This is a genomic window from Stenotrophomonas sp. 278, from assembly GCF_003935715.1.
Lineage (GTDB): Bacteria > Pseudomonadota > Gammaproteobacteria > Xanthomonadales > Xanthomonadaceae > Stenotrophomonas > Stenotrophomonas maltophilia_AH.
The window spans coordinates 1-44,743 of the sequence record NZ_RHPP01000019.1 but is presented as its reverse complement, the minus strand read 5'-3'; the positions used below and the strand labels follow the sequence as shown (position 1 = coordinate 44,743).

Sequence of the window (44,743 nt, the reverse complement as noted above, 5' to 3'; positions counted from 1 at the left end):
AAACGACTACGCAAAGCAATTGAAAGCCGCTTCCTGACCCCGTACTTCTTGGCGTCCGATTTCAGGGGACAGGTTCAATCTGATCCATTTTTATCAGATTGATAAAATATTCTTATGCTGAATGAGCATTGGCTCCGATCCTTTCGGGCTATCGCAGAGGTCGGGAGCTTTACCAGGGCCGCAGGCCAGCTGCAGCTCACCCAGGCTGCGGTCAGTCAGCATGTACGTCATCTTGAGCAACAGCTGGGTGCCCTGTTTCTGCGCAGACCACGATTTATTGAGCTGACGCCGGCGGGAATGGCTCTATTGCAGTACTGCCAAGAGATGGATTCGGCCGATCGCCGGCTTCAAGCCAAGCTCGCGAGCGCGGACAGCGATCAGGGGGAGTTTGCGCTGATAACCCCCGGGAGTGTTGGCCTTGCTCTTTACCCGGTGTTGCTGGACTTCCAGCGCACCCATCCCGGCTTGATCATTCGTCATCGCTTCTCGCCGGACCCAGAAATCCTATCGGCGGTACTGGAGAAGAAGTACGAGGTGGGTCTACTTGCACTTCGGCCGGATGACCCTCGGCTGCGGGCTGAGCCCTTCACCGAGGAGGCGCTTGAGCTGGTAGTTCCGAGAGGTGCCTGCGCGGACAGCTGGGCGGATCTTCAAAAGTTGGGTTTCGTTGATCATCCAGATGGCCAGGCTATGGCCACCCGCCTTCTCGCCCGCAAGTTCCCAGGAAATCCAGGCGTACGCGCGCTTCCTATACACGGCTTCACCAATCAGGTTGCGCTCATCCTTGAGCCGGTATCGCTCGGGCTGGGATTCACTGTCATTCCGCGACACGCCCGTGAATCCTTCGCTCGGCAAGACGCAATTGAGGTGGTTGACTGTGGATCTCCGGTGGTTGACACCCTCTGGATGATCCATCGATCCGAATGGCCACTGTCTGGGCCAGCTAAATGGTTGACCCAACAGCTTCGAGGCCTGCCTCGATTCAGCGGGAGGAGGGCTCCACCTCTCGCTGGAGCGGACTGAGGCCCCTTCTATACTGGTCTGGGGTCCGGCCAGAGTGTCGCTTGAACATCTCACTGAAAGACGTTGAGTTTGCATAGCCCAGATCGTCTGCAATCTGCGTAATTGATCGGTCTGAACCCAAGGCATCAATTGCCCTCAGAAAACGAAGCCGACTGCGCCACTCTCCGAACCCCATCCCTAGCTCGCGCTTTGCCAAGCGCTCAAGTGATCGAACACTAATGTGGTGGCGCTCTGCGACCTCAAGTGCCGACGGAGAGTCCTGAAGGGAGGTCTCGGCATAGCTCAGAATCCGCTTTAGCACGTCACCGCTGGCCAGCGGCAGGAAGCTCGACATCACCGGCGCGGCCAGAATCAGGTCAAGGGCGACCGCGGAGAGTCGCCGGTCTTCTGGCTTAACGGCCTCGCCGATGTCACGACGGGCCAGTTCGTCCAAGATCTCCCTAAGCAACGAGCTAACCGCTAACGCAGTCGGAATGCTGGGCATCTGCGCCGACGCGCCGACCGAAAGGTATGCGGATCGATAAGCAACCGCACCACGGTTTCGGGATGAGTGGTGAACACCAGGCGGAATCCATATCGCATAGTGGGTAGGGGACACCATCCAGTCCTCGCCTACCTGTAACTCCATGACACCCTGCGCAACATAGTTGAACTGCCCCCACGGATGCACACGAGCATCCCAGTCGGAGGGAGGCAAAGTCCCTTGCCGAACGTAGATGTCTCCAGGGATGGAGCTGAACGAGGGGACGGGGTCCATTGCCATGTCGCATTCAAGATGAAGATTGGCGCAAATTATGGATGTAACGAAATTCCGCCAAGTCTACGCTACTGGCTGTTGATATCCAGTATCTGAGGATGCCATGTACTACCTGCTCCCCCTCCTGGCCTGCCTTCTCTGGGGCGCCAACACCATCGTTACAAAGCTCGCTGCAGGGACCGTCGGCCCGGTCGATATTAGCTTCTGGCGATGGCTTGCTGCGGCCATCATCTTGCTCCCATTCGCCCTGCCGCGCCTGAAGTCGAACCTAGCGGTCCTGAAAGCCAATTGGGCACGCTTCCTCGTGCTCGGTGCTTTGGGCGGTGTCATGTTCCAATGCCTGGCGTACTACGCCGCACATTTCACTTCTGCGACCAACATGGGCGTTATCCAGGCACTCATCCCGTTGATCGCTCTTGCCTTGTCGCGCATCTTCATGGGTCACGCAGTCCGCGGTGGCGCAGTGATTGGTTCGATCATCTCCTTGGTTGGGGTGATAGCGGTAGTGTCCCATGGTGACTTTGAAGCCTTGGTTTCCCATGGAATCAACAAAGGTGACGCCCTGATGCTGCTGGGCGCTTTGGCTTTTGCCACCTACAATTTGCTGATGCACAAGTGGCGCATTCCCGTAACGCTGATCGAATCCCTGTTTCTTCAAGCCATGTCTGCAACGATCCTGCTGCTACCTCTTTTCCTTGTCGCAGGCACTGGCGTCCAGGGTGGCGCAGCCATCGGCTGCATTGCATTCGCAGCAATCGGCGCTTCGATCATGGCACCGTTGGCATGGATGACCGGCCTGCATCGGCTGGGCTCTGCTCGCGTGGCCGGGTTCTTCAATCTCGTCCCGATCGTCACTGCATTGCTTGCGGTGGTGGTCCTCAAAGAGTCTCTGAGCACCTGGGTCGTGGGTGGCGGTTTGATGGCAGTATTTGGTGTGGTACTGGCGGAGTACGCAGCTCGCAAGAAGCCTGACGAGGTCATGGTCGTGGATGACACCTCGACCAAGCGCTGAAAGACAATTGCATAGCTGCAGTTCAAATGAAAACGGGCCGCTTGAGGCCCGTTCTCCTTGTTCGGGGAACGCTTCTTCGGCTAGCCAGGTTCAAAGGGCCCTCTCCTCAAGGTGAAGTTGCATCTAGACAGCGCTCTTCAGCTGAGTTGGGCACATGCCGGTTAGTCGGCGAAACATTGCAATAAAAGGGGAGGGGCCGCTATAGCCCAGCCGCTTGGCAACATCACCAACTTTGCAGTCGCTCTGGAGGAGAGGGAGGGACGCAGCAAGCTTCAGCCTCTGGCGCCACTCACAACATCCCAGGCCAGTAGCGGCAACCCAGCGTCTTGCAGGAGTCCGAGAGGATACGCCAGCAACTTCTGCCCATTGAACTAGTGACTGGCCACTTCCTGGATCGGCTTGTAGCGCATCGATGATGGGGGCTAACAAGCGCGAAAACGCCAAGAATGCGCGGCCAAAGCTTCTGTTCCGGTAACTCAGCGAATGACCGGGGATCACCCCAAAGCGGAAAGGCTAACAGTAGGAACCGGGGATGCTTCGCGGCCCAGCTGCGCATCTTGCGCTGCCGCCGCCAAGCGATAGCCTTTGCGTCTCGAAGCTTGTGTAGGGCGCAATCCTCCACGTCAGACAGTCGCGCCGAAAGGGTATAGGCCCCGCGACAAGCCCATCGGAGGCATTTAGGGGTTCGCTTTAGCGACCTGTGGAGCTGCTGTGGAGTGGGCCGGAGAAATGTCTTCACATCAACAACTGTAAAGACGTCGCTTCACCCGGATCTACACGAGGGTTCAGACCCCACGGTTCCACAAAACAGCCTAAAGTTTCGACCCGGCACGCCGAGGCCGATCTACGTCACGGATTTCCGGCAGGGCGTGCCCCTTCCATCCGGTTGGCCGTCTGTCACTGGCGTGTGCGCCTGGTCCCGACCGGCCGGCAAGAAGCGCGAACCTACCGCTACACCCTAAGGGGCTTTAGTCTTTGATTCGCTTCTCAAAGTTTGTGATCAACTTGCCCAGCGAAAGGCCTGTCAGGCGGGCGATATCTCTCAGCTCCACCACATCAACCCTTCTCTTGCCTGTTTCGACGTCGCTGATGAATGACTGGCTGCGGCCCAGCATGCTGGACACCTGGGCCTGGGTCAGACCGGCAGCTAGCCGCGCCTCGCGAACAGCCTCAATGAGGGCAGCGTACTCTTTTCGATGGATGGACTTCGACACGACCGCGCCTTGGCTGAGCGGCCTAGAAAGCTATATCCAGTTCTCCGATATCTAAAAACCAGATATTCTGTCTTCTTCATTGACAGGGGGACGCATGAGCGAACAGCCATACCGCTTCATCACCGCGGCCAGAAGCAGAGCAACACTGATCCTGGCAGCATCAGCACTGCTAGCTGCCTGCAGCGGTCCGACAGACAAGAAGATGGTTACGAATGGAACCCAGCAGCAATACCGGCAGTCAATTGACGCTATCGACGCGGAACTCAATGCCCACGAAAGAGCGGCCTTCAACTGGGCAGTCGCTGGGATGAACCTTGAAGAGGGTCGGCAGGGAATCATTACGTACAGGGCCAAAAGCTGCCTAAGCGACTGAATTTCAAAGTTGATTGCTCGTCTCTCGATCAGGTTCTCCCCATCTATGGGGTCTGTTCAAGCACCTTGGCTGTGTAGCTCAGCGGCGCCACTTCCCTTTCAAGATCCAGGTGGTAGTCGCCGAAGCGATTGATGTGGCTGGTCCGATAAGGCGACAGGCCGGCCAGGATCTCGGGCGTCAGTTCAATCCCCTCCTTCCTCATCTCGGCCAAGGTCCGGCTCATGCCTTCCACGTTGTGGAGGATGATCATGTTGGCCACCAGCTGGCTGTACTTGATGATCTTGCGCTGCTCGTGTTGGACGTTCTCAGCAATGATCCCCTGGCTGCCAAAGAACACCCATTTCACGAAGCCGTTGTATTCCTCGCTCTTGTTGGTGGCAGCATGGATCGTTTTGCGGATCTCATTGTCATCAATGTAGCGCAGCAAGAACAGCGTTCGAACGGCCTTGCCAAGTTCCCGGAAGGCGAAGTACAGCTTGTTCTTCCGGCTGTAGGTGCCCAGCCGGCGCAGGATCGAGGACGCGGTGATCTTGCCCAATCGGATTGAGATCACCACCCGCAGCATGTCGTGGAGATGGGTGGCGATCAGTTGCCAGTCGATGCTGTCCCCGAACAGTGCCTGGATGTTCTTATAAGCCCTACCCGGTTCGGGCCGAAAGAATGTCAGGTCCTTGATGTTCCGGATCCGGGGCATCAGCTGGATGCCCAGCATGTGGGCCAGGCCGAAGACCGGATAGCTTTGGGCCTGCGTGTCGCCATGGACGATCTCAGGCTGGATGTCGGAAGTGTTGGCCAACAGACCGTCGAGGATGTAGATGCCCTCGTGCACGCCACAGGGAATGAAGTGGCTGAACGGCGCTACGTATTTGTCGGACACGTGGCAGTAGCCGATGCCACCGTAGCCGCCGTAGCGGATGTGATACTCCGACAGCAGGTTGTCCTCGTAGACGCTCCACTTCGTGCCATCAGCTGATGCGCTCTTGCCGCTGCCCCAATAGCCAGGCAGGTCGAATCTGTTGTAGGTATTGATGACCTCCACGATGGCCTTCTCAAGCACATCCTCGGTCACGTATTTCAGGTTGAGCCAAGCGACTTGGCGCCGGCTGAAGCCCTTGATCGACCGCGCCGTCTGCGTCGGCCCCAGGTTGCAGCCATAGCAGAATAGCGTGGTGATCACACGTCGGGGCAGATCTTCGACCTGGCTCTCGGTGCCGGCGATCGGGCGGAAGAAACGGTGCAGATCCAGCCATTGGCTGGCATCGATCAGGACATCGACGATGCTGGATTCTGGAAGCCGTTCGGCGATGAGGCGATCCACCGTGGTAATCGCGCTGGAGACTTCGGCGCGTTGCCCCTTCCGCAGCACCAGGCGCCCATCCAGGATGTCCGCATGTACGTTCTCCGGGAAACGCGCGTCGACCTCATCGGCCAGGGAGGTCAGTTGTGCACGTAATCCCGCCACGAAAGACTCGGCGTCGGTGGGCAGGCCTGACACCTGGCCGTAGGCTTCCAGTTCCTGGGCCAAGGTGGCTTCATCGACCAGCTGCTCACGGTAGTCATCAAACCGTTCGCTGCTGGGAATGAAGAGATCTCCGGACTTCAGTTCGTCCTTGACCTGCACCAGCACGGCCAGCTCGAAGTACTTACGGTGCATCCAGCCGGCGCCGGCTGCACTGGCCCGCTTGCCGAACACGTGCTGACACCAGAGCTTGGACATCCAGTCAAAGTCCTTTTCCGGGTCCAAACCGAGGGAGGCGACCTCGATCAGCTCACGGCGCTGGTTGCGCAGCGAGAGCACCGCTGCGATCAGCGGCTCCATGCCGGCGTCGTGGCTGGTCGCCCGAAGTTTCATCAGCTCCAGCCCATTGAACAGCAGCGGCCTGACCGCGCCATAGGGCTGCAGCATGAAAGGCAGGTAGTTCTTCCCGGCGTAGGCCATATGTTCTTCGCATTCGGCCAGCAAGGTCGACACTTCCGCTTCCAGGCTGTTGTCGATGGCATCCACGCGCTGACTATCGCTGCCGTCTAGCTGATAGGCCTGCAGGATTTCCTTGAGCTGGCCGATGAGGAAGTCGGCCCGTTTGGCATGTTCGAGCTGGTAGGCCAGCAATTTCTGCTGGGCCGTGTTCTCCAGCCCGCGCACCTGCTTGATGAACAACTCGGCTGCATCATCCAGTGTCTTGGCATGCTGGGCGCGAATGAAGATGGTGGCCAGCGCATAGCGCTTGTCCGGAGCCAGTTCGGCCAGCTCGCTGGCGTCATAGGCCCGAGCCATTGCACGGAACTGCTTGAGCTTGGGCACCGGCACATCGATGGGAGGCAGCTGGTCGGCCAACTGCTGCAGCATGCGGATGTGCTGCAGGTAGAACCGAACTTCCTTGTTGGTGGGCCGGCCGGGCTCGCGCTTGAGTGATTGCCAGCCGGTGAACCTGGACCCTTCCGGTGCGCGCAGCAGTTCGTCGATGAGCGTGCGCGTGGCAGGCGTCAGCGCGTGGCTGATGCTGCGGTAGTAGCCCAGATTGACCCGCTCACGGGCGCCGATGGCGGCCAGCTCCAGAGTGCGGAAACCGGGCAGTTCGTAGCGATGGTGCACCAGCTCTTCGAGCAGGACGTTCACGATGTCCGGGATGGTGTGCTTGGTCTGGGCTGCTCCGGTGGCCACTGTGTCCAGCCAAGCCAAGCCCGATTTATCCAGGGGACGTACCCCGATGAATTGCCGAAGCTGCGGCATATGCCGGCGCTGGCTGCCGGAAGCGTCGTAGCGTTCGAGCTGGTCGGTGTCCAATACGCGCCCGAGTCGGGCGGCCTTGGCGATGTGCTTCCGGATCCGCTCGGGTACGTCGGCCAACAGCGTGAAGTAGCCCAAGCGTTGGAAGAGCTTGAGATGAATCAGTACCGCCAGCTGCGGACCCGGCTGGGTGGTCAGCTGCTTGGCGAATGCAATCTCAGCGGCGGTCGGGGTATAGATCTCCTCCAGTTCCTTGGCGGTGGGATCAGGCTTCAGTCGCGGGTAGGCGGTCTCGTGAAGGGTAGCCATTGGATCCGGAGGGTGTGAGGGGGATCAGTCCCAGTGCCGGCCGTCGTCTGTACTGAGCGACGCTTCCAGGAAGCACTGGTGCGTATCGGCCATGCGGTGCATGTCATCGAGCAACGTGGCCAGGATTTCATCCAGATCCCTTTCGGGATCGGTGGGAGCAGTCAACTGGTACTCGCTGCTGGCGGTGTTCAGGCGCACAGCCTGGAACGGGGCCAAGCAGATCTCTTCAATTCGGCCTCGGGCCTTGGCCGCGCCGCGGCCCGTGCGGGCAAACGGGGTCAGCACCATGCGCAGGCGCAGCTGCAGGGCCGATTTGCCCTCCGGCGCCGGCAGTGCCATCGCCGGTACCGGCACGGTTGGACTGGGCAGGCTTGCTTCAATGCGGTCCCGGGCAAACGGGTCACGCCCGTCCAGGTAACGCATGGCCGACTGCACATCGCGCCAGCCCACGTACTCCATCAAGGCCTTCATGTCCCAGCCTTGGTCGTTGGCCCAGCTGGCAAAGCCGCGGCGCAACGAATGGCTGCTGTGGAGCCCCGCATCGGCAAAGCCTGCACTGGTCAGCAACTCGCGCAGCAGGCGCACCAAGCTGTTGGGATGCAGGCCTTCGGCGCTCACCTGGCCCCATTGGTTGACTGCCCGAAACACCGGCCCTTCTTGCAGGTCGGCCGCCTGCAGCCACGCCTGGGTCGCCTCCACCGGACATAACCGCGACAGCGCCGGCACCTTGTAGGTGACGCCGGCTGCTTGGCGATCACCCTTGCTGCGTGGCAAGAAGCAGGTCATCCCCTGTCCCGGCACCAGCGTGAGATGGGCCACGTCCAGACGCAGCAGTTCATCGCCACGGAATCCCCGCCAGAACCCGAGCAGCACCAGCGCTCGGTCTCGTTGATGGCGCAGCGCCGCCGGCCCATCGCCCCGGGCATGTGCCGCAGCGATCGCCGCGGCCAGCCAGTCATCGAGCTCGACCAGCCGCCGAATCTGGAGCGGCGCGGCTTGCTTGACCTGGCCCGGGTGCAGGGTCTGGATGCCTTTGAGCACCTTGCGCACCAGCGGCGATCGGGTCGGGTCGACAAAGCCGTGGTCGCGGTGCCAAGAGGCGATGGCCGCCAGACGTTGGCGGAGGGTGCTGGTCGCCAAGGTCTGCGCATAAGCGGCCAGGTACCGGGCCACGCTGTCAGGTGTCGCTGGGAGGTGGCCTTGCCATTCAACCTCGAAGTGCCGCAGCGCCGACGCATAGCTGCGCACCGTGTTCTGGCGCGTGGCCGCATCGAGGTAGCGGTCCAGTTCGGTCACTGGCGCGTGGCCTCCACCGAGGTCGTCTGGCGCAGCGTCGACAGGATGGTGCATTCCGCCCGCTGCCCGCCATGGCAACTGGCAATCACCCGTTCCAGCTCGCTGGCCATGCGCTGCAGGTCGGCCATGCGGGCGCGCACGTCGGCCAGATGGCTGCGGGCCAACCGGTCCACGTCCCCGCACGAAAGCTCCTCATCGCCGGCCAGCTGCAGCAGGCTGCGGACCTCCTCCAGGCTGAAGCCCAGGTCCCGGCCACGCGCAATGAAGCGCAGCCGCTCGATGTCGGCCGGGCCATAGACCCGGTAGCCGTTGCCCGTGCGCCCCGGGCGCGGCAGCAACCCGATCCGCTCGTAATAGCGAATCGTCTCCAAGTGGCATCCGCTGGCGTCGGCAGCCTCACTGATTTTCATTCGTAGTACGCTTGACTCCGTAGTAGCTACGGACTTTACGCTGAACCCGTATCCGCCGCCACTCCGGCCGCGGCGCTGCATGTGACGACCATGCCACTGCCCATCGCCTTGATTCGCTACTGCCTGATTGCCTTGCTGATCGGCTGGGTTCTGCCCGCTTCTGCTCAGGCGGAGCCTGCCGCAGCAGACCTGCGCCAAACCTGGCAGATGCTCGATTACATCGCGGTCGACTACCCCGGCGCGGTCCAGGCCGGTCGCGTAATTGCCCCCAACGAATACGCCGAAATGAGCGAGTTTGCCGGCGCCGTGCGCAGTCAGCTGGCAGCATTGCCCAGTGGCCAGAACCAGCAGGAGCTGACGGCCCAGGCCGACCGCCTGGTCCAGGCGGTGGCAGAGAAGGCCGACCCGGCGCAAGTGGCAACGTTGGCGCGCGGGCTCGGCACGACGCTGTTGGCCCGCTACCCGATCGGCGCTGTTCCGGCGAGCGCGCCGAAGACCTCCCAGGCCGCGTCCATCTACAGCCAGCAGTGCGCGGCCTGTCACGGCCCCACAGGTCACGGTGATGGCCCCGCCGCGCAAGCGTTAAGTCCGCCGCCGATCGCGTTCACCGATGCCACTCGCGCCGCGCAGCGAACGCCGCTGTCGTTGTACGAGGTCATTTCCCAGGGTGTGCCGGGTACCGGCATGGTCAGCTTCTCTGGGCTGTCAGAAAGTGATCGCTGGGCGTTGGCATTCTATGTGGGCAGCTTGGGGTACTCCTCGCAAGCCAAGGCTCAAGGTGAGGCGTTATGGCGCACCAGTGCCGAGGCCCATACGCACATTCCCTCGCTCGAAGCGCTGACACGCACGCGAGAGGCCGATCTTGCCACCACGATGCCCGCCGATCAGGCAAACGCGATCATCGCCTACCTGCGTTCGCAGCCACAGGTAGTAAACGAAGCGGTACCAGGAGCCGATCGCTTTGCGGTGGCGCGGCAGCGACTGGCCGCCAGCCAGCGCGCTTACGCTGATGAGGACCTGGCTCAAGCCAAAAAGCTTGCGCTCTCGTCCTATCTGGATGGTGTAGAGCCGCTTGAACCCACGCTGGCCACGCGCAATCCGTCATTGCTGCGAGAGATCGAGACGGCCATGGCAGGCTACCGCGCGCAGCTGGATCAGCATGCGCCCGCGGCTGACGTTGCCGGGCAGGCAGCGCAAATTGCCCAGCTGTTTGATCGCGCGGACGTGGCGCTGCAGGACACCCGAATAGGCGCCAGCACCGCGTTTCTAGGCAGCTTTACCATCTTGGTACGCGAAGGACTGGAAGCGCTGCTGATCGTGATTGGTATCGTGGCGTTCTTGCGTAAAGCCGAGCGGTCTGATGTGTTGCCGTATGTGCATGCGGGTTGGATCTGCGCGTTGTTGGCAGGCGCAGCTACCTGGGCGGTGGCCACTTACTTTGTTGATATCAGCGGTGCGAACCGGGAAGTCACTGAGGGCGTCTCGGCCTTGTTCGCTGCCGCTGTCCTGCTCAGCGTAGGCATCTGGATGCACCAAAAGAGCCTTGCAGGGCGGTGGCAGGAGTACCTGCACGCCAAGCTGACGACTGCGCTGACACGGCGCTCGGCTGTTTTCCTGTTCATGCTGGCCTTTGTCGCGGTGTACCGCGAGGTGTTTGAGACGATCTTGTTCTACATCGCGATGTGGAGCGATCAGGCGTCCACCGCCATCCTCGCAGGCCTGGCGGCGGGAATCGCGGTGTTGGCTGCGGTGGCGTACTGGATGCTGCGCATGAGCAGGCGGCTGCCGATTGGCCGGTTCTTTTCGATCAGCTCGATTCTCATCGCGGTGATGGCGGTCATCCTGATCGGTAAAGGCGTGGCCGCGTTGCAGGAAGCGGGCTGGATCTCTCAAACACCGCTCGCGTTGCCGCGCATCGAGTGGATCGGCCTGTATCCCACCTGGCAGTCGCTGCTGGCGCAGGTATTGGTAGGCACCGCCGCCATCGTGGGGTTCCTCGCCAATGCCCGTTCCGGTGTGCGTAGACAGCCAGGCGCAAACAAGCAATGAAACAACACAGCAGAGGACCAAGACATGAGTGATTGCGGGTGCCACCACGAAGCCAAGAACAAGGAGGAGCGACGCATCCTCTGGATCGCCTTGGTCCTGAATGCAGCGATGGCCGTGATCGGCGGCATTGCCGGCTGGATTGCCCATTCCACCGGGCTGCTGGCTGACGCGCTGGACATGCTGTCTGACGCCACCGCCTATGCCATTGGCCTGGTCGCTATCGGGCGCACGGCGCGCTTCAAGGCCAACGCCGCGTGGGTCAGTGGCAGCGTGCTGCTGGTGCTGGGCGTAGGCGTGCTGGTCGAAGTCGGCCGCCGGGTGATGTACGGCGCCGAGCCGGTCAGCGGTTGGATGATCGGTACCGCTCTGGTCTCGCTGGCCGTGAACCTGAAGGTGCTCCGTATGCTCGCCCCCTTGAAGTCTGGCGAAGTGCATCTGCGAGCGACCTGGCTGTTTACCCGCGCCGATGTGGTGGCCAACGTTGGGGTGATTCTGGCCGGCCTGTTGGTGTGGTGGCTGGCCAGCCCCTACCCGGATTTCGTGATCGGCACCCTGATCGGCCTGTATGTGATCAAGGAGGCTTTCGAGATCTTGGGTGATGCTCGCCGGGCGCGTGCCGACGCGCGCAAAACGCCTGCATGACAGCGCTTGGCCGGCTGAGCTGTGGCCTGCGCTGGCTGCTGCTGGCGCACTTGGCCGTGGGCCTTGTGACGCAGCCGGTGCTGGCAGTGGTTGGCGAGCTCCATGCTCAAACCCATCTGGCCGCGGCCGACCATGACCCGGCAGTGGCATCACCAGCTTCCGAGCGTGGCGTAGACGCCGCGCTGCACCGGCTACAGCAGCTGGTGCTGTGCTGTAGCCAGGCCGCGCCGGCTCCAGAAATAGTGTTGGCCATTGCTCATATCGGCCGGCATTGGCCGTCGGCGACAGCCCATGCGGACAGATATCGGCATGAGCACCTGCTCGCGCCGTTCCGGCCGCCGATCGCAGGGTGATGCGCGCCGGCGTGCGCCGGATCCCTGTTGGCTATCGAAAATTCTGGAGTACTTCATGCATGTGCGATTGGCGGCCCTGGCCGCGTGGCTACTGTTGAGCGCGGCGGCAACGCCGGCGACAGCAGAAGAGCTGATGACCTTGGACGACGCGTTTGCACGCGTGGCCCAAACCCACCCCGAGCTGCGCCTGGTCGATGCGCGAGCCACGGTGCTCGCTGCCGAGCGCGACCAGGCCGTGCAGCGGCCACCGTGGACGTTGGGGGCGGAGGTTGAAAATGCGCTGGGCACGGGCGCGGCCCGTGGCCTGGACAGCGCGGAGTTGACCTTGAGCCTGAGCTCGGTCCTGGAGCGCGGCGGCAAGCTCGACGCCCGCCGCACCTTGGCCCAAAGCCGGATTGATGCACTGGCCGTGCAGCGCGAGACCAGGCGGCTGGACCTGCTCGCCGAGACGGCGCAGCGCTATTTGGCCGTTGTCGGTGCCGACCGGCAACGCAGCCTGACGAACATGGATGTCGGCCAGCGCCAGCGGACCGTCGCCGCTGCCCGGCAGCGCCTGCAGGCTGGCGCGTCTCCCGAATCGGTGATGCTCACCGCACAAGCAGCACTGGCGAGAGCAGAGTTGACCCGTGATCGGGCCGAGCAGCAGCGCATTGCCGCCCGGCAGCACCTTGCTGCCCTCTGGGGCGAACGTGCTCCGAGCTTCGAGGTGGCCGCGGCGGATCCCATGACCCTGCCGGCGATCGCGTCCATGCAGTCGCTGGCCGAGGAATTGGAGCGCACTCCCGAGTTGGCGCAGTTTGCCGATGCCCGCCGGATCGCGCAGGCACGACTGCAGCTGGCGCGTTCGGCGGCCTCGCCGGACTTGTCGTGGCAGCTGGGCGTGCGCCGCCTGCAGGAGACTGACGACACCGCGCTGGTGGCCAGCCTGTCCATGCCACTGGGCAGCCGCAGCCGCGCGCAGCCGGAGATCCGCGCCGGCGAAGCCGAGCTGGAGGTTCTGACGATCGAGCGCGAGGCCAAGGGCCTGTCGCTGTATTCCACGCTGGTCGAAGCCCATGGTCGCTACACCGTGGCGCAGGCCGAGGTGGCACGGCTGCAAGGCGAGGTGCTGCCGAAGTTGGCCCGGGCTGAGAAGGCCGCCGAGCGCGCCTATCGCGCCGGCGCGATCAGCTACCTGGAATGGGCACAGCTGCAGTCCGAACGCACGGCCATGGCCCAGCAGCAGCTGGACGTGGCGCTCGATGCGCAGCGCGCCCTGATCGAAATTCAACGCCTGACCGGCCAAGCGCTTGTCGCGCCGCCGGCGGCTGCTTCCACCGGAGAGACCCCATGAATCGCTTTTCTTGGACCGCACTGGGCATGGCCCTGATGATGCTGGCCGCCTGCAACGCGTCGGCCCCCAACGAAGCGTCCGAAGGCGGCGCCGCCGCTGAGGGCGAAGAGCACGGCGAGCACGAGGAAGCGCCGCTGGAAACCAAGATTGCCGCCAAAGCTGCGCAGGCAGCGGGTATCCAGGTCGCACCGGCAGGCCCCGGTGAGATTGCTGACGAGCATGAGGTGCAAGGGCTGTTGACCCCGATTGACGGTCGCATCGCGCAGGTCACGGCACGCTTCCCCGGACCGGTCCGCTCCGTGCGTGCGGGCGTGGGTGATCAGGTACGGGCCGGCCAGGCACTGGCCACGGTAGAGAGCAACCTGAGCCTGACCACCTATACCGTCACCGCGCCGATCAGTGGCGTGGTCATGGCGCGCACGGCCGCCGTAGGCATGGCCGCCGCTGAGGGCGCGCCGCTGTTTGAGGTCGCCGACCTGTCCACGCTGTGGGTGGACCTGCACATCTTCGGCGCCGACGCCCAGCACATCGGTGCTGGCGTGCCGGTGACGGTTACCCGCTTGAGCGATGGCGTCACCGCACAGACCACCTTGGAGCGCGTCCTGCCCGGCACCGCCACCGCCAGCCAAAGCACCATTGCGCGCGGCACGGTGGCCAACACCGATGGCCTGTGGCGGCCGGGGTCGGCGGTCAAGGCGCGGGTCACCGTGGATCGCCAATCGGCAGCGTTGGTGGTGCCGATCACGGCGCTGCAGACCGCAGAAGACCAGGACGTGGTCTACGTGCAGCAGGGCGAAACCTACCACACCCGGCCGGTGAAGCTGGGGCGCCGCGACGCCGAACGCGCCGAAGTGCTGGAAGGCCTCAAGGCCGGTGAACAGGTGGTGGTGGCCCAAAGCTTCCTGATCAAGGCCGACATCGAAAAGTCCACCGTGGAAGAAGAATGAGGCCCGCCATGCTCGAACGCCTCATTGGGCTGTCCATCCGCCATCGCTGGCTGACGCTAGTGCTCACCGCTGCGCTGGTTGCGCTGGGCGTGTGGAGCTACCGTCACCTTTCCATTGACGCCACACCCGACATCACCAACGTCCAGGTCCAGATCAACACCCAGGCCCCGGGTTACTCGCCGCTGGAGGCCGAACAACGGGTCACCTTTGCCATCGAAACGGCCATGGCCGGTCTGCCCAAGCTGGACTACAGCCGCTCGCTGTCGCGCTACGGGCTTTCGCAGGTCACCGTCGTCTTCAAGGACGGCACCGACCTGTACTTTGCCCGCCAGCAGGTCGCCGAGCGCCTGCAGCAGATCGCCTCCCAGCTTCCCGAAGGGTTGGACCCGGAAATGGGGCCGATCTCCACCGGGTTGGGCGAGATCTTCATGTACACCGTGGAGGCCGAGCCCAACGCTCGCAAGCCCGACGGCACCCCGTACACGGCCACGGACCTGCGCACCCTGCAGGACTGGGTGATCCGGCCGCAGCTGCGCACCACGCCCGGCGTCACCGAGGTCAACACCATCGGCGGCTTCGAGCGGCAGATCCACATCACTCCCGATCCAGCTCAGTTGGTGGCGCTGGGCTTCACGTTGAACGACGTGGTCGCCGCGGTCATGCGCAACAACCAGAACATCGGCGCCGGCTACATCGAGCGCAACGGACAGCAGTTCCTGGTGCGCGTGCCGGGCCAGCTAGCCAATCTGGAGGCAATCGGCAACATCGTGCTGGACCGGCGCGATGGCGTGCCCATTCGGGTGCGCGACGTCGCTAGCGTGGGCGAAGGCAAGGAGCTGCGCACGGGCGCGGCCACCCAGAATGGCCACGAGGTCGTGGTCGGTACCGCCTTCATGTTGTTCGGCGCCAACAGCCGGGAAGTCTCCCAGGCGGCCGCGGCCAAGCTGGATGCCGCCAACGCCAGCCTGCCTGCCGGCGTCCATGCCAAGGCCGTCTATGACCGCACCGCGCTGGTGGATCGCACCATCGGCACGGTGTCCAAGAACCTGATCGAGGGCGCGCTGCTGGTGGTGGTGGTGCTGTTCCTGCTGCTGGGCAATGTGCGCGCCTCGTTGATCACCGCGGCGGTGATCCCGTTGGCGATGCTGTTCACCATCATCGGCATGGTGCGTGGCGGCGTGTCGGGCAACCTGATGAGCCTGGGCGCGCTGGACTTCGGCCTGATCGTGGACGGGGCGGTGATCATCATCGAGAACTGTCTGCGCCGGTTCGGCGAGGCGCAGCACGCGCTAGGCCGCCAGCTCAACGATGAAGAGCGCTATGACCTGACCGCCTCGGCCACCGCCGAGGTGATCCGTCCCAGCCTGTTTGGCCTGGGCATCATCGCCGCGGTCTACCTGCCGATCTTCTCGCTGTCCGGGGTAGAAGGAAAAATGTTCCACCCGATGGCGATCACGGTGGTGCTGGCCCTGACCGGCGCCATGGTGTTGTCGCTGACCTTCGTGCCGGCGGCGATCGCCAGCTTCCTGCGCGGCCGTGTGGCTGAGCACGACAACCGCCTGATGCGCTGGTCGCGTGCCCGTTATACGCCGCTGCTGGATTGGGCCCTGCGTCGGCGCGTGGTGGTGCTGGCCGGCGCGGCCGTGCTGGTGGTGGGCTGTGGCGTGCTGGCCACCCGCTTGGGTTCGGAGTTCGTGCCGAGCCTGGATGAGGGCGACATCACCTTGCAGCCCATGCGTATTCCCGGCACCAGCTTGGAGCAGTCGGTGGCCATGCAGGAAACGCTGGAGAAGCGCCTGGCCCAGTTCCCGGAGGTGGCCAACATCTTCTCAAAGATCGGCACCGCCGAGGTGGCCACCGATCCTATGCCGCCGTCGATGGCCGACACCTTCCTGATGCTCAAGCCCCGCGACCAGTGGCCCGACCCGCGCAAGCCCAAGGCCGAGCTGGTGGAAGAGCTGGAGGCGGCGGCCAAGGAAATCCCGGGCAGCAACTACGAGTTCACCCAGCCCATCCAGATGCGCACCAACGAGTTGATCTCCGGCGTCCGTTCGGACGTGGCGGTCAAGGTCTACGGCGACAACCTTGACCAGTTGACGCGCCTGGCCAGCCGGGTCGAGCGGGTCATGCGTAGCGTCCCCGGCGCCGAAGACGTCAAGGCCGAGCAGGTCTCCGGCCTGCCGCTGCTGACCATCACGCCAGATCCGGCGGCATTGGCACGGTATGGCCTGAACCCGGGCGATGTGCAGGAAACGGTGGCCACCGCCATTGGGGGCAGTGTTGCCGGCCAGTTGATCGAGGGCGACCGCCGCTTCGACCTGGTCGTGCGCCTGCCCGAAGCGCAGCGCCAAGACCCCGCTGTGCTGGCAGATCTGCCCATTCCGCTGCCGGCAAGCACCAGTGTCGATGAGTCCAGCCGTCTGGCCGCCGGCGCCAATGGGGGGCCTCGCACGGTGCCGCTGCGGGAAGTGGCGAAGATCCAGGTAGAGCGCGGGCCCAATCAGATCAACCGCGAGAACGGCAAGCGCCGCGTGGTGATCACCGCCAACGTGCGCGAGCGCGATCTGGGCGGGTTCGTCGGCGAGTTGCGCACACGCATCGGCCAGGATGTCGCGCTTCCAGAGGGCTACTGGATCGATTACGGCGGCACCTTCGAGCAGCTGATCTCGGCCACCCAACGCCTGGGCGTGGTCGTTCCGGTGACACTGGCGTTGATCTTCGCTCTGCTATTCATGGCCTTCGGCTCGGCCAAGGATGCGGCCATTGTGTTCAGTGGCGTGCCGCTGGCGCTGACCGGCGGTGTGCTGGCACTGGCTCTGCGCGGGATTCCGTTGTCGATCTCTGCCGGCGTGGGCTTCATCGCGCTGTCGGGCGTGGCCGTACTCAACGGGCTGGTCATGATCGCCTTCATCCGCCGTCTGCGCGAACAGGGCGATCCGCTAGACGACGCTGTGCGCGACGGCGCCCTTGGACGCCTGCGACCGGTGTTGATGACCGCCCTGGTAGCCTCGCTGGGCTTCCTACCCATGGCCTTGAATGTCGGTGCTGGCTCGGAAGTGCAGCGGCCGCTGGCCACTGTCGTCATCGGCGGCATCGTCTCATCCACCGCATTGACCTTGTTGGTGCTGCCGGTGCTCTATCGTTGGCTGCATCGCGACCGAGCTCCCCGCGCCGGTAGCACTGCTTTGGAGTCCCCATGAACGAGCTCAACCTGGAACAGGTCCGTGCGGCGATGTTTACCGACCCGGGCGTGAAAGCGGTGGACGACCTGCGCCTGGTCGCCGGTGAGCATGGCCGTGCGATCGCGGCCACCATCACGGTCGCGGCGCCCTCGGTCGACCTGGACCTGGTGCATGCTGTGATTGCCCAGGTCCTGGCCGATCAATTCGGCATCGATCAGATCATGCTGTGTTTCAACGACCCGGGCCCGGTACCGCCGCCGCCCACCGCGGCGCCGTTAAAGAAGATGTGATCGCAGCCCCTGGCTCTATGCGTCTGCGCTGGCAGGCGCATAGAGCTGATGACCCGGCAACGCGCACGCGCCGGCATACACAAAGGCCACGCTTTGCCGCGCCCGGGTGAAGGCCACGTAGTATTTCGGCGGCGCGGTGATACGCGCTGCATCGGCCGTGCGCAGGTACTGCGTCAACGGCCCGTTCGGAAAGATGAGGACCCGACTGTAGGTGCGGCCCTTGCACTGCCCAAAGTTCACCGCCGGCAGTCCGTCGCACGCCTGCCGCCGGTCATGCCGGAGCACGGTGGGGGCGAACTCCTGCATGTACGCGGCCACATCCCCTGGAGCGACGAGGTAGATGCCATCGTGTCCGGTGACCTCGCCATTGCCTGATTGGGTCCGCGGCATCTGCGGATAGAGCGTGTCAGCCATATCGCACAGGGCCTGGACGCAGCGCAGACTGGTGAGGCGGTGATCCAGCCGGCATAAGCCGTCGGCCTCCCAAATCTGAAACAGCGCTGCCAGATTCGGACCACGGTATTGGCTGTACCTTTGCGCATAGTTGGTCGCATACGTGGCTTGGCGCGTATCGCCTACCAACGTGATGGCAATCTCGCTCTTCAACAGCCGTTCGACCAGATCCAGATCAAAGCCGGCCAGATCCTGGACTTCGTCGATGTAGAGCTCGTCGTACATCGCCGCCAATCGCGCCACGACCTGGCCTTGGGTCAGCTCATCGCAGCGCACAGCGAAATCGGCCGCTCGGTCCGAATACATCCGGTTGCCCGCCAGGTAGTGGCGCGCCACCTGGGTGCGTGGGGCGCGGTTGTTGGTGACACCTTCTACGAACAGGATGGTCTCGATGCGAGGCTCAGGGCAAAGCGCAGCCTGGTACGGGCGAATGCACTGGCGCAGCAGAAAGCCATACCAGCTGTGCAAGGTGACATGCGCGGGGACCGCGCCTGCGTGGGCCTCAAACGAGCGCCGGATCTCTTCCAGGTTTTCCAGCGTGTAGGTGACAATCGCGATGCGGCGCTCAGGTCGCTCCAAGGCCTGCCGGACCAGCAACGTGGTCTTGCCCGAGCCGGCTGCCGAGAGCAGGACCCGGTTAGGTGATGGCACGCTGGACATAGTCCGGGAACCTGATCGAGTGCGGGCTATTGAAAATCGCCAAGGCCGTATCGGTCTTATGGCCCTTCATGTACTTGAGCAGCGCCACCTCATCGGCAAAGGCCTTGCCCAGCACGGTATTGAGTTCGGCCAGCGAGTTGGCTTTGATCAGCTGCTCTTCCAGCGAAGGGGCGCTCTCGTCGGAATCGTAATAGATCGCGTTGATGTGCTCGGCATAGCGCTCTTGCACAACTGCGATATCACCGTCGTTGTCGGTGATCACCTTGGCCTGAATCCTCAGTCGATCGGCAATCTGCAAGAAGCGTTTGAATGCCAACGACTTGACCGAAATGATGTCTACGCCGTGAGCCATCGGCGCCACGCCGTGATGGTCACTGTAGGCACGCTGCACGATCAGTTCGTCGGAAGGGCCTTCCACCAGGATCGCCTGCTTGGCCAGGATCAACCGCAGCGTGTCGTGGCCCGGCAGCTTCATGAAATAGTCGTGGGTATCGCTGGGCAGCTGGTCCAGCTTCATCTGGCCTTGCGCGCTGAACAGGATCACGTTGTCCACGCCCAGCTTGTTCAACACGAAGCTGCTGTGGGTGGCGATGATCACCTGCTGGGCGGTGGAGAGGGCCGCAATCTTGTCGATCAGCTGGGTCATGCTGGAATAGGACAGATGGTTCTCCGGCTCCTCGATCAGCAGCACGTGAGCCGCGCCGGCCGCGTGCATCGCCAGCTTCATCTTCACCGCGCTTTGCTCGCCCTTGCCGGCCTGGGTGAACGGGAGCTCATCCAGGTAGGGTGACAGGCTGGTTTCCCACGTTGAGCGCGACGATGTGTCCACGCCTACCGTCAATGCCCTGTGGCTGATGTCCCCGGTGTGCTCGGTCAAGTAGGCATTGATCGCTGCCACATCCGCTTCTTCGGAAAAGCTCTGCCGCATGCGGCGGAAGCTCAGCGACAGCGAGACGCGCTGCGCAGGCGTCAGTGCCTGCTCGATGATGCCGGCGATATAGCGATCGGCACCGGACAAGGTCTTGATGCCGTGCGTGTCGATGATGGTCGAGTCGAACGGAATACTACGGGCGGTGACGCCATTGTTGGCGAAGGAGTACCAGCGCACCGTGTAGTACTCCACCGGCAGGCTGACCGCGCCCTGGTGCTGCTGCAGGTAGGCGTTGAACTCCTCGCGGTAGTCGTCGTTGAGCTCGACCAGCAGCCGGATGCCGGCGGTATCCAGACGCAGGGAGTTGTTGGTGCCGCGTAACGACGCCAGCGCGGCGTCGGCGCCCAGATAGGCTTCGATGGAGATCCGTGGCGGCGAGGCCGGCGTGCCCGTGGCAAGCGCTCCCAAGTACTCCTGCACCGTGGGCTGGTGGAACAGGTAGGGCGTGAGCTCGTAGGCAAGATTGCGCCCATGCAGCTGGCCGGTGACCACCGCGTGGATGGCCTCCAGCAGGGTGGATTTACCGACCTCGTTGTCGCCCACCACCAGGTTCATGTGGGCATTGAGGGGCAGGTCCAGATGGCGAAACGACTTGAAGTTGTCGATGACGATACGTTCGATCGGCATGCACAGTCCTATGATGGCCAACGGGCTCGGTGGCGGAGCCTGCCTGCACCCTGGCTGGCCTCCTTTCCGCTCTGGGCCATACTACCCAGCGATCGCCGGCCCTGGGCGGTTTCGTACTGCTTGGGACGCCGGGAAGGGTCAGAATCCGCCTTACGCGGGATAATTCAATATTATCCCGTATAACTATTTTCGCCGACGAGCGGTCGTCTACCTGCTTTAATAGTATGTAATTACATGGTATGTAATACATTACGAAATAAAGTGAGGTGGCACGATGGCGCGCGCAGGACTCTATAAGAGTGACGTCCAGAAGGCGCGCGACGCGCTGCTGGCCCAACGCAAGAAGCCGTCAGTCGACGCGGTGCGAGTGGCCTTGGGCAACACGGGCTCCAAGACCACGATCCACCGCTACTTGCGTGAACTGGAAGGAGAGGAAGGCGGCGGTCCGGCGAGGACGGTAGCCGTTAGTGATGCTTTGCAGGACTTGGTTGCGCGCTTGGCCTCGCGGCTCCAGGAGGAAGCAGAGGCCATCCTCACCCAGGAGCGTGAGCGCCATCAGGCTGAGCTCCACAGTCGGCAACAGGCGCTTTCCGGTGCCCAAGAGGAGGCTGCCGCCTTGAGCAGTCGGCTGCAGCGCACCGAAGCAAGCCTGCACCAAGAGCAAGCTGCTCACGCCCTCCTTCAACAGAATCTAGGTGACAGGATCGCGGAAATCGCCCAGTTGAACGAGCGCATCGCTGGCATGACGGTGCGGCTGGCTGATCATGAGGCGCATACGCGTTCTCTGGAGGACAAGCATGCCCATGCCCGGGAAGCGCTTGAGCACTACCGCACTTCAACCAAAGAGCAGCGTGAGCAAGAGCTTCGCCGTCACGAGCATCAGGTCCAAGAGCTGCAAGTAGCCTTACGTCAGGCCAATGAAGCCTTGGGCGCGAAGAATCAGGAGCTGTTGGTGCTGAACCGCGACAATGGTCAATGGCTGGAGCGCCACGGGCGGATTGAGCGTGAGCTTGCCCAGCTACGACAGGCCCACGAAGGCCAACACAGCGAGGTCGTGGCGTTGCGCCAGACCGCGACGGACTATTTGGCACTGCAGGAGCGCTGGAAGACTGACGCCAAGACCTTGGATACCATGCGCAACGAGCTAGCTCAAGTTCAAGACACCCTTGCGCGGGAGCGTGAGCGCCGCGAGAGCGCTGAAGCCGATGCGTTGCGTGCCAATGCACGTCTTGAAGCGCTAGAGCCTCTACTGAATCAACTGACGCCAGCACAAAATGCGGTGAAGAAAACTCGGCGCGGCCATGCGCAAGATGGGGGAGCCGACTGACGAGGCTGCTCGTTTGTCTGCTAGCGGCTGGGGTGGCGCTCACCTGTCCAGTACGCCCATTCCATAGGGACGACCCAATCTACAAACAGTTTGGCTACTGAGGACTCCGGTGCCAAATGATAGGGCTTGAACATGCCTTGCTCGGGCGAACTGGTCATCAGGTAGCGCAGGCGCTTCTGGACCTCCTGAAAGATGGCTTCCCGCACATGGGCGCTGTCGTGCACGCCAAGACGCATCGCCACCGAGGCACCTTGGCGTACCGCCGCCCAGCAGCAGTAACGCCACCGCGCGATCGGCAAGCCCCGCGGTCCGGATTGAAAGACGAACCCCACATCACGTGCCCAGCCTGGGTCGAAGTGATGTTTGAGCAATTGCTGCTCCAGAAACTGCTCGGTCTCCCAGAGTGCAAGTTCATCCCACAGCTCCAGTTTCGCGTCCGCCAAGTCTACATCGTGTGCCATATCGCCGAGTTGGTCTTCCAGCACCGGGAGCAGGTGCCTGCGCTCGTGGGTAGACCAGGCGAAAGCCCATTGCAGATCTTCGATGGGCGTGACCTCGGCATCGGGGCGGATCTGCCATCGATCCGCTGGCCAGGGAACTTGGATCAAGGCCAAGTCTCGCAGCGTGTCCAGCACCAGCAAGGTGGAGCGGCGTGTGGGCGCCACCGGTAGGCGTCGTAGCTGCGCGGCTAACAGTGCGGCTAGGAAAAGGGTGCCACGAAGGCCCAACTCCTCGATGCTGGCGACCCCAGATGGCGTCATTGACGAGGTTCCGGGCATGCGGTTTCCGGGGATGAGGGAGCGGCGTGGCTCCTGGGGGGGGGGCGGCGCTACCGGTGTCGCCGGTTGCCTCAAAGCTAAGAATATCTTAGTATGCAAGGCTGGGTACATCCGCCATCCTTATGGGGTCTCCATGGGGTGCGCGCGTGACTTTGTCCGTCGACTCAACACCGACCTTCGCTCGACGCCTCAAACAAGCCCGCCTGCACACGGGTTTGTCGCAGAAGGAGTTGGGCATCCGGGCCGGTCTGGATCCTCACGTGGCCAGCCCCCGAATCAACCAGTACGAGCGTGGCAAGCACGAGCCCATGCTGGAGATTGCTGAGCGGTTGGCCCAAGCGTTGGGGATCCCCGCCGCCTTCCTTTACACCGACGATGATCTGCTGGCCAAGTTGCTCCTGCGCTGGGGCTCGCTAAGCAAGCAGCAGAAGCGCGAGTTGGTGAAGCTGATCGAGGCCACGCCCGAGAAGTAAACCGAACAAGCGCTCGCCCTATGGGCAACTCTTCGCCTCAACCCGCCCTTTGGGCGCTTCTGGAGGGAGCTGCAGTGTCCGCGGCTAGTGCGACTGACAAGTCGCGACATCTCAGGCTTACTTGAGATTTTGTTCACGACCGATACACACGCGCCTTGTCTAAAGTGATATACCATGTCGCCCGTGTCAGCCTCCTCACTTCTACTGCGACTGTTCCTGATCGCCATGCTCGTGCTTAACGGCGCGTGGTCGGCGTTTGCGTCCGTCAGTATGAACCCGGTCATGGAAGAGCAGGCCAGCGAAGTGGCTGCCGCGGTGCAAGTCGACGAAGACTGCTTCGCCCATCACAGTGCTGAGCATCATCCCGATGCCACATCGATTGAAAAGGCTGGCACTGGGCATGGCGACCATGCCGGTCCCGACTGTTGCAAGTCTTCTGCGTGCCGGTGCGCCTGCGTACACGCTTGCGCGAGCGCACTTCCTGCGCGCCTGCATGTTTCGGTGCAACTGGCCTTGGGCCTGGATGTCATGCCGCTGCCCCTAGGGCATGCGGCACCTGCCTTGCCTCATCTGATCCGACCACCGATCGGCTAAGCGTCCCTAGGCGCCGCAATGGCGCCGTTGGTGTGGCTTGCATGCCTGTTTAGGCCAGCCGCCCGCTCTGTACCACCGCCCGCCGGTGGCAACACGACGCTTGGAGCATTTTCATGTCGCATGATGATTTTCGTGGTCCACGCGGTGGACCGCTGCTGCCTTCGCGGCGGCGATTTGTCCAAGGCTTGGCCTTGGGAGGCGCAGTCGCAGGATTAGGTTTCTGGCCCAAAGCCAGTTGGGCGCTCAAGGGGCCGGGACAACCCAACGTACTATCGGGCACTGAGTTTGACCTGACCATTGGCGAGACGCCGATGAACTTCACCGGCAAGACCCGCACCGCGATCACGGTCAACGGGTCCGTTCCGGCGCCGTTGCTGCGGTGGCGGGAAGGCACCACGGTCAACTTGCGCGTCTCTAATGCATTGCCCGCTAACTCCATCCATGGCGCGGACACCTCCATCCATTGGCACGGCATCATTTTGCCGGCCAACATGGACGGCGTGCCGGGTCTGAGCTTTGACGGTATCGGACGTGGTGAGACCTACCACTACCGGTTCACCCTGCATCAGGGCGGAACCTACTGGTACCACAGCCACTCAGGGTTCCAGGAACAAGCAGGGCTCTATGGCCCGATCGTCATAGACCCATTGGAGCCGGAGCCCTTCAGTTTCGATCGCGACTACGTCGTGATGCTGAGCGATTGGACAGACCTGGACCCGACGGCCCTGTTCGATCGTTTGAAGAAGATGCCGGGCCATGACAATTACTACAAGCGCACGGTCGGCGATTTTGCGCGCGATGTGAAGCGCAACGGCCTGTCGGCCACGTTGGAAGATCGCAAGATGTGGGGCGTGATGCGGATGACGCCCACGGACCTGTCCGACGTCAACGCCAACACCTACACCTACCTGATGAACGGCACGACCTCACTGGGCAACTGGACCGGTTTGTTCCGCAGTGGCGAGAAGGTGCGCCTGCGTTTCATCAATGGCTCTGCCATGACGTACTTCGATGTGCGTATTCCGGGGCTGAAGATGACCGTGGTGGCGGCAGATGGCTTGTATGTCCATCCGGTTTCCGTCGACGAGTTCCGCATCGCGGTAGCAGAAACCTTCGATGTGATCGTGGAGCCCTCCGGGCAGGACGCATTCACCATCTTTGCCCAAGACTCCGGTCGCACCGGCTACATCAGCGGCACGCTCGCTGTGCGCGAAGGATTACGCGCGCCCGTTCCGTCTGTGGATCCCCGGCCGCTGCTGACGATGGCAGACATGGGCATGGATCATGGGTCGATGGATATGTCTGGCGGCAGCAAGGGCATGGAAGGCGGCTGTGGTGCGGCCATGGGCATGCCTGGCATGACCCCACCTGTCAGCGGTAACGCGACCTCGGCCCATGCAGGCCATGCGATGCCCGCCGCCGGCGATGGTGCCATGGCAGGCATGCAGCACGGGGGCATGCAATCACACCCTGCTAGCGAGACCAACAATCCCCTGTTGGACAACCAAGCCATGAGCGTGAGTTCGCGCTTGGATGATCCGGGCAATGGCCTGCGCGATAACGGCCGTCATGTGCTGACGTATTCCATGCTCAAGAGCACCTTTGAAGACCCTGACGGACGCGACCCCGGTCGCGAGATCGAGCTGCATCTGACCGGACACATGGAGAAATTCTCCTGGGGCTTCAACGGTCAGAAGTTTTCCGATGTCGAGCCGCTGCGGCTGAACTACGGCGAGCGTATGCGCATCGTATTGGTTAACGACACGATGATGACCCATCCCATCCATTTGCACGGCATGTGGAGTGACGTGGAGGACGACAACGGCAACTTCATGGTGCGCAAGCACACGGTGGATATGCCGCCAGGTAGCCGACGCACGTATCGCGTGCGTGCCGATGCGTTGGGCAGCTGGGCGTTCCATTGCCACCTGCTTTATCACATGGAAGCCGGAATGATGCGCACGGTGAGGGTCGACGAATGAACATCAATAGACGCGATACCACCCTGACTGCGCTGACGGCTATCTCGCTGGCCCTGGCCAATGCGGCCAGCGCCCAATCTATGCAGCACGGCTCCATGCAGATGGAGCAGGGCGCGCAGACCCAGACTCAGGATCACTCTGCACATCAGGCACCGACATCAAAACCTGCGCCAGCCCAAAAGCCTGCAACACCGGCCAAGACGAGCGAAGCGACGATCGATCATGCGGCGATGGGCCACGCCGAGCCGCAGGCTAACGCAGCCGAGCCTGCCATGCAGGGCATGGACCATTCGCAGATGGGGCACGGCTCGCCCGCGAGCACACCTGCGGCGCCCACAGCGCAGGCGCAGTCGATGCAGGGCATGGATCACAGTCAGATGGCACAGCCCGCTGCAGCCGACACCTCCGGCACGGCCACGCCTGCGATGCAGGGGATGGACCATTCGCAGATGGGCCATGATTCGCCCGCGCCCGCTACACCAGAAGCGGGAATGCAATCGATGGAGGGCATGGACCACAGTCAGATGGGACACGGGCCTGCAGCGCCAACGCAGCCGCGCACCCCGATTCCCGCGGTGACGGACGCGGATCGCAAGGCGGCCATCGCGCCGGAACACGCGCATCCGGTGCATGACAACTCGATCAAGAGCTACGTGCTGCTCAATCGCCTGGAAACCTGGGATGCCGATCCGGGCACCGGGCTGGGCTGGGAGGGCCAGGGCTGGATCGGTACGGACCTCAATCGCGTCTGGCTCCGCAGTGAAGGCGAACGCACGGATGGTCAGACCGAGTCGGCTGATCTGGAAGTGCTTTACGGCCGCAGTATCTCCACGTGGTGGGATGTGGTGGCCGGTGTGCGTCATGACTTCAAGCCTGGGGCATCGCAGAACTTCGCCGCTATCGGTGTACAGGGCTTGGCGCCGATGAAGTTCGAAGTGTCCGCCACAGCCTATCTCGGCGAAGGGGGCCAGACTGCCGCCAATGTCGAGGCCGAGTACGAATTGCTGCTAACCAACCGGCTGATCTTGCAGCCGCTGGTGGAAGTCACCGCCTATGGCAAGAACGATCCATTGCGCGGGATAGGTTCGGGTCTGAGTGCCGCTGAGGCGGGGCTACGACTTCGCTATGAGTTCACCCGAAAGTTCGCTCCCTACATCGGCGTGGTGTACGAGCGCGCGTTTGGCAATACCGCAGACATGCGACGCGAGCATGGCGAGTCCTTTGAAGACACGCGCTTGGTCATCGGCCTTCGTACCTGGTTCTAAGGGGAACTGACAATGAAATCCAACAAAAAGATGTGGGTATGGCTCGGTGCCGGCGTGGCATTGGTTGCGGTGGTCGCAACCGCCACGCTCTCTCTGGGCGTGTACAACGTGGCCGCCGACGATCCGCATAGTCGCCCGGTGTATGCGCTACTTGAAACGGCGCGCGAGCGTTCCATTGAGGTGCGCGCCGCCAAGCTTCAGCTACCCACGAACCTTGATGATCCTGAGCGTATCCGCCAGGGTGCGGGCAACTACAACGCCATGTGCGTGACCTGCCATCTTTCACCAGACGCGGCGGCCACCGAGATGAGCAAGGGCCTGTACCCCGCGCCACCGAACCTAAGCAAACAGCCGGTCGCTCCAGCTGAGGCGTTCTGGGTGATCAAGCACGGCATCAAGGCCAGCGGCATGCCCGCTTGGGGCGGCAGCATGGACGATGAGTTCATATGGAACATGTCGGCCTTCCTGCAGAAGTTGCCCACGCTGGACGCGACTGCGTACAAGGAACTTGTCGACAGCAGCGAGGGCCATTCGCATGGCGGCGGCGAGACGCAAGGCCACCATGACGACGAAAAGGCCGAGGATCACCCTGCCTTATTCGAGCCGGGCAACAACTCCATGCCGCATGCGCACCCGCCGGGCGTGGACGACGATCACCACGGCCCGACACCCAGCGACACGGAAGTCGGGTTGGTGAGCCACGGCCATCCCGACGGCAAGGTGGAGTCGCACCCTGCACCACACACGCCCGTGGCCGATGACGGCCATGCGCACCCCCATTGATCTTCTTGGAGCCCACGCAATGAACGCAACAGCAATCTCGTTCACCCTCGCACTGGCACTGGCCGTCGTGTCCCCCGCAATGGCGCAGGCGACACAGCCGCACGCACATCACCCCGCTGCCGCGGCATCTGCGGACGTCGACGTCCCAGTCACTGCAGAGGCCGCGGTCGCCGTAGCGGAGCGTTTCAACAGGGCCCTGTCTAGCGGCGATCTGGCCACGGTCGAAGCCCTGCTCGCTGCCGACGTTCTCATCCTCGAGTCCGGGGGCGCCGAACGCAGCCGCGAGGAATACATGGGCCATCACGCAGTCAGCGATGCGGCGTTCCTCAAGGGCGCCCATCGCCAGCTGCTCCGTCAGCGCGCACGAGCCGCTGGCGAGTTCGCGTGGGTCGGAACCGAAAGCGAGTTGCATGCCCAGAAGGACGGCCAGCCACTGACCGTCCAGAGCGACGAGACGATGGTGCTGAAGGAGACCGCGGACGGCTGGCGGATCGTCCACATCCACTGGTCCTCGCGGACCAAGCGCTGAGTCGAGAGATTGAAATGACTACGCTCACATTGCACCGTCTGACTTTTGTGGTCCTTGCCGTGGCTGGTCTGGGTGCTTGCACCCAGGATGCTTCATCCGCGCAACCCACAACCTCGCCCTCCGCACAGGTTGTCGTCCAATCAGCCGACGCGACTCCAGCAGCCCTGCCACGCATGACCGTCCACAAGACCCCGACCTGCGGGTGCTGCGGTGTCTGGATCGACCACGTGCAGAAGGCGGGATTCACCGTGGATGTGCACGACATGGATGACCTGGGTCTGGTCAAGGAGCGGTTGGGTGTCCCCTATGCAAAGGGCTCCTGCCACACGGCCGAGATCGGCGGATACGTCATCGAAGGCCACGTTCCGGCCGCGGACATCAAGCGTCTCCTCGAAGAAAAGCCGAACGCACGCGGCCTGGTCCTCCCAGGGATGCCGCTTGGTTCTCCGGGCATGGAGGTCCCGGAGGGACGCCAGCAGCCGTTCACGGTCGAGCTGATACATCGCGACGGAACCACTGAACCGTTCGCACAGCACTGATCCGTCGCAGCAACAGGGGACGGTGTTGCGGGCGCGCCGATTCTCGCCCGCGAGGAAGAAGGAGAACTACATGACTCACCATTCCGCAGCACACCGGCCCCAGGCCATGAACGAGTGCATCGACAACTGCACGCAATGCCATGCGATCTGCCTGGAGACCATCAACTACTGCCTGACCAAAGGAGGTGTTCACGCGGCCCCGGAGCACATCGCCCTGTTGGCGACGTGTGCCGATACCTGCGCAACCAGTGCCGACGCGATGCTGCGCGGTGCCAGCGTTCACGACGTGGTTTGCGGTGCCTGCGCGGAGATCTGCCGCCAGTGCGCCGATGCATGCGACGCCATGAACGACCCTGAGATGACGCGCTGCGCCGAAGTTTGTCGCCGCTGCGCGGAAAGCTGCAGCGCCATGGCAGCGTAATGCGTCGAGGATCCCGCCTGAGCCGGTGGGATCCTCGTCTCGCGAAAGCGGAAGTATCAAGAAAATCCGACAAATCGTGGTTTCAGTGACAGTCCGACATCTAACGCTTGTCGCATCGAACACAGCGCGGCCCCTCCCGAACGGGCTTTGCATCACATTCCAATGAGGATTTATCCATATGAAGTCGTCCAACGTCATTCGCTCCTTCGCGCTCGTCCTCGCAATCGCGGCCGGGCAGTTTTCGCTGCAGGTCGCGCACGCCCACGCCGCGCTGCAGCAGTCCACACCGGCGGCAAATGCGGTGGTGGCCTCGCCAGGCCAGATCGATCTCGTGTTCAACGAGACATTGATTCCGCGGGCGTCGCGTCTCAAGTTGCTCATGAAGCACGGCAGTTCCACCATGCCGATCGAGAATTTCACGACCGAGATCGTCAACAACGGCAAGACCCTGCGTGCCAAGTTGCCTGGACCGCTGGCTCCGGGCGTCTATACCGTGGAATACCGCGCCGTCGGTGGTGACAACCACCCCATGCCGGGCAGCTTCAGCTTCACGGTGCGCTGAGGAGTCGCGAATGTTCGACCTGTCGGCTTATGCACTGAGATTCTTGGAATACCTTGTCATCATGGTTCTTTTCGGGGTTCCACTCTTCGGTTGGTACGGGTCGCGTCGATCGGCACTCGCCGACGCCTTGGCCGGGTGGTCACTCATGGGCGTTCTATTGGCGGGTGCCGTAGCCGGTCTCGTGCTCACCGGGCTCGATGTCGTCTTCAAGACCGCGGGCATCATGGGAATGCCGCTTGCCGAGGTTGATCGCGCATCGCTTGGCTGGTATCTGCTCGAGACGTCCGCGGGCCGGGCAGCCATGGCGAGAGGCGCGCTGCTGGTCGCCCTGATGTTCGTGCTCGGATGGCATCGTCGCCGCGGGAAGGTGGAGACCGCCTTCCCGCTGGGGGCGATGCTGGCGGGCGGCGCACTCGCTTCGCTGGCATGGAACGGCCACGCCGCCGCTGGCGAGGGCTTGGCAGGCGCGGTCCGGCTTGCTGCAGGCATCGTCCATCTTCTCGCGGCAGGCGGCTGGATCGCAGCGGTCCTGATGTTCCTTGCCATGCTGCTGCGCGGCAAAGAGACGAACGGCAGCGGGCGTCTGCGATCAACGCATGACTTTCTGCATGGTTTTTCGACGCTGGGAACGATCTTCGTTGGTGCGCTCATCGTGTCCGGCATCGCGCACTACGGGGATCTCACCGCGTGGTCGTTTTCGGCCCTGTTCCAGAGCACCTACGGGAAGTTGCTGCTTTTCAAACTGGCCCTGTTCGCTGGAATGCTGGGTTTGGGAGCGCTGCACCGATGGACGCTGGTGCCGCGCTTGGAACGAGCGCTGACCAGCGGAGATCCCGCGCAGGAGGTGCGGGCTTTGCGGCAGAGTGTTACGGCTGAGGCCGCGCTGGCCATCTTGATCCTGATTGTTGTTTCAGTGCTCGGGACGCTCAGCCCCGAATAGCTGTGTAACCCGCAATGGCACACTGCCTTGGCAGTCCATCCCCACTAAAGCGAGCATCGGCATGAACTCACCGTCGTCCCATGACCATCACCATTCTGCAGGCGCAGCCCCTGTCGAGGCTGCGGATGGACGGGTCATCACCAATCCCGTCCGCTATACGGACGATGCTCCCCAGCAAGTTGAAGTGACCGCCCCAGCAGCGGTGGCCCAACCCAGCGGTACCCACGCCACGGTCTACACCTGCCCGATGCATCCGCAGATTCGTCAGCCAGGTCCCGGCACCTGTCCGATCTGCGGCATGGCGCTGGAGCCGGAGATGCCCTCGCTGGAGGAGGACGACAATCCAGAGTTACGCGATTTCACCCGAAGGTTCTGGTGGACGTTGCCTTTGACGTTGATCGTCCTGGTCTTGGCCATGCTGGGACACCGTCTGCCCGGCTTGTCCACGCAGGCGCGCACCTGGATTGAGCTCGTGCTGAGCGCCCCGGTGGTGCTCTGGGCGGGGTGGCCTTTCTTTGAGCGCTGCCTACAGTCCATCGGCAATCGCAGCCCCAACATGTGGACGCTGATCGGCATCGGCGTGGCCGCCGCGTTTGGCTACAGCGTGGTGGCCACCGTGGCACCGGACCTGTTTCCGGACTCTTTCCGCGAGCATGGACGGGTAGGGGTCTACTTCGAGGCGGCAGCGGTCATCGTCTCGCTCACCCTGCTCGGACAGCTGCTGGAACTGCGGGCGCGTTCCAAAACCTCGGCGGCCATCAAGTCCCTGCTGGGATTGGCGCCCAAGACGGCTCGCCGCGTCAAACCCGATGGGGGCGAAGAGGACGTTGCGCTGGATCACGTGCACGTGGGTGATCTGCTTCGCGTACGACCGGGCGAGAAGGTGCCGGTCGATGGGGAAGTCATCGAAGGCCGCGCCAGTGTCGATGAGTCGATGCTGACCGGTGAACCCATTCCGGTCGAGAAGGCTGTCGGTGATCACGTTATAGGCGCCACGCTCAACGGGACGGGCGCCTTAGTCATCCGGGCGGACAAAGTCGGATCCGGGACGGTACTGGCGCAGATTGTGCAGTTGGTAGCCCAAGCCCAGCGCTCCCGCGCGCCGATGCAGCGTATGGCGGACAAGGTGGCGTACTGGTTTGTCCTGGCCGTGCTGGCCACGGCGGTGCTCACGTTCTTCGGATGGGGTCTGTTTGGACCCGAACCGTCCTGGACCTTTGCCGTCCTCAATGCCGTATCGGTTCTGATCATTGCTTGCCCGTGTGCCTTGGGTTTGGCTACCCCCATGTCGATCATGGTCGCCACTGGCCGCGCTGCGCAGGTCGGGGTCCTGTTCCGCGATGCTCAGGCGATCGAGCAGCTACGTCTGATCGACACGTTGATCGTGGACAAGACCGGTACGTTGACCGAGGGGCGTCCAGCCTTTCGCGACACGCTCTCCAACGCCGGCTTCGACGCCGATCAGATCCTTTGTTTGGCCGGCAGCTTGGAGCAGGGCAGTGAGCACCCCTTGGCCGAGGCCATCGTGGCTGAAGCCCAGCGACGTGGCTTGAACCTGGTGGCCGCCCAAGATTTTGATTCGCTCACCGGCCAAGGCGTCCGCGGGCGCGTGTCCGATCAGGATGTCGTGCTCGGCAACCAAAGCCTGATGGCGTCGGTTGGCGCCGATGTAGCACCTTTGCAAAGCAGCGCCGAGCGTCTTCGGAAAGAAGGCGCTAGCGTGATGTTCCTGGCGGTCAATGGTCGGTTGGCCGGCGCCATTGCGGTGGCTGATCCCATCAAAGCCACGACCTTGCCTGCCTTGAACCTGCTACGTGCCGATGGCCTGCACGTGGTGATGGCCTCCGGTGACGCACAGGCGACGGCCGAGGCCGTGGGGCGCACGCTGGGCATCGAGGATGTGCGTGGTGGCGTCAAGCCGCAGGACAAGGCCGACCTGGTCCAGCAACTCAAAGCCCAGGGTCGTCGCGTGGCCATGGCTGGCGATGGCATCAACGATGCGCCGGCCCTGGCGGCAGCCGATGTGGGCATCGCGATGGGGACGGGCACGGATGTGGCCATGTCCAGCGCCCAGCTCACCCTGGTCAAGGGTGATTTGAGGCGCATCGTGCAAGCCCGTGCCATCTCGTCTTTGACGGTGGCCAATATGAAGCAGAACCTGGGCTTCGCCTTCGTCTACAACGCCATCGGCGTGCCTATCGCCGCCGGCTTGCTGTATCCCAGCTTCGGCCTTTTGCTCAGTCCGATGATGGCGGCCCTGGCCATGAGCCTGAGCTCGGTTTCGGTGGTCACCAATGCCCTGCGTTTGTCCGGCTCCACCGTTGTTGCCACCCCCCACCCTGACCGCGCCGATGAGCCTGCGCGCGGCCATTCCTGTCACTGATGGCTCATATCCCACAAGGAGTACTGCAATGAAGCGTTATGCCTCCCTCTCGATGATGGCCTTGTTCCTGATGGCGGGCGCGGCCTTCGCCGGCGGCCAGACCACCACGCCCACCACCGACCACGGTCAGCACAAGCCGGCGGCGGCCGATGCCGATTTCACCAAGCTCGATGCCAACAAGGACGGCTCGCTGTCCAAGGAAGAACTGGCCAAGCACAAGCTGGCGCCGCACTTTGGCATGCTCGATAGCAACAAAGATGGCAAGCTGAGCCCGCAGGAATTCGCTGCCGGCAAGGGTATGTAAGTGTTCTCAGCCCGGGAGCTGTTCCAACAGTTCGCGGGTTCTTCCGCCGTTCTGCCATTCCCACGGAGATTGTTATGTCCTCTTCGCACGGTACGCACGAAAACGCGCAAGACCCGCAGTCCCAGCACGCAAAACCGCACGCCTCACACCAACCTGCCCACCAGGCACAACAAGGGCATCAAGGCCATTACGGCCGCCTGTTGTTGATGATGGGCCTGTCTTTCGTGGCCATGTACGCATTGATGTACGCAATGGTCGATCAGTGGGCTAACGTCTATAACAACGTGAACCAGTTCTACATGGCGGGCCTGATGGCCGCTCCCATGCTGCTGATCGAGCTGTGGCTAATGTCCAGCATGTACCCCGATCGCCGACGCAATCTGATTCTGGCTGGTCTGACGGTGGCGTTCATGCTGTTCTGCTGGTGGGGCATTCGCACTCAAGCAGCGGTCACTGACAAACAGTTCATCCGTTCGATGATTCCCCACCACGCTGGCGCCATCCTGATGTGTGAGGAGAATCGTCTGAAGGATCCTGAGTTGGTGAAGCTCTGCCAGGACATTATTACCTCGCAGACACAGGAGATCGCGCAAATGAAGCAGTTGCTGGCTGAGCGTTCCCATTAGCTCACTGCCTTTTGCCAGCCGATATCACTTCACTGAGCCTGCGCACTGACCATTCGGTGGATCAAACGCGCGGCCACACGTGCGGTGGCTTGATCCGGATCCAGGGGCGGACACAGTTCCGCCACGTCGACCACACGTACCTTGCCCGAGGCCATGACCAGATCCAGCAGGGCTTCCAGGACCTCCAGACTCACCCCGCGTGGGTTGGGGGCGCTCACGCCCGGGGCCACCACCATTGAGTACGCCGGCAAGATCACCAGCGGCTTGGGTAGCTACACCCAGTGGCGTGGCTTGGGCTCACTGCGTATGGGCAAGAACCGTTGGACCGGCGTCTATTCGGCGCAGTACATCGGCAGCGCGGACGACATCATCGCCGTGCCCGACACGATCGGCTCGCATGTGTCCAGCGTGGTGTACCACAGCCTGCAACTGAGCTACGGCATCAAGAAGAAGTGGGATATCTCCGCCGGCGTTGAAAAAGTGCTCGATAAGAAGGCGCCGTTCGTGAAGAACAACCCCAACACCGACACCGACACCATGACGTACGACTTGCTGGGTCGTCGCTGGAATGTCCGCTTTGGTTACCACTGGTAAGCCACGATCACGAGGAGCTACACATCATGAGAAACACGCAACTATCCGCCACACTACTGCTGTTCGCTGTGGCCGGCAGTGCCGGTGCGCACGACCTGTTTGTCGCTTTCTCCAAGCCTGGCACCGCAGCGGGCGAGGCGAACACAGCGTTGGTGAACAATGGCACCTTCGATGAAAGTGCAGGTGCAGTCACCCGAGCGCGTCTACAGGACGTTTCGCTGAGTCAGGGCGGCGCTAAGGCTGCACCGGACTTGGCCAGTTGGAAAGAGGTCGGCAAGCAGAGCCAGCTCACCGTGCATCCGGCGGGCGAGGGCACCTATCTGCTGGGGGTCTCGACGATGGCCTCCACCAGCACGCGTACGGCCAGCGAGTTCGGCAAGTACCTGGAGTTGGAAGACTTGCCCGATACCCTGGCCAACTATGATGCGAGCAAGTTTCCCAAAGGGGTCACCTATAGCTATACCAAGCATGCTCGTACCATTGGACAGGTGGGCACAAAACTGACCGACGATTTCGCTGCCTCGCTGGGCTATCCGCTGGAGATCCGCTTGGCCCGCAATCCTGGAAGCGTGAAGGTCGGCGAACAGCTGTCGTTCCAGGTGCTGCAGCAGGGCACGCCAGTGCCCAACCTACGCGTGTACGTCGGTCATCGTGCTGACGCACCGGTCAAGGGTGGGCACGGTAGCGCTACGCTCCTGCGCACCGATGCCCAAGGCCAAGCCAGTTTCCAGGTGACCACCGCCAAGACCTGGTACATCCACACCAATCACATTGTGCCCTCTACACAAAAGGGTTTGGATTTTGTGTCGGATCGGGCGTCGCTGAGCTTTGAGATTTCCCCGCACGCCGGGCACTGATAAGTAAGCATGTAGGCGGTACTCTCCCCTTTGACGCCAGTCATGACTTCTTCCATGACTGGCGTCTTTTTGTGGGGACTTACCTCAAGTGCTCAGTCTGTCTCTCATTGGTCGCCCCGCGCCGCGCGCAATCCACGTCGCCGCACTAGATAGAACGCTGCGGGAATCACCACCATAGAGAGCACCGGTGCGGTGAGCATGCCACCCAGCATCGGCGCGGCGATACGTTGCATGACCTCCGAGCCGGCACCGGTACCGACGAAAAGCGGAAACAACCCGGCCAGGATGACGGCTACCGTCATCGCCTTCGGGCGCACCCGTTGCACGGCGCCTTCGTAGATAGCCTCTTGCAGGGTAGACACATCTTCCGGCGCACCGCTGGCCAAGCGCTGCTCCCAGGCATGACGCAGGTACAGCAGCATGATGACGCCGAACTCAGCCGCAACGCCGCCCAGGGCGATGAATCCGATCATGCTGGCCACCGAAATCGCATGGCCCAGCCCCCAGATCAACCAGAAACCGCCCACCAACGCCAAGGGCAAGCTGAGCAGGATGATGGATACATCGCTAAGCCGGCGAAACACCATCCAGATGACCAGGAAGATGATCGCCAACGCCGCGGGCACCACCCATTGCAGGCGTGCCAAAGCCCGTTGCAGATACTCGTACTGCCCCGACCACGCCAGACCATAGCCGGCAGGCAAACTCACCTGGGTCTGCACCGCGGCTTGCAGGTCCTGGACCACCGATCCCAAGTCGCGATCGGCCACATCCACGTAGATGTAGCCCACCAACCGGCCGTTATCGCTCTTGAGCATCGGCGGGCCTGGGCTGATTGACAGCTCCGCCACCTGGCTCAAGGTCAGTTGCACACCGCCTGGCGCGATCAGCGGCAGATCCTGCAAGGCCTGCAACGAGTCACGCTGGCCACGGGGGTAGCGCAAGACGATGGGATAGCGTTCGCGCCCCTCGATCGTTTCCCCGATTGGATCACCGCCAACGACCGTGGCAATCAGTTGCTGGAGTTGGCCTTGAGTGAATCCGTAACGTGCAGCGATTTCCGGGCGCACCTGTACATCGACATAGCGCCCACCCGTGACGCGTTCGGCCAGTGCCGAACTCACGCCGGGCACAGTCTTGGCCACCTGCTCGATCTGCTGGCTCAGGCGCTCGATCTGCTCCACATCGGGTCCGGAGACCTTGATCCCAATCGGGCTCTTGATGCCGGTGGCCAACATATCGATGCGATTGCGAATGGGCGGGACCCATAGGTTGGTCAGACCGGGAATCTTGACCGCTGCGTCCAACTCCTGGCGTAGCTTCTGGGGGGTCATGCCCGGGCGCCATTGATCCCGCGGCTTGAAGGTCACGGTGGTCTCAAACATTTCGATCGGTGCCGGATCGGTCGCACTTTCGGCACGGCCCGCCTTGCCGAACACGTGCTCAACCTCCGGTACGGTCTTGATCATCCGGCCCGAGAGCTGGAGCAACTGACGGGCCTTGTCGGCGGACAGGCCGGGCAGGGCCGTGGGCATGTACAACAGGCTGCCTTCTTCCAAGGGCGGCATGAACTCACTGCCCAACCGGCTAAAGGGGATCAAGGTGAGCACTAGCAGCAGGCCGCTGAGCAGCAAGGTGACACCGGGATGTTTGAGGACCCACAGCAGGATGGGCCGATAGCCAGCGATCAGGATGCGATTGATGGGGTTCTGCTGTTCCGGGCGGATGCGGCCGCGGATCAGGTAGCCCATCAAGACGGGGATCAAGGTCACCGACAACCCTGCTGCGGCGGCCATCGCGTAGGTCTTGGTGTAGGCCAGAGGCGAGAACAATCGCCCTTCCTGCGCCTGCAGGGCAAAAACCGGCACGAAAGACAGGGTGATGACCAGCAAGCTGGCGAACAGGGCCGGTCCGACCTCGGCCGCCGAGCGGGCCATCAGCTGCCAGCGCTCCTCACCCTGAGGTTCCCGGCCGTGCGCCTCCCGCCAGTGCTCCAGATGCTTGTGTGCATTTTCGATCATCACCACCGCTGCATCGACCATCGCACCAATGGCGATGGCGATGCCGCCTAATGACAGCAAGTTGGCGGAGATCCCCTGGGCGTGCATCACGATGAAGGCCGCCAGGATACCCAAAGGCAGGGTGATGACGGCCACCAACGCCGAGCGTAGGTGCCACAGGAACAGCAGGCATACCAGCGCTACGACCAGAAACTCTTCGCCAAGCTTGTGGGTGAGGTTGCGTACCGCATCCTGGATCAGCTCGGAGCGGTCGTACACCGGCACCACTTCCACGCCCTCGGGCAAGCTGGATTGCAACGCCTGCAGTCGCGCTTTGACGTTCCGAATGGCCCCCAAGGCATCCTTGCCGGTCCGCAGGACGATCACGCCGCCGGCCACCTCACCTTGACCATCCAACTCTGCGATACCACGACGGAAGACCGGCCCGCGACTGATCGTGGCCACCTCGCCGAGCAGGACGGGGATGCCGTCGTTGCCGGTTACCGGCACCTGTTCGAACGCCTCCTGTGTGCGCAGGTAGCCTTCGCTGCGCACCATCAGTTCGGCTTCGCCTTGTTCGATCACCGAGCCCCCGGTAGCGCCGTTGGCCGCATCCACCGCCTCGATGAGCTCGGCCACCGTCAGTCCACGGGCCGCCAACGCCTGCGGATCGGGCTGGATCTGCCAGGCGCGCACCGCACCGCCCACACTGGCTACTTCAGCCACGTCCGGCACGGTTTTTAGCTCATAACGAAGAAACCAGTCCTGCAACGCACGCAGCTGCCCCACATCACGTTGACCTGTCCGATCCACCAAGGCGTACTGGTAGATCCAGCCCAGTCCTGTCGCATCAGGACCCAGCGCCGGATTCACATTCGGCGGAAGTCGATCGCGTACCTGGCTCAAGTACTCGAGCACTCGAGAGCGCGCCCAGTAAAGATCAGTGGCATCGTCAAACAGGATGTAGACGAATGAATCACCGAAGAAGGAGAAGCCGCGTACCGCCTTCACGCCCGGCACGGACAACATCGTGGTGGCCAACGGGTAGGTGACCTGGTCTTCGATGATGCGCGGGGTTTGCCCCGCCCATTGCGTGCGGATGATGACCTGGGTATCGGACAGGTCCGGCAGCGCATCCAGCGGCGTGTTCTTTACCGACCAGATACCGACCACCGCCAGCAGCGCGGCGGCAACCAGCACCAGCACGCGATTGGCGATGCAAGCATGGATCAGGCGCGCGATCATGGTGTGCCCTCCATCGCTTCGGACATGACCTCGCTTGCCTGGCAATCAGCGGCTGCGGCGGGGCCGAACTTGGGTACCAACTGCATATCCATGAACGGTGACTTGCCCGGCTTGTCGAAATGCTTCTCCGGCACCATCGGGTCATACCAGTACTGCACCGGGCAGCGCGGCGGCGTAGAGGTGGAGGTGTCTGGCGCGACAGGCGCCGGCTGTCTGGACGGTGACGGCACGACAGTGCGTGGTTCGTGCCCGGCGTCATGGCGCTCGTGCACACCTGATGCGCTGGCAGGGCGTGTCGGTTGTGCAGCACCCAGGCGCTCCAACGCACCGGAGAGACTGGCTTCGGAGTCGAGCAAGAACTGACCCGAGACGACCACGCGTTCACCACCGGCCAAGCCTGCCACGATCTGCGTGCGCCCTTGCACGCTACGTCCCACACTCACCCGCACTGGCCGGAAGCTCCCGTCCGGATCCTGCACGATGACCCGGCTGTCCCGCCCGGTGGCGATCAGCGCCTCCGTGGGAACGACTGGCAGGGCCTGCTCGGCGTCGGGCTGCACCAGAACCTCGGCGAACATGCCCGGCACCAGCCGACGCTGCGGGTTGCGCAGCACAATTCGCGCCCGCTGCGTGCGACTAGCCATGTCGACCTGGGGAAGCAACGCCTGGATCTGTCCGGCAAAGCGCTCTGCCGGCCAGGCACTGACCGTGGCCTGCACTGAGGTCCCCGGCCGCAAGGTGCCCAGCGCTGCCTGGGGTACCGAGGCCTCCAGCCACAACGTGTCCAGCCCATTGATCTTGAACAGTGGCGTACCGGGCATCACCGTCTGTCCCTCGCGTGCCAGGATCTCGGTCACGACACCACTGTGGTCTGCGCTAAGCACGACGCCACTTCTGGCCGAGGCGCCAGAAGGAACACCCAACGAACGCAACCGTTGTTGCGCCGCACCCTGCAGCTCACGCGCGCCCGCGGACTGAGCTTGGCTCAGGGCATGTGCTTCGGCGATGGCCGCGTTCCATGCCGGGGCCTGCACGGTGGCCAGCGTTTGACCACGACGAACCTCGGTAAACGGCGCCTTTACCTGCACGTGGGTGATCAAGCCTTCCATGCGCGCACTGATCACGCTTTCCTGGGTCAGATCCCACGTCAGTGTGCCCGGCACGCGTACGGCAGTCCCTAGTAACTCTACCGTCACTTCCTGAGTGCGTATGCCCACGTTCTGCTGCAGGCGCGGATCGATCTGCGTTCCGCCCCCTATGGCCTCATCTGCGTATTTGGGCAGCAACTCCATATCCATGAACGGAGATTTGCCCGGCTTGTCGAATCGCTGCTCAGGCGCCATGGGGTCGTACCAGTACAGCACCTTGCGTGCTTGATCTGCGACGCTCGTGCCGGGGGGCGGGGTGGTATCAGAGGTTCGAGTCATCCAGGCGTAGCCGCCGGCAAAGCCGAGCGCCAGCAACCCGAGGGCCACGGCGAGCTGTGTGAGACGCGTCTTGGTCGGGCTCATGGCGTGTTCTCCTCATGGGGTAGCAGATAGGCCAGTGCCGCCCAGGCACGGCCCTGTTCGCCCAGCAGACGGGCGTTCTCCAGGTGCAATTCGATCTCATCGCGCCGCGCTTCCAGCCACGGCTGCAGGTCGGCACCGGCGCCGTAGGCGGCCAACGCCGTGCGTGCACGATCGCGCGCCAAAGGCAGGCTCTGCGTGTTCTGGCGCTCCAACTGGCCGGTTAACCCGCGCCATCGCGCTATCGCGCGTTGCACCGACTCGGCTTGGATGCGCCGGGCCTCATCGCGCTCTGCGGACACCGCCTCCAGCTCGGCCCGCCGTGCCGCGATGCCTCGTGCTTGGCGGTTCTTCTGGAACAGCGGCAGGCCCACACCCACTTCCACCATGAGCATGTCGCTGCGCGCCATGCCGTCGGGCGCGCGCTCGCGACGTCCGTAGGTGAGCTCCACACTCCAATCCGGGCGGGTTTCGGCCACGGCCGCATCCACCTGGGCCTGGGCTAAGCTCTCGCGTGCCTCCCAGCCCAGTAGTGGCGTGTGTTGGTCCAGTTTGGCCAGCAGTTGGGTGGGCTCCAATGGCAACTGCGAAAAATCCGGTGCCGCACCACTGGCCAAGATCGCCTCTGGTGCAATACCCAACCACCGCGCCAGGCCGGCCTGCGCGGCGGCGTGCTCCGCATGTACCTGCTCCAGGCGATTGTCCAACTGCAGTAGGGCGGCCTGGGCGGCAAGCACATCACTGGCCCCGGCCGTGCCGCCTGCCAAGCGAGCACGCGCCGCACGCTCGGCTATACGGGCCGGCTCGCGCAGACCTTCCAACGCATCTACGGCTTGCTGCGTACTCCACAGCTCGATCCAGGCCAGCGCGGCCGCTTGGGCCACCATCTGCTGTTCGGCCATCGACAGTGAGCGCGCTTGCGCCAGCGTCGCTTGCGCCAACGCGTGCTCGGCACGTCGTTTCGCACGCGCAGGAAACTCCTGCATCAGACCGATTTGCTGGGTGGTCATCTCATCGGCCCGCAAGCTGAAGGCATCGGGTCCGCTGACGGGCCAGTTCGCCAGCCCCACGATCAAACGTGGGTCGGGAAGCGCGCCAGCACGCGCGGCTTCTTCGGTACTGGCATCGATCTGCGATCGGCGCACCTGCAGGGTTGGGGCGTTAGCAAGCGCCCGTTGTAGGGCTTCTGTGTAGCTGATCGGGATAGCGGGCGATGCCGCCAGCACAGGACCACTGAGCGCCAGGGCAAACACGAACCCACACGCCATCTTGCGCCTTGCACGCAAGAAGAAAGACATCTCCATAAGACCTCCGGGAAACGACAACGAGCGCGCTGCAACGCATGCAGCACGAGCACGGGTCAATCCAGGAGGGGGCTTAAATCAGCAGGCTACAGAAGCGCTGCAGGGGAGGCGGATCGGACACGCACACCGGAACATCCCGATACAACTGCGCGTGTACCGGTGGCAACAGAGCCTGCACCAGCGCGAAGGCGGCCAGCGCGGGCTGGTAAGGCACTTGAGGGGCCTTCGCATCGGCCGTGGCGATGTGATCGCGCTGGCAATGCTGGTCGCACAACGCCGGAGCATCGGGATCCGGCGTGGACATCTCTTCGCAACCGACCATCAGGGTCGCTTGTCCAGCTTCCACCGATTCCAGCGGACAGGCGTAAGCCACCAGCGCGAGTTGCTGCAGCAGCAGCGCCCACAGTCCCAGCCATGCCAGTCGGGCACGAGAACGGGGTCGCCGCCATCGCCTCAGCAGCCTCACCATGACAGCTCCCGCACGCCCGAAGCAGCGCCTGCGGACGCTGGGCAGATCAGGGCAGGGGACGTGCGAGCTCTCATGATGGCCAGTCTAGCCCTCTTGGGGCCGACTGTCATTGATCAGGATCAAGCCCTCGCGCGGACTCAGCGGTGGCATCCGCCGCAGCAGGAGGATGCGACGGCCGGGGCGGCCGGCGTACCAGCCTCAGAAGGGAGCACCGCAGCGATCACATAGCCTTGCCGCTGGATAGCCTCAACCGCCTGTTCTACGGCAAGCAGGCCCTCGATCTTGACCACGCCACTGCCCAGATCGACGTCCACCTGGGCGTGGGGGTCAAGGGCCTGAATGGCTTGGGTGACCGTTCGGACACAGTGACCACAGGTCATACCTTCAACAACGAGATTCATGGACAACCCTCCAAAAGCATCGGCGGTTTGCCGACGGCGTGACGATGAGCCTTCCCACGGTGGGAAGGTCAAACGACAGGCAAGTTGAGTGGTAATCCGTCCCGCGTTGTTGACCTTCCCATCATGGGAAGGCTCAGGCTACCTGCTCGTTCCTATTGGCCCTCACTCCATGGACATAACGCTCACTTATGCGAATTAAGTTATTGATTATATTACATTAATACAGGAATCGCAAGGTCTGTAGTTGCACCGTGCCCTGGCCGGCCACAAACGCGATAAGCTAAGCATTCCTTAGTGCTAGTCATTCTTGATGTCATGACGATGCCATCTGAGCGCACCCGCAATGTGCTGCAGGCGGGCGCGTTCCTCAGGCAGCTAGCGGCCAGCCAAGCCGTGCCTAAAGAGGTGCGGCAAGAGGCATATCGACTGCTGCGGCACTATCCAACCGTCAGCGACATCGAGGCGATTGCTGAGCACGAAGAGCGGCTGCGAGCGCTGACCCAGTCGGCCTTCGTACGACCCTACCTGAGCAGCGAGATCGAGGCGGATTGGTTCTCCGGGTACCCGCTCGGCCCTCATCGCATCTGACCATGAAGCAACCGAGCAGGCCGCGTGGAAGAGGGACTACGTCTGCGGAGACAGCGCTGGAGGCTTCCTTTGAACGGGCCCGCGACAGTGCGGCCGAGGAACGCGCATTCTTCAAGCGACTGATGGATGCGATCGTGTACGTGCATGCGCCCATCTCGGACGACGCGCAGACACTGCGGCTGGTCCAGTTCCGCCATCCTGACGGTTTCGATGCGATCCCTTTCTTTACCTCGCTCGACAAGGCGCAGGCGGCCAGCTCGTCTGCTGTCAGAATTCTGGGAGTTTCAGGCCGTGAGCTGCTAACCGGTACTCGCGGCGCGACGTTGATGCTCAATCCCAACTACGGCGGCGTTGTCCTGTACCCGGAAGAGGTTGCGACATTGTTGGATACGGGCTTTCTGGCCAGGGTGGAACGTCTGGCGCCGGCGGAGTTCGCGGTGAGACCTGCCCAGGCCGCGCCGGCTTGGCTCGCTCCGGCCATCAGCGGCAGCCTTGAGCACGCCGACTTCGTCTCGTCGGCCTATCTCCTGGAAACTCACTCGTCAGGGGGCGTCGAACAGCCTCCCGGTCTGTTGATCTGGCTGGTGGTGGACCTGGCTTTCGCCGAGCGGGCGGCTCGTCTGGTGACCACCGCCATACAGCCCTTATGCTCAGATTTGGACGTCATCATCGACTTGGCGGTCCACGACGTATCGCTGCCTTTGCCGGCGGGCTTGGATGATCCCCAGATCCTGCCCATATTTTTTCACGAGAATCAAGCCAACTTGAGCACAGCTCATCGGCCTATGAGCCCTGAAGATAAGCTACTAGCACTCCTTCCGGGATTGACCGAGGAAGAGAAGGAACGGCGGACCCGCGAGGGTATGGCCGACGTCGACGCTGGACGTACGATCCCGCACGAGGAACTACTGCAATGGATCAGGCGACGGTCAGAGCCTTCTTGAAGGTTTCCGTTGGGTCAGGAGCGTGGAAACTCTTGAATCCAATATTCAAGAAGGGCACGCGTGCCTGAGCAGTACTCCAGGAATGCCTGTGTCACGCGGCTTCTGGTTCAATCAAGCCTAGGTCTGTAATCCACGAACTGCCTGACGTCGAGGGGTGTTTCCTCGTTGAATCATGGTGTTAGAGACGATTCGGCTGTTTTTCTCACGAATCCCTGCCGACCTTCTTGAAAAACTGAACCAGACCTACCCAAACGCTTCCGTAAGGCAGGTGGTGAGAGGGCAGGTTAAGCACATCAGGGATAGCAATCCCAAGGAGATAGAAGCGCTACGACAGGAGGCCAACGATCAACTTCCTACTATCGCCGAGCTAAAGAGGGTCAGTGCGGTTGATCCAGAGTTCCGGATGGAAAACAGCTTCTTTGGGCCCAAGCCAGTCATCACCGCCCGCATCATCAACCGCTCAACACTGCCATTGAGCGAAGCGAGCTGGAATGCGGCGCTGTACATCAATGGCGATGTACAGCCTGTAGCCACGTCGAAGGTGCGCAGCGATTTCCGTTCCATCGAAGGCCTCAAGCCCGAACACCATGTTACGGCTCGATTCACTGTCGGATTCGTCAAGGGCGATAAGGCCTGGACCACCTTGGCAATTCGTCAAGCGGGTTCACCCCCGTTTTCACGGACACTTACAAGAAGGCCGATCCAGGCCATGAGGAGTGTTCATGTCAAAGCGTAGA

43 protein-coding genes are annotated in these 44,743 nt (G+C 62.7%); 28 read left to right on the top strand and 15 right to left on the bottom strand.

Annotation, left to right across the window (positions count from 1 at the left end):
* Positions 1–540 precede the first annotated feature (540 nt).
* Positions 541–831 (bottom strand): hypothetical protein, encoded by a 291-nt coding sequence (locus EGJ34_RS22670; protein ID WP_049402761.1) that lies wholly within the window; start codon positions 829–831, stop codon positions 541–543.
* 151 nt (positions 832–982) lie between these two features.
* Positions 983–1,786 carry a helix-turn-helix transcriptional regulator gene (locus tag EGJ34_RS05325; RefSeq protein WP_043033503.1) on the bottom strand — a complete coding sequence of 268 codons (804 nt, stop codon included), beginning with the start codon at positions 1,784–1,786 and terminating at the stop codon, positions 983–985.
* A gap of 97 nt (positions 1,787–1,883) precedes the next feature.
* Between EGJ34_RS05325 and EGJ34_RS05320 the strand changes: the two genes are divergently transcribed.
* Positions 1,884–2,792 (top strand): DMT family transporter, encoded by a 909-nt coding sequence (locus tag EGJ34_RS05320; RefSeq protein ID WP_043033504.1) that lies wholly within the window; start codon positions 1,884–1,886, stop codon positions 2,790–2,792.
* A 968-nt stretch (positions 2,793–3,760) separates the two neighbouring features.
* Here EGJ34_RS05320 and EGJ34_RS05310 read toward each other — a convergent pair.
* A complete protein-coding gene (locus EGJ34_RS05310; RefSeq protein WP_043033505.1) occupies positions 3,761–4,006 on the bottom strand; it encodes a helix-turn-helix transcriptional regulator in 246 nt (81 codons plus the stop codon).
* A gap of 94 nt (positions 4,007–4,100) precedes the next feature.
* On the opposite strand from EGJ34_RS05310, the gene EGJ34_RS05305 reads away from it, so the two are divergent.
* Positions 4,101–4,379, top strand: a complete 279-nt coding sequence (locus EGJ34_RS05305; RefSeq protein ID WP_033835997.1) for a hypothetical protein — start codon at positions 4,101–4,103, stop codon at positions 4,377–4,379.
* 43 nt (positions 4,380–4,422) lie between these two features.
* On the opposite strand, the gene EGJ34_RS05300 is transcribed toward EGJ34_RS05305, so the two are convergent.
* From EGJ34_RS05300 to EGJ34_RS05290, 3 genes are read right to left on the bottom strand one after another with little or no spacing between them, the layout of a single operon-like run.
* The gene (locus tag EGJ34_RS05300) at positions 4,423–7,416 is read right to left on the bottom strand and encodes a Tn3 family transposase (protein WP_043033507.1); all 2,994 of its coding nucleotides are present in this window, start codon (positions 7,414–7,416) and stop codon (positions 4,423–4,425) included.
* Positions 7,417–7,440: 24 nt separating this feature from the next.
* A complete protein-coding gene (locus EGJ34_RS05295) occupies positions 7,441–8,712 on the bottom strand; it encodes a site-specific integrase (protein ID WP_005413373.1) in 1,272 nt (423 codons plus the stop codon).
* Positions 8,709–9,122: a helix-turn-helix domain-containing protein gene (locus EGJ34_RS05290; protein WP_012480230.1), complete on the bottom strand. Its 414-nt coding sequence runs from the start codon at positions 9,120–9,122 to the stop codon at positions 8,709–8,711. Before EGJ34_RS05290 ends, EGJ34_RS05295 begins: the two co-directional genes overlap by 4 nt.
* 90 nt (positions 9,123–9,212) lie before the next feature.
* Here EGJ34_RS05290 and EGJ34_RS05285 point away from each other — a divergent pair, with 90 nt between their 5' ends.
* From EGJ34_RS05285 to EGJ34_RS05255, 7 genes are read left to right on the top strand one after another with little or no spacing between them, the layout of a single operon-like run.
* Positions 9,213–11,171 carry a cytochrome c/FTR1 family iron permease gene (locus EGJ34_RS05285; RefSeq protein ID WP_043033508.1) on the top strand — a complete coding sequence of 653 codons (1,959 nt, stop codon included), beginning with the start codon at positions 9,213–9,215 and terminating at the stop codon, positions 11,169–11,171.
* A gap of 24 nt (positions 11,172–11,195) precedes the next feature.
* Entirely contained in the window at positions 11,196–11,813 is a 618-nt protein-coding gene (locus tag EGJ34_RS05280) for a cation transporter (RefSeq protein ID WP_125359467.1), read from the top strand.
* Entirely contained in the window at positions 11,810–12,166 is a 357-nt protein-coding gene (locus EGJ34_RS05275) for a hypothetical protein (protein WP_012480228.1), read from the top strand. The genes EGJ34_RS05280 and EGJ34_RS05275 overlap by 4 nt, the downstream gene beginning before the upstream one ends.
* Before the next feature lie 55 nt (positions 12,167–12,221).
* Positions 12,222–13,499, top strand: coding sequence for a TolC family protein (locus EGJ34_RS05270; RefSeq protein ID WP_043033510.1), 1,278 nt, complete (start codon positions 12,222–12,224; stop codon positions 13,497–13,499).
* Positions 13,496–14,446, top strand: a complete 951-nt coding sequence (locus tag EGJ34_RS05265) for an efflux RND transporter periplasmic adaptor subunit (RefSeq protein WP_021201906.1) — start codon at positions 13,496–13,498, stop codon at positions 14,444–14,446. The genes EGJ34_RS05270 and EGJ34_RS05265 overlap by 4 nt, the downstream gene beginning before the upstream one ends.
* An 8-nt stretch (positions 14,447–14,454) precedes the next feature.
* Positions 14,455–17,646 carry a CusA/CzcA family heavy metal efflux RND transporter gene (locus tag EGJ34_RS05260; protein WP_049402758.1) on the top strand — a complete coding sequence of 1,064 codons (3,192 nt, stop codon included), beginning with the start codon at positions 14,455–14,457 and terminating at the stop codon, positions 17,644–17,646.
* Positions 17,643–17,918, top strand: coding sequence for a hypothetical protein (locus EGJ34_RS05255; RefSeq protein WP_019184735.1), 276 nt, complete (start codon positions 17,643–17,645; stop codon positions 17,916–17,918). The genes EGJ34_RS05260 and EGJ34_RS05255 overlap by 4 nt, the downstream gene beginning before the upstream one ends.
* Positions 17,919–17,933: 15 nt before the next feature.
* Here the strand turns inward: EGJ34_RS05255 and EGJ34_RS05250 are convergent, their stop codons facing one another.
* Together EGJ34_RS05250 and EGJ34_RS05245 are read right to left on the bottom strand one after the other, a co-directional pair.
* On the bottom strand, positions 17,934–19,031 hold the full coding sequence (locus tag EGJ34_RS05250) for a UvrD-helicase domain-containing protein (RefSeq protein WP_043033512.1): 1,098 nt from the start codon (positions 19,029–19,031) through the stop codon (positions 17,934–17,936).
* Positions 19,009–20,589 carry an AAA family ATPase gene (locus EGJ34_RS05245; protein ID WP_125359466.1) on the bottom strand — a complete coding sequence of 527 codons (1,581 nt, stop codon included), beginning with the start codon at positions 20,587–20,589 and terminating at the stop codon, positions 19,009–19,011. The genes EGJ34_RS05250 and EGJ34_RS05245 overlap by 23 nt, the downstream gene beginning before the upstream one ends.
* 274 nt (positions 20,590–20,863) lie before the next feature.
* Between EGJ34_RS05245 and EGJ34_RS05240 the strand changes: the two genes are divergently transcribed.
* The gene (locus EGJ34_RS05240; RefSeq protein ID WP_021201903.1) at positions 20,864–21,916 is read left to right on the top strand and encodes a DNA-binding protein; all 1,053 of its coding nucleotides are present in this window, start codon (positions 20,864–20,866) and stop codon (positions 21,914–21,916) included.
* A 20-nt stretch (positions 21,917–21,936) separates the two neighbouring features.
* Here EGJ34_RS05240 and EGJ34_RS05235 read toward each other — a convergent pair whose 3' ends face one another.
* A complete protein-coding gene (locus tag EGJ34_RS05235) occupies positions 21,937–22,695 on the bottom strand; it encodes a hypothetical protein (RefSeq protein ID WP_223224790.1) in 759 nt (252 codons plus the stop codon).
* A 122-nt stretch (positions 22,696–22,817) separates the two neighbouring features.
* Here EGJ34_RS05235 and EGJ34_RS05230 point away from each other — a divergent pair, with 122 nt between their 5' ends.
* The 13 genes from EGJ34_RS05230 to EGJ34_RS05170 all read left to right on the top strand — a co-directional run bounded on the left by EGJ34_RS05230 (position 22,818) and on the right by EGJ34_RS05170 (position 34,096).
* The gene (locus tag EGJ34_RS05230; RefSeq protein ID WP_043033515.1) at positions 22,818–23,168 is read left to right on the top strand and encodes a helix-turn-helix transcriptional regulator; all 351 of its coding nucleotides are present in this window, start codon (positions 22,818–22,820) and stop codon (positions 23,166–23,168) included.
* Positions 23,169–23,342: 174 nt separating this feature from the next.
* A complete protein-coding gene (gene copL, locus EGJ34_RS05225) occupies positions 23,343–23,762 on the top strand; it encodes a transcriptional regulator CopL (RefSeq protein WP_012480218.1) in 420 nt (139 codons plus the stop codon).
* 113 nt (positions 23,763–23,875) lie between these two features.
* Complete coding sequence (locus tag EGJ34_RS05220) at positions 23,876–25,744, top strand: copper resistance system multicopper oxidase (protein WP_012480217.1); 1,869 nt, start codon at positions 23,876–23,878, stop codon at positions 25,742–25,744.
* A complete protein-coding gene (locus EGJ34_RS05215) occupies positions 25,741–27,009 on the top strand; it encodes a copper-binding protein CopB (protein ID WP_005413421.1) in 1,269 nt (422 codons plus the stop codon). The genes EGJ34_RS05220 and EGJ34_RS05215 overlap by 4 nt, the downstream gene beginning before the upstream one ends.
* Before the next feature lie 12 nt (positions 27,010–27,021).
* Positions 27,022–27,792: a cytochrome c gene (locus tag EGJ34_RS05210; protein WP_005413420.1), complete on the top strand. Its 771-nt coding sequence runs from the start codon at positions 27,022–27,024 to the stop codon at positions 27,790–27,792.
* Positions 27,776–28,321, top strand: a complete 546-nt coding sequence (locus tag EGJ34_RS05205; protein ID WP_223224792.1) for a nuclear transport factor 2 family protein — start codon at positions 27,776–27,778, stop codon at positions 28,319–28,321. Before EGJ34_RS05210 ends, EGJ34_RS05205 begins: the two co-directional genes overlap by 17 nt.
* 173 nt (positions 28,322–28,494) lie before the next feature.
* Complete coding sequence (locus EGJ34_RS05200) at positions 28,495–28,860, top strand: DUF411 domain-containing protein (protein WP_019184727.1); 366 nt, start codon at positions 28,495–28,497, stop codon at positions 28,858–28,860.
* Positions 28,861–28,930: 70 nt separating this feature from the next.
* The gene (locus tag EGJ34_RS05195; RefSeq protein ID WP_012480213.1) at positions 28,931–29,281 is read left to right on the top strand and encodes a four-helix bundle copper-binding protein; all 351 of its coding nucleotides are present in this window, start codon (positions 28,931–28,933) and stop codon (positions 29,279–29,281) included.
* 178 nt (positions 29,282–29,459) lie between these two features.
* Complete coding sequence (copC, locus tag EGJ34_RS05190; protein ID WP_005413416.1) at positions 29,460–29,843, top strand: copper homeostasis periplasmic binding protein CopC; 384 nt, start codon at positions 29,460–29,462, stop codon at positions 29,841–29,843.
* 10 nt (positions 29,844–29,853) lie between these two features.
* Positions 29,854–30,783, top strand: coding sequence for a copper homeostasis membrane protein CopD (gene copD, locus EGJ34_RS05185; protein WP_017354978.1), 930 nt, complete (start codon positions 29,854–29,856; stop codon positions 30,781–30,783).
* Positions 30,784–30,844: 61 nt separating this feature from the next.
* A complete protein-coding gene (locus EGJ34_RS05180) occupies positions 30,845–33,166 on the top strand; it encodes a copper-translocating P-type ATPase (RefSeq protein WP_219625521.1) in 2,322 nt (773 codons plus the stop codon).
* 28 nt (positions 33,167–33,194) lie between these two features.
* Entirely contained in the window at positions 33,195–33,470 is a 276-nt protein-coding gene (locus EGJ34_RS05175; protein ID WP_005413412.1) for a hypothetical protein, read from the top strand.
* 74 nt (positions 33,471–33,544) lie between these two features.
* Entirely contained in the window at positions 33,545–34,096 is a 552-nt protein-coding gene (locus tag EGJ34_RS05170) for a DUF305 domain-containing protein (RefSeq protein ID WP_031269107.1), read from the top strand.
* Between the two features lie 29 nt (positions 34,097–34,125).
* Here the strand turns inward: EGJ34_RS05170 and EGJ34_RS05165 are convergent, their stop codons facing one another.
* A complete protein-coding gene (locus tag EGJ34_RS05165) occupies positions 34,126–34,314 on the bottom strand; it encodes an arginase family protein (protein ID WP_187756563.1) in 189 nt (62 codons plus the stop codon).
* Between the two features lie 88 nt (positions 34,315–34,402).
* On the opposite strand from EGJ34_RS05165, the gene EGJ34_RS05160 reads away from it, so the two are divergent.
* Both EGJ34_RS05160 and EGJ34_RS05155 read left to right on the top strand, forming a co-directional pair.
* Positions 34,403–34,690: a TonB-dependent receptor gene (locus EGJ34_RS05160; protein ID WP_005413409.1), complete on the top strand. Its 288-nt coding sequence runs from the start codon at positions 34,403–34,405 to the stop codon at positions 34,688–34,690.
* 26 nt (positions 34,691–34,716) lie between these two features.
* Positions 34,717–35,547, top strand: coding sequence for a DUF4198 domain-containing protein (locus EGJ34_RS05155; protein WP_125359465.1), 831 nt, complete (start codon positions 34,717–34,719; stop codon positions 35,545–35,547).
* A gap of 104 nt (positions 35,548–35,651) precedes the next feature.
* Here the strand turns inward: EGJ34_RS05155 and EGJ34_RS05150 are convergent, their stop codons facing one another.
* The 5 genes from EGJ34_RS05150 to EGJ34_RS05130 form a co-directional block, all read right to left on the bottom strand.
* On the bottom strand, positions 35,652–38,792 hold the full coding sequence (locus EGJ34_RS05150) for a CusA/CzcA family heavy metal efflux RND transporter (protein ID WP_125359464.1): 3,141 nt from the start codon (positions 38,790–38,792) through the stop codon (positions 35,652–35,654).
* A complete protein-coding gene (locus EGJ34_RS05145) occupies positions 38,789–40,303 on the bottom strand; it encodes an efflux RND transporter periplasmic adaptor subunit (protein WP_005413406.1) in 1,515 nt (504 codons plus the stop codon). The genes EGJ34_RS05150 and EGJ34_RS05145 overlap by 4 nt, the downstream gene beginning before the upstream one ends.
* On the bottom strand, positions 40,300–41,553 hold the full coding sequence (locus EGJ34_RS05140) for a TolC family protein (protein WP_279703838.1): 1,254 nt from the start codon (positions 41,551–41,553) through the stop codon (positions 40,300–40,302). The genes EGJ34_RS05145 and EGJ34_RS05140 overlap by 4 nt, the downstream gene beginning before the upstream one ends.
* Before the next feature lie 124 nt (positions 41,554–41,677).
* The gene (locus tag EGJ34_RS05135) at positions 41,678–42,073 is read right to left on the bottom strand and encodes a hypothetical protein (protein WP_005413404.1); all 396 of its coding nucleotides are present in this window, start codon (positions 42,071–42,073) and stop codon (positions 41,678–41,680) included.
* Positions 42,074–42,210: 137 nt separating this feature from the next.
* Entirely contained in the window at positions 42,211–42,453 is a 243-nt protein-coding gene (locus EGJ34_RS05130) for a cation transporter (protein ID WP_224482004.1), read from the bottom strand.
* 315 nt (positions 42,454–42,768) lie between these two features.
* On the opposite strand from EGJ34_RS05130, the gene EGJ34_RS05125 reads away from it, so the two are divergent.
* The 3 genes from EGJ34_RS05125 (at position 42,769) to EGJ34_RS05115 (ending at position 44,742) form a co-directional block, all read left to right on the top strand.
* Complete coding sequence (locus EGJ34_RS05125; RefSeq protein ID WP_223224794.1) at positions 42,769–43,062, top strand: BPSL0761 family protein; 294 nt, start codon at positions 42,769–42,771, stop codon at positions 43,060–43,062.
* A 2-nt stretch (positions 43,063–43,064) separates the two neighbouring features.
* Positions 43,065–44,006 carry an SseB family protein gene (locus tag EGJ34_RS05120; protein ID WP_049401588.1) on the top strand — a complete coding sequence of 314 codons (942 nt, stop codon included), beginning with the start codon at positions 43,065–43,067 and terminating at the stop codon, positions 44,004–44,006.
* A 172-nt stretch (positions 44,007–44,178) separates the two neighbouring features.
* Positions 44,179–44,742 carry a hypothetical protein gene (locus tag EGJ34_RS05115; RefSeq protein ID WP_125359463.1) on the top strand — a complete coding sequence of 188 codons (564 nt, stop codon included), beginning with the start codon at positions 44,179–44,181 and terminating at the stop codon, positions 44,740–44,742.
* Position 44,743 lies beyond the last annotated feature (1 nt).

Excerpts from the sequence above, each read along its gene's own strand:
- EGJ34_RS05325 (WP_043033503.1), bottom strand. The coding sequence starts at position 1,786 with ATGGCAATGGACCCCGTCCCCTCGTTCAGCTCCATCCCTGGAGACATC.
- EGJ34_RS05320 (WP_043033504.1), top strand. The coding sequence starts at position 1,884 with ATGTACTACCTGCTCCCCCTCCTGGCCTGCCTTCTCTGGGGCGCCAAC.
- EGJ34_RS05305 (WP_033835997.1), top strand. The coding sequence starts at position 4,101 with ATGAGCGAACAGCCATACCGCTTCATCACCGCGGCCAGAAGCAGAGCA.
- EGJ34_RS05300 (WP_043033507.1), bottom strand. The coding sequence starts at position 7,416 with ATGGCTACCCTTCACGAGACCGCCTACCCGCGACTGAAGCCTGATCCC.
- EGJ34_RS05290 (WP_012480230.1), bottom strand. The coding sequence starts at position 9,122 with ATGAAAATCAGTGAGGCTGCCGACGCCAGCGGATGCCACTTGGAGACG.
- EGJ34_RS05285 (WP_043033508.1), top strand. The coding sequence starts at position 9,213 with ATGCCACTGCCCATCGCCTTGATTCGCTACTGCCTGATTGCCTTGCTG.
- EGJ34_RS05280 (WP_125359467.1), top strand. The coding sequence starts at position 11,196 with ATGAGTGATTGCGGGTGCCACCACGAAGCCAAGAACAAGGAGGAGCGA.
- EGJ34_RS05275 (WP_012480228.1), top strand. The coding sequence starts at position 11,810 with ATGACAGCGCTTGGCCGGCTGAGCTGTGGCCTGCGCTGGCTGCTGCTG.
- EGJ34_RS05270 (WP_043033510.1), top strand. The coding sequence starts at position 12,222 with ATGCATGTGCGATTGGCGGCCCTGGCCGCGTGGCTACTGTTGAGCGCG.
- EGJ34_RS05265 (WP_021201906.1), top strand. The coding sequence starts at position 13,496 with ATGAATCGCTTTTCTTGGACCGCACTGGGCATGGCCCTGATGATGCTG.
- EGJ34_RS05260 (WP_049402758.1), top strand. The coding sequence starts at position 14,455 with ATGCTCGAACGCCTCATTGGGCTGTCCATCCGCCATCGCTGGCTGACG.
- EGJ34_RS05255 (WP_019184735.1), top strand. The coding sequence starts at position 17,643 with ATGAACGAGCTCAACCTGGAACAGGTCCGTGCGGCGATGTTTACCGAC.
- EGJ34_RS05250 (WP_043033512.1), bottom strand. The coding sequence starts at position 19,031 with ATGTCCAGCGTGCCATCACCTAACCGGGTCCTGCTCTCGGCAGCCGGC.
- EGJ34_RS05245 (WP_125359466.1), bottom strand. The coding sequence starts at position 20,589 with ATGCCGATCGAACGTATCGTCATCGACAACTTCAAGTCGTTTCGCCAT.
- EGJ34_RS05240 (WP_021201903.1), top strand. The coding sequence starts at position 20,864 with ATGGCGCGCGCAGGACTCTATAAGAGTGACGTCCAGAAGGCGCGCGAC.
- EGJ34_RS05235 (WP_223224790.1), bottom strand. The coding sequence starts at position 22,695 with ATGCCCGGAACCTCGTCAATGACGCCATCTGGGGTCGCCAGCATCGAG.
- EGJ34_RS05230 (WP_043033515.1), top strand. The coding sequence starts at position 22,818 with ATGGGGTCTCCATGGGGTGCGCGCGTGACTTTGTCCGTCGACTCAACA.
- copL (WP_012480218.1), top strand. The coding sequence starts at position 23,343 with ATGTCGCCCGTGTCAGCCTCCTCACTTCTACTGCGACTGTTCCTGATC.
- EGJ34_RS05220 (WP_012480217.1), top strand. The coding sequence starts at position 23,876 with ATGTCGCATGATGATTTTCGTGGTCCACGCGGTGGACCGCTGCTGCCT.
- EGJ34_RS05215 (WP_005413421.1), top strand. The coding sequence starts at position 25,741 with ATGAACATCAATAGACGCGATACCACCCTGACTGCGCTGACGGCTATC.
- EGJ34_RS05210 (WP_005413420.1), top strand. The coding sequence starts at position 27,022 with ATGAAATCCAACAAAAAGATGTGGGTATGGCTCGGTGCCGGCGTGGCA.
- EGJ34_RS05205 (WP_223224792.1), top strand. The coding sequence starts at position 27,776 with ATGCGCACCCCCATTGATCTTCTTGGAGCCCACGCAATGAACGCAACA.
- EGJ34_RS05200 (WP_019184727.1), top strand. The coding sequence starts at position 28,495 with ATGACCGTCCACAAGACCCCGACCTGCGGGTGCTGCGGTGTCTGGATC.
- EGJ34_RS05195 (WP_012480213.1), top strand. The coding sequence starts at position 28,931 with ATGACTCACCATTCCGCAGCACACCGGCCCCAGGCCATGAACGAGTGC.
- copC (WP_005413416.1), top strand. The coding sequence starts at position 29,460 with ATGAAGTCGTCCAACGTCATTCGCTCCTTCGCGCTCGTCCTCGCAATC.
- copD (WP_017354978.1), top strand. The coding sequence starts at position 29,854 with ATGTTCGACCTGTCGGCTTATGCACTGAGATTCTTGGAATACCTTGTC.
- EGJ34_RS05180 (WP_219625521.1), top strand. The coding sequence starts at position 30,845 with ATGAACTCACCGTCGTCCCATGACCATCACCATTCTGCAGGCGCAGCC.
- EGJ34_RS05175 (WP_005413412.1), top strand. The coding sequence starts at position 33,195 with ATGAAGCGTTATGCCTCCCTCTCGATGATGGCCTTGTTCCTGATGGCG.
- EGJ34_RS05170 (WP_031269107.1), top strand. The coding sequence starts at position 33,545 with ATGTCCTCTTCGCACGGTACGCACGAAAACGCGCAAGACCCGCAGTCC.
- EGJ34_RS05160 (WP_005413409.1), top strand. The coding sequence starts at position 34,403 with ATGGGCAAGAACCGTTGGACCGGCGTCTATTCGGCGCAGTACATCGGC.
- EGJ34_RS05155 (WP_125359465.1), top strand. The coding sequence starts at position 34,717 with ATGAGAAACACGCAACTATCCGCCACACTACTGCTGTTCGCTGTGGCC.
- EGJ34_RS05150 (WP_125359464.1), bottom strand. The coding sequence starts at position 38,792 with ATGATCGCGCGCCTGATCCATGCTTGCATCGCCAATCGCGTGCTGGTG.
- EGJ34_RS05145 (WP_005413406.1), bottom strand. The coding sequence starts at position 40,303 with ATGAGCCCGACCAAGACGCGTCTCACACAGCTCGCCGTGGCCCTCGGG.
- EGJ34_RS05135 (WP_005413404.1), bottom strand. The coding sequence starts at position 42,073 with ATGGTGAGGCTGCTGAGGCGATGGCGGCGACCCCGTTCTCGTGCCCGA.
- EGJ34_RS05130 (WP_224482004.1), bottom strand. The coding sequence starts at position 42,453 with ATGACCTGTGGTCACTGTGTCCGAACGGTCACCCAAGCCATTCAGGCC.
- EGJ34_RS05120 (WP_049401588.1), top strand. The coding sequence starts at position 43,065 with ATGAAGCAACCGAGCAGGCCGCGTGGAAGAGGGACTACGTCTGCGGAG.
- EGJ34_RS05115 (WP_125359463.1), top strand. The coding sequence starts at position 44,179 with ATGGTGTTAGAGACGATTCGGCTGTTTTTCTCACGAATCCCTGCCGAC.